49 protein-coding genes, 1 tRNA gene and 4 pseudogenes (1 of these 54 running past the window's edge) are annotated in these 57,377 nt (G+C 63.9%); 24 read left to right on the forward strand and 30 right to left on the reverse strand.

The genetic code is table 11. The annotated features are described in order from the left end of the window. Positions 1-129: 129 nt before the first annotated feature. A complete protein-coding gene (locus CVS48_RS29515) occupies positions 130-414 on the reverse strand; it encodes a LysR substrate-binding domain-containing protein (RefSeq protein ID WP_244191394.1) in 285 nt (94 codons plus the stop codon). A 170-nt stretch (positions 415-584) separates the two neighbouring features. Further along, positions 585-686 (reverse strand): annotated as a pseudogene (locus CVS48_RS29520) (helix-turn-helix domain-containing protein); the annotation flags it as partial. A 458-nt stretch (positions 687-1,144) separates the two neighbouring features. Here CVS48_RS29520 and CVS48_RS29525 point away from each other — a divergent pair. The 4 genes and pseudogenes from CVS48_RS29525 to CVS48_RS00020 all read left to right on the forward strand — a co-directional run. Continuing rightward, positions 1,145-1,495: pseudogene (locus tag CVS48_RS29525) on the forward strand (RDD family protein); the annotation flags it as partial. 103 nt (positions 1,496-1,598) lie between these two features. After that, positions 1,599-2,015, forward strand: a complete 417-nt coding sequence (locus CVS48_RS29530; protein WP_244191399.1) for a pilin — start codon at positions 1,599-1,601, stop codon at positions 2,013-2,015. A gap of 91 nt (positions 2,016-2,106) precedes the next feature. Beyond that, on the forward strand, positions 2,107-3,639 hold the full coding sequence (locus CVS48_RS00015; protein ID WP_100852790.1) for a tetratricopeptide repeat protein: 1,533 nt from the start codon (positions 2,107-2,109) through the stop codon (positions 3,637-3,639). A gap of 489 nt (positions 3,640-4,128) precedes the next feature. Beyond that, positions 4,129-4,689: pseudogene (locus CVS48_RS00020) on the forward strand (PIN domain-containing protein). An 84-nt stretch (positions 4,690-4,773) separates the two neighbouring features. Here CVS48_RS00020 and CVS48_RS00025 read toward each other — a convergent pair. The 6 genes and pseudogenes from CVS48_RS00025 to rpsO all read right to left on the reverse strand — a co-directional run bounded on the left by CVS48_RS00025 (position 4,774) and on the right by rpsO (position 11,797). Next, a pseudogene (locus CVS48_RS00025) lies at positions 4,774-6,280 on the reverse strand (tripartite tricarboxylate transporter permease). Between the two features lie 9 nt (positions 6,281-6,289). Beyond that, on the reverse strand, positions 6,290-6,712 hold the full coding sequence (locus CVS48_RS00030; protein ID WP_100852791.1) for a tripartite tricarboxylate transporter TctB family protein: 423 nt from the start codon (positions 6,710-6,712) through the stop codon (positions 6,290-6,292). Positions 6,713-7,196: 484 nt separating this feature from the next. Further along, the gene (locus CVS48_RS00035) at positions 7,197-8,414 is read right to left on the reverse strand and encodes a threonine ammonia-lyase (protein ID WP_100852792.1); all 1,218 of its coding nucleotides are present in this window, start codon (positions 8,412-8,414) and stop codon (positions 7,197-7,199) included. Positions 8,415-8,429: 15 nt separating this feature from the next. Then, entirely contained in the window at positions 8,430-9,155 is a 726-nt protein-coding gene (locus CVS48_RS00040) for a hypothetical protein (protein ID WP_100852793.1), read from the reverse strand. Positions 9,156-9,270: 115 nt separating this feature from the next. Next, positions 9,271-11,433 (reverse strand): polyribonucleotide nucleotidyltransferase, encoded by a 2,163-nt coding sequence (gene pnp / locus CVS48_RS00045; RefSeq protein ID WP_100852794.1) that lies wholly within the window; start codon positions 11,431-11,433, stop codon positions 9,271-9,273. A gap of 94 nt (positions 11,434-11,527) precedes the next feature. Continuing rightward, positions 11,528-11,797 (reverse strand): 30S ribosomal protein S15, encoded by a 270-nt coding sequence (gene rpsO, locus CVS48_RS00050; protein WP_006223612.1) that lies wholly within the window; start codon positions 11,795-11,797, stop codon positions 11,528-11,530. Positions 11,798-12,114: 317 nt separating this feature from the next. On the opposite strand from rpsO, the gene CVS48_RS00055 reads away from it, so the two are divergent. Continuing rightward, the gene (locus CVS48_RS00055; RefSeq protein ID WP_100852795.1) at positions 12,115-12,633 is read left to right on the forward strand and encodes a hypothetical protein; all 519 of its coding nucleotides are present in this window, start codon (positions 12,115-12,117) and stop codon (positions 12,631-12,633) included. Between the two features lie 86 nt (positions 12,634-12,719). Here the strand turns inward: CVS48_RS00055 and pssA are convergent, their stop codons facing one another. The 4 genes from pssA to CVS48_RS00075 form a co-directional block, all read right to left on the reverse strand. Then, positions 12,720-13,493 (reverse strand): CDP-diacylglycerol--serine O-phosphatidyltransferase, encoded by a 774-nt coding sequence (pssA, locus tag CVS48_RS00060; protein ID WP_100852796.1) that lies wholly within the window; start codon positions 13,491-13,493, stop codon positions 12,720-12,722. A 166-nt stretch (positions 13,494-13,659) separates the two neighbouring features. Continuing rightward, positions 13,660-14,676, reverse strand: a complete 1,017-nt coding sequence (ilvC, locus tag CVS48_RS00065; RefSeq protein WP_100852797.1) for a ketol-acid reductoisomerase — start codon at positions 14,674-14,676, stop codon at positions 13,660-13,662. A gap of 75 nt (positions 14,677-14,751) precedes the next feature. Beyond that, on the reverse strand, positions 14,752-15,243 hold the full coding sequence (gene ilvN / locus CVS48_RS00070) for an acetolactate synthase small subunit (protein WP_006223608.1): 492 nt from the start codon (positions 15,241-15,243) through the stop codon (positions 14,752-14,754). A 10-nt stretch (positions 15,244-15,253) separates the two neighbouring features. Then, the gene (locus CVS48_RS00075) at positions 15,254-16,969 is read right to left on the reverse strand and encodes an acetolactate synthase 3 catalytic subunit (RefSeq protein WP_006217867.1); all 1,716 of its coding nucleotides are present in this window, start codon (positions 16,967-16,969) and stop codon (positions 15,254-15,256) included. Between the two features lie 913 nt (positions 16,970-17,882). Here CVS48_RS00075 and CVS48_RS00080 point away from each other — a divergent pair. Next, entirely contained in the window at positions 17,883-20,192 is a 2,310-nt protein-coding gene (locus CVS48_RS00080; protein WP_100852798.1) for an FUSC family protein, read from the forward strand. A 653-nt stretch (positions 20,193-20,845) separates the two neighbouring features. Here the strand turns inward: CVS48_RS00080 and yaaA are convergent. From yaaA to CVS48_RS00100, 3 genes are all read right to left on the reverse strand, one after another. Continuing rightward, positions 20,846-21,619, reverse strand: a complete 774-nt coding sequence (gene yaaA / locus CVS48_RS00090) for a peroxide stress protein YaaA (protein WP_100852800.1) — start codon at positions 21,617-21,619, stop codon at positions 20,846-20,848. 15 nt (positions 21,620-21,634) lie between these two features. Then, positions 21,635-22,417, reverse strand: a complete 783-nt coding sequence (locus CVS48_RS00095) for a 3-hydroxybutyrate dehydrogenase (RefSeq protein WP_100852801.1) — start codon at positions 22,415-22,417, stop codon at positions 21,635-21,637. Between the two features lie 103 nt (positions 22,418-22,520). Continuing rightward, complete coding sequence (locus tag CVS48_RS00100) at positions 22,521-23,726, reverse strand: cation:proton antiporter domain-containing protein (RefSeq protein WP_100857453.1); 1,206 nt, start codon at positions 23,724-23,726, stop codon at positions 22,521-22,523. 287 nt (positions 23,727-24,013) lie between these two features. Between CVS48_RS00100 and CVS48_RS00105 the strand changes: the two genes are divergently transcribed. The 3 genes from CVS48_RS00105 to CVS48_RS00115 all read left to right on the forward strand — a co-directional run bounded on the left by CVS48_RS00105 (position 24,014) and on the right by CVS48_RS00115 (position 24,721). Continuing rightward, positions 24,014-24,104 (forward strand) — tRNA-Ser (locus tag CVS48_RS00105). Positions 24,105-24,227: 123 nt separating this feature from the next. Further along, on the forward strand, positions 24,228-24,422 hold the full coding sequence (locus CVS48_RS00110; RefSeq protein WP_100852802.1) for an antitoxin VbhA family protein: 195 nt from the start codon (positions 24,228-24,230) through the stop codon (positions 24,420-24,422). Next, entirely contained in the window at positions 24,419-24,721 is a 303-nt protein-coding gene (locus CVS48_RS00115; protein WP_100852803.1) for a hypothetical protein, read from the forward strand. The genes CVS48_RS00110 and CVS48_RS00115 overlap by 4 nt, the downstream gene beginning before the upstream one ends. Before the next feature lie 11 nt (positions 24,722-24,732). On the opposite strand, the gene CVS48_RS00120 is transcribed toward CVS48_RS00115, so the two are convergent. The 5 genes from CVS48_RS00120 to CVS48_RS00140 all read right to left on the reverse strand — a co-directional run bounded on the left by CVS48_RS00120 (position 24,733) and on the right by CVS48_RS00140 (position 31,256). Beyond that, entirely contained in the window at positions 24,733-26,349 is a 1,617-nt protein-coding gene (locus CVS48_RS00120; protein ID WP_242001134.1) for a methyl-accepting chemotaxis protein, read from the reverse strand. Between the two features lie 338 nt (positions 26,350-26,687). After that, positions 26,688-27,965, reverse strand: a complete 1,278-nt coding sequence (locus CVS48_RS00125; protein ID WP_100852804.1) for a DUF2254 domain-containing protein — start codon at positions 27,963-27,965, stop codon at positions 26,688-26,690. A 23-nt stretch (positions 27,966-27,988) separates the two neighbouring features. After that, entirely contained in the window at positions 27,989-28,603 is a 615-nt protein-coding gene (locus CVS48_RS00130) for a flavin reductase family protein (RefSeq protein WP_100852805.1), read from the reverse strand. Between the two features lie 3 nt (positions 28,604-28,606). Then, on the reverse strand, positions 28,607-29,584 hold the full coding sequence (locus tag CVS48_RS00135; RefSeq protein WP_100852806.1) for a carbon-nitrogen hydrolase family protein: 978 nt from the start codon (positions 29,582-29,584) through the stop codon (positions 28,607-28,609). A 16-nt stretch (positions 29,585-29,600) separates the two neighbouring features. Further along, a complete protein-coding gene (locus CVS48_RS00140) occupies positions 29,601-31,256 on the reverse strand; it encodes an MFS transporter (RefSeq protein WP_100852807.1) in 1,656 nt (551 codons plus the stop codon). A gap of 171 nt (positions 31,257-31,427) precedes the next feature. Between CVS48_RS00140 and CVS48_RS00145 the strand changes: the two genes are divergently transcribed. Next, the gene (locus CVS48_RS00145; protein WP_100852808.1) at positions 31,428-32,294 is read left to right on the forward strand and encodes an IclR family transcriptional regulator; all 867 of its coding nucleotides are present in this window, start codon (positions 31,428-31,430) and stop codon (positions 32,292-32,294) included. Between the two features lie 91 nt (positions 32,295-32,385). Here CVS48_RS00145 and CVS48_RS00150 read toward each other — a convergent pair whose 3' ends face one another. Then, complete coding sequence (locus tag CVS48_RS00150; RefSeq protein ID WP_100852809.1) at positions 32,386-33,369, reverse strand: Bug family tripartite tricarboxylate transporter substrate binding protein; 984 nt, start codon at positions 33,367-33,369, stop codon at positions 32,386-32,388. Between the two features lie 72 nt (positions 33,370-33,441). Then, positions 33,442-34,569: a mandelate racemase/muconate lactonizing enzyme family protein gene (locus tag CVS48_RS00155; protein WP_100852810.1), complete on the reverse strand. Its 1,128-nt coding sequence runs from the start codon at positions 34,567-34,569 to the stop codon at positions 33,442-33,444. A 158-nt stretch (positions 34,570-34,727) separates the two neighbouring features. Here CVS48_RS00155 and CVS48_RS00160 point away from each other — a divergent pair, with 158 nt between their 5' ends. Beyond that, a complete protein-coding gene (locus CVS48_RS00160) occupies positions 34,728-35,618 on the forward strand; it encodes a LysR family transcriptional regulator (protein WP_100852811.1) in 891 nt (296 codons plus the stop codon). On the opposite strand, the gene CVS48_RS00165 is transcribed toward CVS48_RS00160, so the two are convergent. Both CVS48_RS00165 and CVS48_RS00170 read right to left on the reverse strand, forming a co-directional pair. Continuing rightward, positions 35,615-36,814: an amidohydrolase family protein gene (locus tag CVS48_RS00165; protein ID WP_100852812.1), complete on the reverse strand. Its 1,200-nt coding sequence runs from the start codon at positions 36,812-36,814 to the stop codon at positions 35,615-35,617. The genes CVS48_RS00160 and CVS48_RS00165 overlap by 4 nt on opposite strands. A 64-nt stretch (positions 36,815-36,878) precedes the next feature. Next, positions 36,879-37,076, reverse strand: a complete 198-nt coding sequence (locus tag CVS48_RS00170; RefSeq protein WP_082134365.1) for a hypothetical protein — start codon at positions 37,074-37,076, stop codon at positions 36,879-36,881. Positions 37,077-37,276: 200 nt separating this feature from the next. Here CVS48_RS00170 and CVS48_RS00175 point away from each other — a divergent pair, with 200 nt between their 5' ends. Continuing rightward, a complete protein-coding gene (locus tag CVS48_RS00175; protein WP_100852814.1) occupies positions 37,277-37,774 on the forward strand; it encodes an ASCH domain-containing protein in 498 nt (165 codons plus the stop codon). A gap of 277 nt (positions 37,775-38,051) precedes the next feature. After that, complete coding sequence (locus tag CVS48_RS29535) at positions 38,052-38,399, forward strand: virulence factor (protein ID WP_100852815.1); 348 nt, start codon at positions 38,052-38,054, stop codon at positions 38,397-38,399. A 218-nt stretch (positions 38,400-38,617) separates the two neighbouring features. On the opposite strand, the gene CVS48_RS00185 is transcribed toward CVS48_RS29535, so the two are convergent. From CVS48_RS00185 to CVS48_RS00200, 4 genes are all read right to left on the reverse strand, one after another. Further along, positions 38,618-38,866, reverse strand: a complete 249-nt coding sequence (locus CVS48_RS00185) for a hypothetical protein (RefSeq protein ID WP_082134366.1) — start codon at positions 38,864-38,866, stop codon at positions 38,618-38,620. Positions 38,867-39,098: 232 nt separating this feature from the next. Beyond that, a complete protein-coding gene (gene serS / locus CVS48_RS00190; RefSeq protein WP_100852816.1) occupies positions 39,099-40,445 on the reverse strand; it encodes a serine--tRNA ligase in 1,347 nt (448 codons plus the stop codon). 45 nt (positions 40,446-40,490) lie between these two features. Further along, complete coding sequence (locus CVS48_RS00195; protein ID WP_100852817.1) at positions 40,491-41,831, reverse strand: replication-associated recombination protein A; 1,341 nt, start codon at positions 41,829-41,831, stop codon at positions 40,491-40,493. Between the two features lie 88 nt (positions 41,832-41,919). Further along, a complete protein-coding gene (locus tag CVS48_RS00200) occupies positions 41,920-42,711 on the reverse strand; it encodes a deaminated glutathione amidase (RefSeq protein WP_100852818.1) in 792 nt (263 codons plus the stop codon). A 167-nt stretch (positions 42,712-42,878) separates the two neighbouring features. On the opposite strand from CVS48_RS00200, the gene CVS48_RS00205 reads away from it, so the two are divergent. The 9 genes from CVS48_RS00205 (at position 42,879) to CVS48_RS00245 (ending at position 52,787) form a co-directional block, all read left to right on the forward strand. Further along, positions 42,879-44,177 (forward strand): amino acid deaminase, encoded by a 1,299-nt coding sequence (locus tag CVS48_RS00205; RefSeq protein ID WP_100852819.1) that lies wholly within the window; start codon positions 42,879-42,881, stop codon positions 44,175-44,177. A 115-nt stretch (positions 44,178-44,292) separates the two neighbouring features. Continuing rightward, entirely contained in the window at positions 44,293-45,852 is a 1,560-nt protein-coding gene (locus CVS48_RS00210; protein WP_100852820.1) for an ABC transporter substrate-binding protein, read from the forward strand. 267 nt (positions 45,853-46,119) lie between these two features. Next, positions 46,120-47,061 carry an ABC transporter permease gene (locus CVS48_RS00215; RefSeq protein ID WP_046803377.1) on the forward strand — a complete coding sequence of 314 codons (942 nt, stop codon included), beginning with the start codon at positions 46,120-46,122 and terminating at the stop codon, positions 47,059-47,061. A gap of 1 nt (position 47,062) precedes the next feature. Continuing rightward, positions 47,063-47,938, forward strand: a complete 876-nt coding sequence (locus CVS48_RS00220; RefSeq protein ID WP_100852821.1) for an ABC transporter permease — start codon at positions 47,063-47,065, stop codon at positions 47,936-47,938. Between the two features lie 2 nt (positions 47,939-47,940). Continuing rightward, positions 47,941-48,948 (forward strand): ABC transporter ATP-binding protein, encoded by a 1,008-nt coding sequence (locus CVS48_RS00225; protein ID WP_100852822.1) that lies wholly within the window; start codon positions 47,941-47,943, stop codon positions 48,946-48,948. Further along, positions 48,945-49,946, forward strand: a complete 1,002-nt coding sequence (locus CVS48_RS00230; RefSeq protein ID WP_100852823.1) for an ABC transporter ATP-binding protein — start codon at positions 48,945-48,947, stop codon at positions 49,944-49,946. Before CVS48_RS00225 ends, CVS48_RS00230 begins: the two co-directional genes overlap by 4 nt. Positions 49,947-49,984: 38 nt before the next feature. Then, on the forward strand, positions 49,985-50,857 hold the full coding sequence (locus tag CVS48_RS00235; protein WP_100852824.1) for a MurR/RpiR family transcriptional regulator: 873 nt from the start codon (positions 49,985-49,987) through the stop codon (positions 50,855-50,857). Positions 50,858-50,871: 14 nt separating this feature from the next. Beyond that, positions 50,872-52,362: an N-acyl-D-amino-acid deacylase family protein gene (locus CVS48_RS00240; RefSeq protein WP_100852825.1), complete on the forward strand. Its 1,491-nt coding sequence runs from the start codon at positions 50,872-50,874 to the stop codon at positions 52,360-52,362. A gap of 11 nt (positions 52,363-52,373) precedes the next feature. Beyond that, complete coding sequence (locus CVS48_RS00245; RefSeq protein ID WP_100852826.1) at positions 52,374-52,787, forward strand: RidA family protein; 414 nt, start codon at positions 52,374-52,376, stop codon at positions 52,785-52,787. Between the two features lie 220 nt (positions 52,788-53,007). On the opposite strand, the gene lolA is transcribed toward CVS48_RS00245, so the two are convergent. Continuing rightward, positions 53,008-53,631 carry an outer membrane lipoprotein chaperone LolA gene (gene lolA / locus CVS48_RS00250; protein ID WP_172616241.1) on the reverse strand — a complete coding sequence of 208 codons (624 nt, stop codon included), beginning with the start codon at positions 53,629-53,631 and terminating at the stop codon, positions 53,008-53,010. Beyond that, complete coding sequence (locus CVS48_RS00255; RefSeq protein WP_100857454.1) at positions 53,631-56,018, reverse strand: DNA translocase FtsK; 2,388 nt, start codon at positions 56,016-56,018, stop codon at positions 53,631-53,633. The genes lolA and CVS48_RS00255 overlap by 1 nt, the downstream gene beginning before the upstream one ends. Before the next feature lie 42 nt (positions 56,019-56,060). Here CVS48_RS00255 and trxB point away from each other — a divergent pair, with 42 nt between their 5' ends. Continuing rightward, the gene (trxB, locus tag CVS48_RS00260) at positions 56,061-57,020 is read left to right on the forward strand and encodes a thioredoxin-disulfide reductase (protein WP_100852828.1); all 960 of its coding nucleotides are present in this window, start codon (positions 56,061-56,063) and stop codon (positions 57,018-57,020) included. Further along, positions 57,007-57,377, forward strand: partial view of a Smr/MutS family protein gene (locus CVS48_RS00265; protein WP_100852829.1) — the 5' portion only. It continues 298 nt past the right edge of the window; the window shows 371 of its 669 coding nt (coding positions 1-371); its start codon is at positions 57,007-57,009; its stop codon lies off the right edge, out of view. The genes trxB and CVS48_RS00265 overlap by 14 nt, the downstream gene beginning before the upstream one ends.

Raw genomic sequence — 57,377 nt, forward strand, 5'->3', positions numbered from 1 at the left:
CCACGCCCATGCCGCGTGCGACCAAGGTGCAGATCGTCTCGTGCCCGCTGACACGGGCGCTGATGCGCCGCGCCACGCCCATCGCCTGGGCGGTTTGCTCGAACACGCTGCTGATGCCGTTGTCACGGTTCAGTTCGATCTGCTCGAAAGGCAGCAGTTGCGCATAGTCCAGCGTCTCGCGCTGGCCAGCACATGCTGGCCAGGCACCACGGCGGCCAGCTCGCAATGCCCGTACGGGAACACCTGCAAGCCGTCATGCCCGAAGTCCGACCCCGCCGCCACATCCGCCTGCCCTTCCAGCACGGCGCGAAAGGCGGCTTGCGTCGTGTCTTCCTGCAGCAGGATGTCGATCTCGGGGTGCGCCCGGCGAAACGATTGAATCCGCGCGGGCAAGTCGCCGGACAACGCCGCCACGCTGACCGCCAGGCGCACGCGCCCCGCACGCCCGTCGCAAAGCCCGCCATCTCGCGGTGCATGTGTTCCAGGTCCTGCAACAGCCGCCGCACGTGCGTGGCCAGCGCGTTGCCGGCCGGCGTGGCCTGCACGCCCTTGACGCCGCGCTCCAGCAGCGGCACGCCAAACGCTTCCTCCATTTCCGACATCCGCTTGCTGACTGCCGACGGCACGATGTTCTCGCGCGCGGCGGCCCGCGCCAGGCTGCCTTCTTCCAGGGCGGATAGGAACAACCGCAGCGATATGGGATCAATGTCGCGGACGTGGCTTGATGGGCCGGAGGCGCTTGGCGGACTGGATGCGCTTGATGGGCTTGGGCAGGCTTCATGGCCGAGAGTGTCCCGCGTTGTTCGTGGGCGCGGTGACCCGGGTTTTCCCTAGCGCAAGACTTGAGTATCATCCGCGCTCCGGTCGTGGTTGTACGGCCCCGGCATCACCAGGATTCCCGTTTCCATGCAATGCCCCGCTGCAATTGGCAAAACCCCGCCTCCAATACGCAATGCTTCAGTTGCCAGGCGCCATTGCCCGTTTCTGCCGCGCCTGCGCCCGGCAAACAAAAAAAACAAACCATCAAAAAGCCCCCGCGTCCAAGGCCCCTGCCCAGTCCGCGCATCACAATGCGCAGGTGTTTCCCAGCATCTGGGCCCGGCTGGGCGCAAGCGCCATCGACGCCATCGTCATGGCGGTGGGGATGATCGTCTTGATCATGGCCGCCCAACTGACCTACGAAGGCCTGACGGGCAACAAACCGCCCTTCTTGATCGCCTTTGCCGCCGGCTTGATCGGCTGGTTCCTGCCGGCTTTCATGGACGCTTGGGGTAACGGTTCGCCGGGCAAGCGTGTCTTGAAGCAGCGGGTGGTCAATCGCAAGGGCCAGGCCCCGGGCCTGCTTCGCTCGCTATGGCGCCATACCATGAAGTACACGGTGAACATGCTGCTGCCCGGCCTGTTCCACCATTTGCAGCAGATGATCTTCGGCGAACGCGCCATGCACAACGCCTTGGCGGGCACGCACGTGGTCACGCGCGATGCGAACCCGCGCGCCATGCAGGCCGCCGTCGCCCGGGCCCCCTCTGTCACCGGCGCGGGCAAGTTCCTGTTTACGGTGTTCGGCATCCTGGCGCTGGTCGTGGTGGGCATCGTCATTGGCATCAACGCCACCGGCGATAGCAAACAGCGACAACCCGCTGCATGCCGACATCAACCGCCTGGACCTGGTCTCCGATCCCGTGCGCCGGCTCGCGGAAAACCACTATCGGCGCACGCAGAAATTTCCGTCCACGCTGGACGAGCTGGGCATCAGCGCGCAGTCGCTGGAAAGCAGCGGCTTTTCCAAGGTGGAGATGAATCCGGTCAACGGCGTCTTGCGCTTCACGATTGCCGGCACGCCCAGCACCGACGGCAGCCCCAGCCTGGCGGGCAAGCATCTGGTCTACGTGCCGGAACTGCGCGCCGAACGCAAAGGCGGCGGCGTGCGGCGGTGGGAATGCGGCAGCGACGACATCCCCGCCAGCGACCGCACCTACTCTTGCCGCCACGACGCCAGCGCCTTCGCGCGCTAAGCCGCCCGGCCTTGGTCACAAGCTGCCCTGTAAAACGACAGAACCCCGCGGCAGAACCCCCGCGACATAACCCCACGACGGAACCCTACGCATGTCCGCCTTGATCGAAGCCATCCAACGCGCCGAAGACGGCAGCGACCTGCCAAAAATGCTGTCGCTATGCGAACAGGCCGTGCGCGAACAGCCTGGTTCAGCCACCGTCTGGGGCTTGCGCGCCCGCTGCCACGCCCAACGCAAGGCCTACGCCCAGCGTGACGCCGACGTGGCCCGCGCCCTGGCGCTGGACCCGCAATGCAGCGACGCCATTGCCGTGCAGGCCGTGGTGCGCTACGACGAAGGCGACGAACAGGAAGCCTGGCGCGCCGTGCGCGACGCCCGCCAACGCGCCCCCTCCCACTACGGCTTGCTGATGGCTGAAGCCTACCTGCTGATCAACGATCGCCGCCTGGATGACGCCATCGCCAGTTGGACGCGAGCCTCTCAGATCCGCTCGGCCGCCGCGGCGCCCCATTGCTATATCGGCTCAAACCTGCACAACGCCGGCCGCTACGCGGACGCCCTGCCCTACCACCAGCGCGCCGTCGCCCTGGCGCCCAACAATGGCGGCTTTCTGTACGACGCCGGCAACAATTACCGCCGCTTGGGCGATTTGAACAACGCCATCGCCATGTTCGACCGCGCCCGCGCCATCCTGGGCGAAGAGAACGCCATCCAGCACAACCGCGCGTCCTGCCTGCAAGCCATGGGCCGCGACGCCGACGCGGTGGAAGAATGGACCAGCCTGCTGCGACGCGAACCCGACTGGGACTGGCCGCTGGAAGGCAAGGCGCGCTCGCTACACCGGCTGGGCGCGGACGAAGCCGTGCCCCTGTGGCGCCATCTGGACGCGCTTTCCGACAACGGCTGGGAAGGCCGCAAGGAACAAGCCCGCGAATACGTGCGCGGCGGCAAACCCGAACTGGCCGAAGAGGCGCTGCTAGGCCTGGATCCGCTTGATAGCGGCGACGCCCAGTTGCTGTTCGTGGCGGGTAACGCCCAGCGCGACCAGCGCAACTGGGAAGCCGCGCTGGCGTACTACCTGAAAGGCTATGAACTTGCGCCCGGCGATGACTTCCTGCCCGGCAACGCCGCCGACATGCTGAACTACCTGGAACGCCACGACGAAGCGCTACCGCTGGCGGAAGTGGCGATTTCACTGGACCCCGACTGGCTGAAATGGCGCCGCGTGCGCATTGAAGCGCTGACGCACCTGGACCGCGCCGACGAGGCCGTGGCCTATGCCGACACCACCCTGGAACGCTGGTCAGACAGCGGCCCCCTGCATGCCGAACGCATCAACGCACTGATCGCCGCCAAGCGCCATGACGAAGGGCTGGCGGCCTGCGACCGCCTGCTTGCGCTGGACCCGGACTATCGCAGTTGGGCGCTGTTTGCGCGTGGCAGGATCTTCGGCCAGATGAAGCGCCACGCCGAATCGGCCGTGGCCTACCGCCAGGCTTCCGCGTCTTACCAGCAAAACGGCAAACCCTATTTTCAAGAGCTGTCGATGAAGAACGCGCTGGAAGCGGAAGCGGCCGCCTCCAAACCCGCCGGATTTCTTGGCCGGCTGTTCGGCCGCAAGTAGCCGGGGGGCGCGCAGCGGGATGTTATAGTCACGCCCGCTGCCGACCCTTGCAAAGGGCCGCGCATCGCCCGAGTGGTGAAATTGGTAGACACAAGGGACTTAAAAAATTTGAGCCCTTTGGGGGAAACTCCAAAGGTGTAGCCCGTCAAACTCGGCGAACGCCCTGGACCTGTTCCGAGCCAACGCCGAGCCAAGCCCCGATTGAAAAGCCGGGGAAGGTGTAGAGAGCAGACGGCGGGCACCTACGGCCGCAAGGCTATGGTGAAGGCGTGCTCCAGACCACGAACAGCGCACCCGCGCTGGCGGCGAAAGCCGAAGTGGTAAGAAAATCCCTCGGCCGCAAGGCCGTACCGGTTCGATTCCGGTCTCGGGCACCACCTGCTGCGTCCGCAGCTTGCACAGGCCAGGCGATTGCGCTTGGCCGGACGACCACACTTGAACGCTCCTTCCGCCCCTGCCCCCTTCATCGTCCTGGACGCCTGCGTCCTGATGTCCGGCATTCTGCGCCGGCTGCTGTTGCGCCTGGCCGAGGCCGATGTGTTCATACCCGTCTGGACCGAACGCATCGGCGAGGAATGGCGGCGCAACGCGGCGCGAATCTGGGATATTCCGCCCGAGGTATTGGCCGATTTCTGGCCGAGATGAACGCGAGCTTTCCCCAGGCCAACGAGGTCGACACGCAGGTGTACGAAGCGTCGTTGCGCTATAGCGACCCGAAGGACTTCCACGTGATTGCGGCCGGGTTGGCGCGGCGTGCGCGCTGTGGCTTGCAGCAGCCGCCCCGTGGTGCAGGTGCTGACCTGGAACCTGAAGGATTTCAACCGTTCGGAATTGCGCCGCCAGGGCCTGGACGTCTACAACCCGGACCGCATGCTGGTGCAATGGTGGCAGGCCGACCCGGCGCGCATGCGCGAGGCCGTGGCCCAGATTCCCGCCGACTACATCGCCTTGGACCGCGAGCCGCTGCCGCTGTCCACGATCTTGCATCGTGAGCGCCTGTATGGTTTGAAAAGCCTGGTGGCGCGCGAGATGGTTGAAAAAGCGGGCTGAACCACGGCCTGAAACGCGGGCAAAAAAAGCGGGCCTGGGCAGCTTGCGCCGCACCAGGCCCGGAGCCAATCTTGTTCCCCGAGGTCAGTCGACCTCGACGAACGTTTCCTCGCGCTTCTTGCGCAGTGCCGGCAGCATCACCAGCACCAGCAGGATGGCAGCCAGGGCAAGCAGCGTCGCCGACAGCGGGCGCGTGACGAACGTGCTGAATTCACCGCGCGACAGCAATAGCGCCCGACGGAAGTTCTCTTCCATCATCGGACCCAGCACCAGGCCCAGCAACAGCGGCGCGCCCTCGCAACCCAACTTGCTCCAGACATACCCGATGACGCCAAAGATGGCGAACATGAAGATGTCGAACACGTTGTAGTTCAGCGAATACACCCCGATCGTGCAGAACACGAGAATGGCCGGGAACAGCATGCCGGTAGGGTACGCGCAGCAATTTGACCCAGATGCCGATCAGGGGCAGGTTCAGGATCACCAGCATCAGGTTGCCGATCCACATGGAGGCGATCAGGCCCCAGAAAAGTTCGGGATGGCTGGTCATCACTTGCGGGCCGGGCTGGATGTTGTGGATGGTCATTGCCCCCACCATCAGCGCCATCACCGCGTTGCCGGGAATACCCAGCGTCAACAAGGGAATGAACGAGGTTTGTGCGCCAGCGTTGTTGGCCGACTCCGGCCCCGCCAGACCGGCGGGGTGGCCCTTGCCGAAACGTTCGGGCTCTTTCGACAGCTTTTTCTCAAGCGTGTACGAGGCAAACGCCGACAACACCGAACCGCCGCCCGGCAAGATACCCAGCGCCGAACCCAGGGCGGTGCCCCGCACGATGGCGGGCGCCGCTTCGCGGAATTCCTGGCGGCTGGGGTACAGCGAGCCCACCTTGTCGGTGATTTCGACGCGGTTCTCTTTCTGCTCCAGGTTGGCCATGATTTCCGACAGGCCGAAAACGCCCATCGCCACAATCGCGAAATCGATACCGTCCTGCAATTCCGGAATGCTGAAGTCGTAACGGGCGACGCCGGAATTGACGTCGGTGCCCACCATGCCCAGCAGCAAGCCCAGCAAGATCATGCAGATGGCCTTGGGCAGCGAGCCCGACGCGAGCACGACCGCGCCGATCAGCCCCAGCGCCATCAGAGAAAAGTACTCCGCCGGGCCGAACGCGAACGCCACTTCCGCCAGAGGCGGCGCAAACGCCGCGATCAGGACGGTGGCAACGCTACCCGCGAAGAATGATCCGATGGCGGCAAGGGACAGCGCGGCGCCCGCCCTGCCGTTACGCGCCATCTGGTGGCCGTCCAGCACCGTCACCACCGCGGACGTCTCACCCGGCAAATTCACCAGAATGGCCGTGGTCGAACCGCCGTACTGGGTGCCGTAGTAGATGCCGGCCAGCATGATCAGGCCGGCCGTGGGCGGCAACACATACGTGATGGGAAGCAGCATGGCAATGGTGGGAACAGGCCCCAAGCCCGGCAAGACGCCGACCAGCGTGCCCAGCAGGCAACCCAGGAATGCATAGCTGAGGTTTTCCGGCGTGAACGCCACGGAGAAACCCAGCATCAGGTTTTGTAGAAGTTCCATTGTTGTCTCCTAGTTGCCGAATGCGCTGGGCCACAGCGGGAAGATCAAGCCCAGGCCGCGTATGAACGCCAGGTAGGAGAACGCCACGAGGAACAGGCCGTTGGCAACGGCGACTTTCCAATTGAATTCATGACTGGCAAGGCTGCTGATGAGAACCAGCAGGAATACCGAGATGTAGAGCCCCAGGTACCGCAGCGCGAAACCGTAGAACACCACGGATCCGACCACCAGGAAGAGGATGCGGAAATCGTAGCGGCTGATCGTGGTGGTATCGGCCTTCTTGGCCAGTGCGCTGATCAGCACGACCGCGCCCATCAGCGCCAGCACGATGCCCAGCCAGAACGGGAAATATCCCGGTCCCATGCGGGCCGCGCTTCCCATGGAATATTCGGTGGCCTGTACGGAAAAGGCCCCCCCTAAAGCAATAAACATGGCTCCGGACCAAAAGTCCTGTCTGTTTCTTATCAAGCTGCAGTCTCCCTAGTCTGACGCGCCGGAACATCGCTGGAAAAAGTGGCGCGTCCTTATCTCTACGCCCCCCACCGCTGGCAAGCCGTTGGCGAAAAAGCGAAGTTGCAGATACTAAATCGCATGACGACATATCGAATATCCGTATGAACCATGACTTTTTTGGGGATATCCCTAGTCCAAATATTGGACAGATTTTTCTCAACTCGCTTCAATTACGGCTTCCGAAATGCCTTCAATTCGCTTTCAAGCCGCTTGCCGTGGGGATGTCAGCCATCTTAAAAAAGTTCAACGGGTGGCAAAAAAAATCTGAAGCCTGATCCGCGCCGAGCAACTTTTTTTTCAACCATTCCCCTCCGAACCGCGCAGACGCACGTAAAAACGCCCGCAAAGTGCGGGCGTTTGAGGTCGATGCGGTCGGGAACGATGCGGCCTTGAGCCGCCGCGGTCAGTGATCGTGGTTGCTGGCCGCGAAGCCCGCGGCGTTCAGCACATCGATCACTTCAAGAATGTGTTCCGGCCCGCGCGTTTGCAGCACGAAGTCCACTTCAACGTTGCGCACCGGCAGCGACGTGAAGGCGCGCTGGTGATGCACTTCGGTGATGTTGGCCTGGGCGTCGGCGATGAGCTTGGTGGCATGCGCCAGGGCGCCGGGCAGGTCGCGCAGGTCCACGCGGATGCGGGCCAGGCGGCCGGCGCGCACCATGCCGCGTTCGATCAGTTCGCCCAGCATCAGCGGGTCGATATTGCCGCCGGTCAGCACCAGGCCGATACGCTTGCCCTTGAAGCGGTCGCTGCCAGCTTCCTGCGCGCGCAGCAGCGCGGCCAACCCGGCGGCGCCCGCGCCTTCGACCACGGTCTTCTCAATTTCCAGCAGCACGACGATGGCGTGCTCGATGTCGCTTTCGCTGACCAGTTCAATGTGGTCGACCAGCTTGGCAACGATCGGCTGCGTCAGCGCGCCGGGCGACTTCACCGCAATGCCTTCCGCGATGGTGTATTGCCCCTGCGGCATGGCCACGCCCTTGACGGCCGCGTACATGGACGGAAAGCGTTCCGTCTGCACGCCCACGATCTCGATGCCAGGCTTCAAGGCCTTGGCCGCGGTGGCCATCCCGGAAATCAAGCCGCCCCCGCCAATCGCGATCACCAACATGTCCAACTGCGGCTGGTCTTCCAGCATTTCCAGCGCCACGGTGCCCTGCCCCGAAATGACGGCTTCGTCATCGTAGGGATGGATCATGATCAGGCCGCGTGCCTGGGCAAGTTCGTAGCCGTGCGCCTTGGCGTCGTCAAAGGTATCACCGGCCAGCACCACTTCGGCGCCGAAGCGGCGGGTGTTGGCCACCTTGACCGTGGGTGTGAAGCGCGGCATCACGATCACGGCGGGCACGCCCATGCGCTGGGCATGGTAGGCCACGCCCTGCGCGTGATTGCCGGCAGACACCGCGATCACGCCCTTGGCCCGCTCGTCGGCCGTCAGGGTCAACATGCGGTTCAGGGCGCCGCGTTCCTTGAAGGACGCCGTGAATTGCAGGTTCTCGAACTTCAGCCAGATCTCGGCGCCGAAGATGTCGGACAGCGTGCGCGACAGGGTAAAGGGGGTCTTCAGCACCTGGCCGCGCAGGTTGTCGCGGGCGGTCTGGATGGAAGCGATATCGATCACGATGGGAAGATCCTGTTAACGCACAGGCAGAAAATTGAACAGCAGGAGGCCCTGCGCATAGTTGATGCCGATGCGGCGCGAATTTTCGCCAAGCAGGTTGGCGATCAGGTCCAGCCGGCCGATGATGGCGCCGAACTCGCGCTCGAAGCTCAGGTTCGTGGCGGTGGGAGACATTTCATTGGCCAGCAAAAGCAGTTCACCCTGATTGTTGCGGCGCGACGCCAGCAGCCAGGCGGCTGCCTCGACATTCCGTGCGGCATTGTAGACCCGCTGACCATCCAGCGCGTCGGTGGCGTACAGGCGGGTCTTGCCGTTGTGCGCCGCGATGATGGTGTCGGCCATGCCATAGATAAAGGCGCCGACGCGGTCGCCGGTGTAGTTCGGGTCCAGCGACACGGCCAGGATCTGGATGTCTCGCAGGCCGGCCAGATCGCTGGGCGGCACGCGGACTTCGATGGCGTGCTTGACGCGGTTAACGGCCGCCTTGTGATCCGCCGCGCCCGTCTTGCGCCATTCACGGGGGTTGCGGCGGTAGAGCTTGTCCAGCAGCGAATACAGGCTGTCCAGGTTGTCGCGCACTTCAAGCGTGACCGTGCGGTTGAAATCGGTCTGGCCGAACTGGTCGGCGGACATGGCTTCGCCTTTGGGGCCGCGTTGGCCCGGCCCGGGGCTGCTCATGCAGCCGGTCAGCAGCGCGGCAAGCAGCGCTGCGGCGGTAGCGCCCGCCGCCCAGCCCGTCATGCTTGGATCATCCGTTTTTCCCTCCGTCTGGCGCAAGACTTTACAGGAAAGGCGGCCTGGCCCCAAAAAAAACGGCGCCTTGCGGCGCCGTTCTTCGGTCAATCAGGCAGCAAGCTTATTCAGCTTGCGGTTCCGATTGGGGGGCAGCGTCGGGAGCGGCAGCGGGTTGCTGCGCTTCGATGCCACCGATTGCCTTGATGGACAGGCGCAGGCGGCCCTTGTCGTCGGCCTCGATGACCTTGACGCGGACTTGCTGGCCGACCTTCAGCACATCGTTGATGTTCGCGATGCGGTAGTTGGCGATTTCCGAGATGTGCAGCAGGCCGTCGCGGCCCGGCAGCACTTGCACGATGGCGCCGAAGTCCAGCAGACGCAGGACCGAACCTTCGTACATCTGGCCCACTTCGACATCGGCCGTCAGTTCGACGATGCGGCGCTGGGCTTCTTTGGCCTGCGCTTCGTCGACGCTGGCGATCACGATCGTGCCGTCGTCGGAGATGTCGATCTGCGTGCCGGTTTCTTCGGTCAGCGCGCGGATGGTGGCGCCGCCCTTGCCGATCACGTCGCGGATCTTCTCGGGGTTGATCTTGATGGTCAGCATGCGCGGGGCGAAAGCCGAGAGCTCGCCACGCGAACCGTCCAGCGCTTCCTTCATCTTGGTCAGGATGTGCAGGCGACCTTCGCGGGCTTGCGCCAGCGCCACTTGCATGATTTCCTTGGTGATGCCCTGGATCTTGATGTCCATCTGCAGTGCGGTGACGCCGTTTTCGGTGCCCGCGACCTTGAAGTCCATGTCGCCCAGGTGATCTTCGTCACCCAGAATGTCGGTCAGCACGGCGAACTTGCCGCCGTCCAGGATCAGGCCCATGGCCACACCGGCCACGTGATCCTTGACCGGCACGCCGGCGTCCATCATGGCCAGCGAGCCGCCGCAGACCGAAGCCATCGACGACGAGCCGTTGGACTCGGTGATTTCCGACACGATACGGATCGTGTACTGGAAGTCTTCCGGCGCCGGCAGCAGCGGGATCAGCGAGCGCTTGGCCAGACGGCCGTGGCCGATTTCGCGGCGCTTGGGCACACCGATGCGGCCCGTTTCGCCGGTGGCGAACGGAGGCATGTTGTAGTGCATCATGAAGCGGTCGCGGTATTCACCCATGAGCGCGTCAATGATCTGCTCGTCTTGCTTGGTGCCCAGCGTGGCAACGACCAGCGCTTGCGTTTCACCACGGGTGAACAGCGCGCTGCCGTGTGCGCGGGGCAGCACGCCCAGACGCACGCTGATGGGGCGAACGGTGCGGGTGTCGCGACCGTCGATACGCGGTTCGCCGTTCAGGATCTGACCGCGAACGATGGCCGATTCCAGCGAGAACATGATGTTGTCGACGGTCACGGCATCAGGCAGCGCCTCGCCCTTTTCAGCGGCGGCGGCAGCCAGCTTGGCCGACACGTCGGCCGACACTTCGCGCAGCTTGGCGGTGCGGGCCTGCTTGTCGCGGATCTGGTAGGCGGCGTTCAGGCCTTCCTGGGCAGCCGCGGTCACGGCGGCGATCAGGGCTTCGTCCTTGGCCGGAGCTTGCCAGTCCCATTCGGGCTTGCCAGCGTCCTTGACCAATTCGTGAATGGTGTTGATGACGGCCTGCATCTGCTCGTGGCCGTAAACCACACCGCCCAGCATGATTTCTTCGGAAAGCTGTTGGGCTTCCGATTCCACCATCAGCACGGCGTTTTCCGTACCGGCAACCACCAGGTCCAGCTTGGACGACTTCAGTTGCGAGGCGGTCGGGTTCAGGACGTATTGACCGTCGATGTAGCCCACGCGCGCGGCGCCGATCGGGCCGTTGAACGGGATGCCCGAAATGGCCAGCGCGGCCGAGGCGCCGATCATGGCGGCCATGTCGGGATCAATCTCGGGATTGACCGACAGCGTGTGGATGACGACCTGGACTTCGTTGTAGAAGTCTTCCGGGAACAGCGGACGCAGCGGACGATCGATCAGGCGCGAGGTCAGCGTTTCCTTTTCGGAGGGCTTGCCTTCACGCTTGAAGAACCCACCCGGGATACGGCCGGCGGCGTAGGTCTTCTCGATGTAGTCGACGGTCAGCGGGAAAAACGTCTGACCCGGCTTGGCCTTCTTGGAAGCCACAACGGTGGCCAGGACAACGGTGTCCTCGATCGACACCACAACGGCGCCGGAGGCCTGGCGAGCGATCTCGCCAGTTTCCAGGACGACCGTGTGCTGGCCGTACTGGAACGATTTTGTCACTTTGTTGAACATGACGATTATTCCTTACAAATGAAAAACCGTGGCCGCTGCGACAATACGTCGCACCGACCACGGTTATTGCGTCATGGGGAGCCAGCCCCGTCGATCACTTGCGCAGACCGAGTTTTTCGATCAGAGCGCGGTACGAATCGGGATTGCGGCCCTTGAGATAGTCGAGCAGCTTGCGGCGACGGCTGACCATACGCAGCAGACCGCGGCGCGAGTGATGGTCCTTCATGTGTTCTTTGAAGTGACCGGTCAGTTCGTTGATACGGGCGGTGAGCAGAGCCACCTGAACTTCGGGGGAGCCGGTATCGCCTTGAGCGCGTTGGAATTGCGCAACGATATCGGATTTCTTGATGTCAGCTACAGACATTGATGACCTCTTCGGACATGCGACAGGGCCGAGGTGCCCTGACGTGGTTTGGAAAAAATTTGCGTGAATTCCGGCGATAAGCGTTTTTGCTTTCTCACTGCTGCTTCAATAGCTGCCAGAATGGCCCACCACACACGGATTGCTCTGGGTTGGGGGTCACTCTGCAGCCGGACTGCCGGCGCAAAGCATCTTGCAAAATCAATACACTTGATAAAGCTCGGCGATTATAGCTGATTCGCTAGAATTACCCCACAGGTGGTTTTGGGGGGCCGGTACCGGCCTGCAGCGCCCGAGCGGCGCCCTTGAGGAGCAAACACATGTCTAAATATTTCAGACCCGCGCGTACGGTCCTGGCTTCCCTGGCGATCGCCAGCCTGGCGGCTTGCGCCAACATGACTCAGATCCCGCCCGGCACTTCCTACGGCGACGTGCTTACCCAATTCGGCCAGCCCAACTTCGAATGCCCCCAAGCCGGCGGGGGGCGCCGCGTCATCTGGACGCAACAGCCCATGGGCCAATACGCCTGGGGCACCAACGTCGGCACCGACGGCCGCGTGGGCCAGGTGCTGCCCCTGCTGACGGACGCGCACTTCAAAGTGCTGGAAACCGGCGACTGGGGACCGGACCGCGTGCGCTGCGAATTCGGGCCGCCCGCCCAAATCGATGTCACGGGCCTGGGCGAAAAGCGCGAAGTCGTGTGGTCGTACCGGTACAAGGAAAATGGCGTGTGGAATTCACTAATGTACGTCTACATGAGCCGCGACGGCAGCAAGGTGACGCACTTCCACCCTGGCCCCGACCCCATGTACGACGACGACAGATTCATGTGGCGCTGAACCCGCCATCAACAAAAAACCCGCCAATAATCGCTTGGCGGGTTTTTTTATGGGCTGCGCTTTGAAAAAAAGCAGCGATCAGCGGATCAGGACGAGTGGCCGCGGCGCTCTTGCGTCAGGCGGCGCGCCTTGTTCCAGCGCCAGCCCCACATGACCCAACCCGACAAGCCATACAGCACGAACAGCCCGAACAGCACGACCGGGGGGTCGCTGGACACGAACACGAATACGGCCACCACCAGCAAGATGCCCCAGAACGGCACGCTACGGCCCAGCGCAAAGCTCTTGCCGCTGAAGAACGGGGCGTTGGACACCATGGTGATGCCCGCGTACATGGTCAGCGTGAACGCCACCCAAGCCATCAAGCTGTCATGGATGGGAAGCTTATTGTCCACCGCCAGCCAGACAAAACCCGCCACCAGCGCGGCGGCGGCCGGGCTGGGCAGGCCTTGGAAATAACGTTTGTCGACGACGGCGATATTGGTATTGAACCGCGCCAGCCGCAACGCGGCACCTGCCACATAGACGAAGGCGGCCAGCCAACCCCAGCGGCCCAAATCGTTCAAGATCCATTCGTACATGACCAGCGCGGGCGCCACGCCGAACGACGTCATGTCGGACAAAGAGTCATATTGCTCGCCGAATGCCGACTGCGTGTTGGTCAGGCGAGCCACCCGGCCATCCATGCCATCCAGCACCATGGCCACGAAAATGGCGATGGCGGCAACTTCGAAGCGATCATTCATTGCCTGCACCACGGCATAGAACCCCGCGAACAGCGCAGCGGTGGTGAATGCGTTGGGCAGCAAGTAAATGCTTCGGTGGCGGTTCTCGGAATCGCGCATGGAAAAATTGGGCATAGTCTCAATAACTTACAACGGACTGTGAAAGGTTAACTCATATGGCCCCGCTTGCGGGACAGAGCAAGTGCCATGCCTGAGGAAAAGGCAATAAAAAACGGCATGCCCTTTGGAGGCATGCCGTCTTGTCGGACGGGGCGCGGGGCCAGCCCGCGCCGGGCGTCGATCAGTTCTTGGACTTGTCCACCAGCTTGTTGGCGGCGATCCAGGGCATCATGGCGCGCAGCTTGCCACCCACCTGCTCGATCTGCGATTCCGCATTGATGCGGCGGCGCGAAGTCAGCGTCGGGGCGCCAGCGGTGTTTTCCAGGATGAACTTCTTGGCGTATTCGCCAGTCTGGATGTCCGTCAGGCACTGGCGCATGGCCTTGCGGGTTTCGTCGGTGACGATCTTCGGGCCCGTTTCGTACTCGCCGAATTCGGCGTTGTTCGAAATCGAGTAGTTCATGTTGGCGATGCCGCCTTCATAGATCAGGTCAACGATCAGCTTCAGTTCGTGCAGGCATTCGAAGTACGCCATTTCGGGCGCGTAGCCGGCTTCCACCAGCGTGTCGAAACCAGCCTTGATCAGTTCGACGGTACCGCCGCACAGCACGGCTTGTTCGCCAAACAGGTCGGTTTCGGTTTCTTCGCGGAAGTTGGTTTCGATGATGCCGGCACGGCCGCCGCCGTTGGCGCTGGCGTACGACAGGGCCACGTCACGCGCGGCGCCCGACTTGTCCTGGTACACGGCCACCAGGTGGGGCACGCCGCCACCTTGCTTGTACGTGTTGCGCACCGTGTGGCCGGGGGCCTTCGGGGCGATCATGATGACGTCGATGTCTTCACGCGGCACGACCTGGCCGTAGTGAACGTTGAAGCCGTGAGCGAAAGCCAGGGCGGCGCCGGCCTTGATGTTGCCGTGCACTTCCTTGTTGTAGACCGAGGCGATGTTCTCGTCGGGCAGCAACATCATGACGATGTCGGCGGACTTGACGGCATCAGCCACTTCCTTGACTTCCAGGCCGGCGTTGGCGGCCTTGTTCCACGAAGCGCCGTCCTTGCGCAGGCCGACGATGACCTTCACGCCCGATTCATGCAGGTTCTGCGCGTGCGCGTGGCCTTGCGAGCCGTAGCCGATGATGGCAACCGTCTTGCCTTTGATGAGGGACAGATCGCAGTCTTTGTCGTAGAAAACTTTCATGGTTGTGCTCCAGATTCCAGTATTTGGATATTCGATTAATTCAGATGTAGGGTGTGGCTTGGCCTGGAAGGCCGGTCAAATCTTCAAAATCCGTTCACCGCGTCCGATGCCGGACACGCCGGTGCGTACGGTTTCAAGGATGGCACTGCGGTCCAGGGCCTCCAGGAAGGCCTGTACTTTTTCCTGCACCCCGGTCAATTCGATGGTGTAGGACTTGTCGGTCACGTCGATGATGCGGCCACGGAAAATATCCGCCATGCGCTTCATCTCTTCGCGTTCCTTGCCCACGGCGCGCACCTTCACGAGCATCAGCTCGCGCTCGATGTGGGCGCCTTCGGTCAGGTCGACCACTTTAACGACATCCACCAGGCGGTTCAGGTGCTTGGTGATCTGTTCGATGACTTCATCGGAACCCGTCGTCACGATGGTCATGCGCGACAGCGTGGAATCCTCGGTGGGCGCCACGGTCAGGGTTTCAATGTTGTAGCCCCGCGCGGAAAACAGACCCACCACGCGCGACAGCGCGCCGGGTTCGTTTTCGAGGAGGACGGAAATCACGTGCTTCATGGTGGCCTCCTTACAGGTCTTCAGAGCCAAGCAGCATTTCGGTCAGCCCACGGCCAGCCTTGACCATCGGCCACACGTTTTCGGTGCGGTCGGTGATGAAGTCCAGAAAGACCAGGCGTTCCTTGTGCTTGCCGAAGGCTTCGCGCAGCGCGGGTTCGACATCCGCCGGACGCTCGATACGCAGGCCCACGTGGCCATAGGCCTCGGCCACCTTGACGAAGTCGGGCAGCGAATCCATGTAGGACTCGGAATAGCGCGAGCCGTAATCGATCTGCTGCCATTGCCGGACCATGCCCAGGAAACGGTTGTTCAGGCAGACGATCTTGGGCGTCAGGCGGTATTGATGGCAGGTCGACAGTTCCTGGATGTTCATCTGGATCGACGCTTCGCCGGTGATAACGGCGACGTCGTGCCCAGGGTTGGCCATCTGCACGCCCATCGCGTACGGCAGCCCAACACCCATGGTGCCCAGGCCGCCGGAATTGATCCAGCGGCGCGGCTTGTCGAACTTGTAGTACTGGGCCGCCCACATCTGGTGCTGGCCCACGTCGGACGTCACGAAGGCGTCGCCGCCCGTCACTTCCCAGAGCTTTTCCACCACATACTGCGGCTTGATGACTTCGTCCGAGTTGGCGAACTTCAGGCATTCCTTGCCGCGCCAGGTCTCGACCTGCTCCCACCACTTGGTGATGGACGCGGGCTTGTGCTCGGCGGCCGCCACTTCGTACTGGGCGGACAGGTCGGCCAGCACATCCTTGACGTTGCCGACGATCGGGACGTCAACGCGCACGCGCTTGGAGATCGACGACGGATCGATATCAATATGGATGATCTTGCGGGCGTTCTGCGCGAAGTGCTTGGGGTTGCCGATCACGCGGTCATCGAAACGAGCGCCGATGGCCAGCAGCACGTCACAGTGCTGCATCGCCATATTGGCTTCGTAGGTGCCGTGCATGCCGGGCATGCCCACGAACTGGCCGCTGCTGGCCGGGTAGCCGCCCAGACCCATCAGGGTGCTGGTGCACGGCGCGCCCAGTTGCGACACCAGCTTGTTGAGCTCGGGCGCGGCGTTCGACAGGATGACCCCGCCGCCGGTGTAGATCATTGGTCGCTCGGCGGCCAGCAGCATCTGCACGGCTTTCTTGATTTGCCCCTGGTGGCCCTTGTTGACGGGCGCGTAGGAACGCATCGAGATCTCGCCCTTGGGCGGCGTGTACTTGCACTGCGCGACGGTGATGTCCTTGGGGATATCGACCAGCACCGGGCCGGGGCGGCCCGTGCGCGCGATGTAGAACGCGCGGCGCATGGTTTCAGCCAGGTCCTTGACGTCACGCACCAGGAAGTTGTGCTTGACGCAGGGGCGCGTGATGCCGACGGTGTCGCATTCCTGGAACGCATCTTCGCCGATGGCCGCAGTGGGCACTTGCCCGCTGATGATGACCATGGGGATGGAATCCATATAGGCGGTGGCGATGCCGGTGACGGCATTGGTCACGCCCGGGCCACTGGTCACGAGGCAGACGCCAACCTTTTGCGACGAGCGCGAATAGGCATCGGCGGCGTGCACGGCGGCTTGCTCGTGACGAACCAGGATATGCTGAAATTTGTCTTGCTTGAAGATCGCGTCGTAGATGTAAAGCACTGCGCCGCCGGGGTAGCCGAAAACGTGTTCCACGCCCTCATCGGCCAGGCAGCGCACGACGATATCGGCGCCATTCATTTCCATGTTTATTTCCTTTCAGTACCGGCCCTGCAACCCTGACTGCTGCTCGCCCGGATACGGCGGCAACGGAACCCATACCGGCTACGACAACATGATCCGGCGCTTAGCGGCTCACGGAGCCACGCCACCCGGACACCCTGCCGACCCGGCACACGCTCGACAGAACGCAGTGCAAACGCCCCTTGGGGACGCTGGAGGTCGAAATGGAAGCTTTGGCAACACACGCTTGTGGCGCGGCCAACAGCAAGTATCACTGCGGCAGGATGGCTGGGGAGGTGACCCGTACCATCCGCCTCAACGCGCCGGTATCGGATAGGCAGACCGGCGCAAGAGGTGGAATTTACCGCGTTGCGTCAAAGGTAGCAAATCGACGTGAAACGACCGTTGCGCGCGCGATGCAGCCGGTCTGACAGGGAAAGTCCTGTAACCATCTGACCCCAGAATGTATGCCCCCACGCTTCGCGCCCTCCGGGCGCTCTCTGCCCCCGAGGGGGCGCTTTCCCCTTGGGGCGGCCCGGCGGGGAAAGGGAGCCCCCACGCTTCGCACCCTCCGGGCGCTCACTGCCCCCCGAGGGGGCGCTTTCCCCTTGGGGCGGCCCGGCGGGGAAAGGAGCCCCCACGCTTCGCACCCTCCGGGCGCTCACTGCCCCCCGAGGGGGCGCTTTCCCCTTGGGGCGGCCCGGCGGGGAAAGGGAGCCCCCACGCTTCGCGCCCTCCGGGCGCTCTCTGCCCCCCGAGGGGGCGCTTTCCCCTTGGGGCGGCCCGGCGGGGAAAGGAGCCCCCACGCTTCGCGCCCTCCGGGCGCTCTCTGCCCCCCGAGGGGGCGCTTTCCCCTTGGGGCGGCCCGGCGGGGAAAGGGCCCTAAGCCTGGAGGGCATCTATATACTTGCCGCATCGCAAGATTAGGCCTCGTCCCATGGATTTGCGCATTGCCAGCATTCGCCGTTTCCTCTACAGCCACTACTTCTTCGGAGGGGTGCGCCAGGGGGTTGGCATGCTGTTGCCCGTGCTGGTGCTGGGCGGGCTGTTCGGCAACTACACCACCGGGCTGGTCGCGACCTTCGGTGCGCAGTGCCTGGCCATCATCGACCAACCGGGCGGGCCGCAGCGCCATCGCACCAATGAAATGCTGGGCGGGGCCGCGCTGGGCACCGTGACCGTCATCATCACGGGGCTGGCGTCCACCAATCCCATCCTGATCTGGCTGGTGGTGATTGCGCAGTGCTTCGTCTATTCGATGTTCACGGTGTTCGGCAAGCGCGGCGGGCTGATCGGCTTTGCCGGCCTGCTGCTGATGACCTTGACGATGCATTCGCCGCTACAGCCGCACGAAGTATTCGCGCACGCCGTCGCCACCTTGGGCGGCGCGCTTTTCTATGTAGTGTTCAGCCTGGGATTTTCGCGCCTGTTCTGGCTGCGCGAGGAACAGCAGGCCATGTCGGTGGCGCTGTTCGCCACCGCAGACTACGTGGCCGCCCGCGCCGCCTTCTATGACGAGACGGCCGACCTGGACGAAGCCTATCGCACCCTGATCCAACGCCAGTCCGTCATGACCGAAAAGCACCAGGCGGCGCGCGACATGGTGCTGCGCGCCCTGCCGCGCGGCAAGGGCGTGGGCGACCGTCAGCGCGTGATGATCTGGAACATGTTCGTCGACATGCTGCAACTGCTGGACACGCTGGTCGCCACACACACCGACTACGCCGCGCTGCGTCGCACGCTGGCGGGTAATGACTGCCTGATGTTCATGCGCGACGCGCTGGTGAAGATGTCGCTGGAACTCAACCGCATCGCGCTGGACGTGTCGCGCGGCCGCCAGGTGCAGTACCGCAGCAGCGCCAAGGCGGAACTGCGCGCCATCGAATACGAAATCGAACAGCTCAAGCAGCAAGGCCTGGGCGAGCGCGAACCCGAGATGCTGGCGCTGATCATCCAGGTGCTGCGCCGTCTGCGCAATTCGGCCCGCATCGTCGACCGCCTGGCCGACCACACGGCGGCATCGCCGGACGCCAAGCCCACCGACGTGCTGCGCATCAACAAGTCGTTGACGCGCTTTATCTCGCGCCAGGAATTCCGCTTCGGGCTGTTGACCAGCAACCTGCGGCTGGATTCCCCGCACTTCCGTTATGCGCTGCGCGTGACGGCGGCGGCGGCCATCGCCATGACCCTGGCCAGCCGCTGGCTGTCGCCGGAATTTTCCGCGCACAACTACTGGATCATGCTGACCATCGTCATCATCATGAAGCCCGGCTTTGCGCTGACGCGGCAGCGCAATGGCTGGCGCTTGGGCGGCACCTTGATCGGCTGCATTTGCGCGCTGCTGCTGTTCAACCTGACCGACAGCCCCGAGATCCTGTTCGCCGTGCTGCTGGGCGCCTGCATCATGGGCAACAGCCTGGTGCAACTGAACTACATGGCCAGCGCCATTTTCAACACGCTCTTCGTGGTGCTGGTGTTCCACTTCGTGTCGCCGGGCACCGTGTCGATGTCCGTAATTGGCGAACGCGCCATCGACACGCTGCTGGGCTGCGCGCTGGCGCTGATCTGCAGCTACATCCTGCCGTGGTGGGAAGCACGCTATCTGAAGCCGCTGGCCGCCGCCGCCACCCGCGCCAACCGGGAATACTTGCTGGCCGGGCTGCGCTACGTTGAAGCCATGCAAACGCACGCGGGGCCAGCCACGAATGCCGGCGCAAATGCGGACACGACTGCGGGCACGAATACGGCCACGACTGCAGCCGCGACTGCAGCCCCAAGCGCCGCAACGAACGCCTCCGCCACCGACACCCCCGCCGTCATCGATGCCGACCTGGCCTGGCGCCTGGCGCGCAAGAACGTGCACATTGCATTCAGCAATTTTGCCGAAGCGTTCTACCGCATGATGAGCGAACCCAAATCGCACCAGCTCAGCGTGCCGGAATTGAACAACCTGCTGATCCAGAACCATGTGCTGGCCTCGCAGATCACGGCGGCGATACCCATTCTGGCGGCGCTACCCAAGACGCCCGAAGCAGTACAGTTGGCGCTGAACGGCATGGTCGACCTGCTGGACGAAAAGCGCCCCCAGATCGCCACGACCCTGCCCACGCAGTTCGACACGGCCGGCGAACAGGCGGCATTGGCGTATCCGTTGAAGCAGATGCTGAAGGCAGCGCACATGATTCGCCAGGAACTGCAAGCGCTGGCCGACCCCACGCATGCCCCGCCGGTAGCGGCGGCAGCGTGAATGATGCGGTTGGATAGGTAGGATGGGTGCAGCGCGGGTTGGCGCCGGCAAGAACCTACCGCCGATCGCGCGCGAGACCCATCAGACACCCGCGAGCTTGTGGCTGATCCTGTTAAGAATTCAGCGCTGCTTGATGGGTTCGCGCGTTGAGCGATTTCTTTCTTTTTTAAACGGTCTCGCGCCACACCCATCCTACGATCGTGCCGGTTTGCCCGGAACGTAGGATGGGTGCAGCGCGCGCTGGCTCCGGCAAGAACCCCGCCGCCAATCGCGCGAAACCCATCACAATCGCACCAGATCGCCGCAAAAACGTAGGATGGGTGCAGCGCGTGCTGGCCCCGGCAAGAGCCCCGCCGCCCATCGCGCGGAACCCATCACGACCACACCAGATCGCCGCGACACGTAGGATGGGTGCAGCGCGCGCTGGCCCCGGCAAGAACCCCGCCGCCCATCGCGCGAAACCCATCACAACCGCACCAGATCGCCGCAAAACGTAGGATGGGCGCAGCGCGCGTTGGCCACGGCCAAGAAACACACCGCCAATCGCGCGGAACCCATCACGATCGCACCAGATCGCCGCGACACGTAGGATGGGTGCAGCGCGCGCTGGCCCCGGCAAGAACCCACCGCCAATCGCGCGAAACCCATCACAATCACCCCACCTTGCGACGAAACACCAGTTTGTCTTCCGTTGAAACAGATGCGTCGTAGGCGTAGCCTTCCAGGTCAAAGCCGTGCAAGCCTTCCGGCTTGGCAACCTTATGCTGGATGGCATAGCGCGCCATCAGCCCGCGCGCGCGCTTGGCGTGGAAGCTGATGATTTTCCAGGCGCCGTTCTTCCAGTCCTGGAACACGCATTGCACCACTCGCGCCTTCAGCGTTTTCAAATCAACCGACTTGAAATATTCCTCGGACGCCAGGTTGACGATCACCGGCGACTTCTTGCCCTCCTGACGCTCATTCAGGTAATCGGCAATCGTCGACCCCCAATACTCATACAGGTTCTTGCCCTTGGACGTTTCCAGACGTGTGCCCATTTCCAGGCGATACGGCTGCATCAGATCCAGCGGGCGCAGCACGCCGTACAAACCACTGAGGATGGCCACGTGCTCTTGCGCCCAATCCAGTTGCTTGGCCGACAGGCTGGACGCATCCAGCCCTTCGTACACATCGCCATTGAACGCCAACACCGCCTGGCGTGAATTCGCCTGGGTGAAGCTGCGCTTCCAATGCGCGTAACGCTGCGCATTCAGCTCAGACAGCGCCGGGCTCAGGCTCATCAAGTCAGCGATGTCTTCTGCCGACTTTGTCTTCAACACCTTGATCAGGCCGGCGGCCTGATCCACGAACAGCGGCTGGGTGTGCATCTCGATATGCAGGGGCGAGTCGTAGTCCAGCTTCTTGGCGGGGGAAAGCAAAAACAACATTCCAGAGTTCCTCTATTAACGCGCCGTCCAGCCGCCATCGACCGAAACCGACGTGCCGGTAATTTGCGCCGCGGCGTCGGATGCCAGGAACACGGCGGTGCCGCCGAGTTGTTCCGGGGTGACGAATTGCAGCGACGGCTGCTTTTCGCTGAGCAGTTCGCGCGCGGCGGTTTCCTGGTCAACGCCGTTCTTCTCAGCCAGCGCGGTGATCTGTTTTTCCACCAGCGGCGTGCGGACCCAGCCCGGGCAGATGGCGTTGGCGGTGATGCCCTGCCCGGCCGTTTCCAGCGCCGTGACCTTGGTGAACCCCACCACGCCATGCTTGGCCGCCACATAGGCCGACTTGTTGGCCGAGGCCACCAGGCCATGCGCCGACGCAATGTTGATGATGCGGCCAAAGCCCTGCTTCTTCATGTGCGGCAGCGCGGCCGCCGTGCCATGGAACACGGCCGACAGGTTCAGCGCCAGAATCGCGTCCCACTTTTCAACCGGAAAGTCCTCGATCAGCGCGGTGTGCTGGATGCCGGCGTTGTTGACCAGGATGTCGATGCGGCCCAACTGGCGCACCGCGTTGTCGACCAGGCCACGCACCGCATCGCCCTTGGACAGGTCGGCGCCGTCGTAGATCACCTTCACGCCGTACTTCTCGGCCAAACCCGCACGTTCCTTTTCGATCGCGGCGGCGTCGCCAAAACCATTCAGGACGATATCAGCGCCTTGCTGGGCGAAGGCGGTGGCGATCCCCAGGCCGATACCGCTGGTGGAACCGGTGACAAGGGCAACTTTTCCTTTGAGCATGTGCATTCTCCTGTGGTCTGGCATAGGGACGAAAAGCGAAACGAGGACAAGTGTAGCCGCCCGCGCAGACGGCAATCATGCCATGACCCCACGGCTGGCGGGGTCAAGCGGATGGAGGTTTGTCGGACGAATCCGACCCTCGCCCCGCATCGGCGGCCGAAGGCAGATCCGCCATGCCGCCACGGTTTTCCGGCACGCGCTCCAGCAGCTTGATCAGCACCGGCACCACGCCCATGGATATGGCGACCACCACCGACAGCACGTCGCGCTGTTCCAGGCTGACCAAGTGGTTGTCCCAGGCTTCATTGAAAATGGCGAAGCTGAATTCCCCGCCTTGGGCCAGCACCATGGCGAACAGCAGCCGGTGGTAGCGCGGCAAGCCCATGAACCGCGCGAAGCCATAGAGGACCAGGGCTTTGATCGCCAGCAAGGCGGCAACGCAGCCGATGATGAACGTCCAGTGATCAGCCACCACCTTCAGGTTCACGGACATGCCGATCGCCAGGAAGAACAGGCCCAGCAATAAGCCCTTGAACGGGTCGATGGCCTTTTCCAGGTCGTGCCGGTAGCGGGATTCCGCCATCAACACCCCGACCAGAAAGCCGCCCAAGCCCGCAGACAAACCCGCATAGTCGAACAATTGCGCGGCGCCCACCACCATCAGCAATGCCGCCGCCGTGAACAGTTCATTCAATTGCGCCTTGGCGGCCCAGCCCAGCAGCCGCAGCCGGTAGGCCAACGCCACCACCGCCACGGCGATCAGCGCTTCCTTGAACGACGGGGCCGACGTACCGTCAGACCCCAGCAAGCCCGCCGCCACCAGCATCGGAATGGCCGCCATGTCCTGAAACAGCAACACGCCCAAGGCCGAACGGCCCAGCGGCGTGCGGGTCAAGCTGCGCTCATCCAGCAGCCGCAACGCCACCGCCGTCGACGACAAGGCAAGCGACAGCCCGCACAACACCGCCGCCTGCCACTCCATCCCGGCCAGATGCCTGAGCGCCGCGCCGAAAACCAGCCCCAGCAGCAACCCGCAGACCAGCATTTGCAAGCTTCCCAGCAGGAAGACCTCGCTGCGCATCGCCCATAGGCGCCTGGGCGACAGCTCAAGCCCGATGATGAACAGCATCATCACCACGCCCCATTGCGACACGTTGATCATGGTGTCGACATTGGTCACCAGCTTCAGGCAAGACGGCCCGATCAGCACGCCCGCAATCAGATAACCCGGAATGGCGCCCAGCCCAAGCCGTTGCGTAATGGGCACGCACAGCACAGCGGCAAGCAAGAGGATAAGAATCAGGTCCATGAAACGGGATGCCGCCTTGGGTAGGGTGTAGGCCTGGGCGCGCGATGCCCGGATGGGCGAATTCTGGACAAAGATCGGCGCCGCCGGAAGTGCGCGATGCACCCTTTCAAGGATTTTTTTCGACCCCCTTTACACACAGGAAAAAATTCCTGTAGAATTGCGGGCTTCGCTGCTCCAACAACGAAGATCCTTCCGACCAGGGATCTTGAAGTGAAAACGAAACGTGAAGGGAAATCCTCAAAAAGGAACCCTTCAAATAAGTGATCACCGTTTTGGAACCCAGCCACGGAGAGGTGGCAGAGTGGTCGAATGTACCTGACTCGAAATCAGGCGTACGGTATCCCCGTACCGTGGGTTCGAATCCCACCCTCTCCGCCAAGTATTTATTTCGGTGAATTCATCGAAATCCAAAAAAGCCCGCGCTCCCATGGAGATGCGGGCTTTTTTCCGTCCAGCGTGTCACGGCGTAAAATGGCGCATTCATTGATCACAGGACTAGCCATGATTGCAGAGCAGGAAGTCGTTGCCCGCCGCGTCATCGTGAACAGCGCACTGGCCAGCCAACGCATGGAAGGCCTGGAACCGGACGCGCAGGTTATCAAAGACGCCGAGCTGTGGGCGTCGGGCGAAAAATCCCTTGATGACGCTATTGCCGAATACAAGGCGCGGCTCGGTCTGAATCAGCCCGTAAGATGAAATACACGGGGCAGGACGGAGACCCGTACCTGGACAAAGGCACGGGCATACTCCGCAACCTTCTGGGTATCCAAGATCAGGCTGCACTCGACAAGGCCGAGTCCAGCCTGTCTTTTTTGCAGGCCGCCAAGTTGCGTGAGCAGCCCGTCGCCGGCAAGTTCGATTTGGAGCACAACGCTGGCTACGACATCGATTGGACTGGCATTAGCCAAGCTGAAATGATCCGGGCGTCAATCGACGCCTACAACGGCAATGCGGATAGCCTCGCGCGGCTCATTCGGCAAGGCATCCACTGCTGACAGGCGTCACATCAAGCCCGAAGGGCCACAGCCCCCGTCATTGCCAAGGCTCGACCACCAGCCCCCCGCTCCATCGCCACCGCCCCTCCACCCAGCAGCTTGAACGCACTGACCGCGCGCGTCAGGTCGGCGGCCTGATCCTGCATGGACCCGGCCGCGGCGGCGGCCTCTTCCACCAGCGCCGCGTTCTGCTGCGTTACCTCGTCCATTTGCGACACCGCCCGGTTGACCTGTTCAATGCCGTCGGCCTGCTCGGCGGATGCCGCCGCAATTTCGCCCATGATGTCCGTCACGCGCTGCACCGAGCTGACGATTTCCTGCATCGTCGTGCCTGCTCGCTCGGCGCTGATCGAGCCCTGGCTGATCTTTTGCACCGTGTCTTCGATCAGCGACTTGATTTCCTTGGCAGCCTGCGCGCTGCGTTGCGCCAGTGTGCGGACTTCGGCCGCTACCACCGCGAAACCCTTGCCCTGCTCGCCTGCCCGCGCGGCTTCCACCGCGGCGTTCAGCGCCAGGATGTTGGTCTGGAAGGCAATGCCATCGATCACCGACACGATGTCGGCGATCTTGACCGAGCTCGACGAAATCGCGCTCATGGTGCTGACCACCTCGGACACCGTCGCGCCGCCTCGGGATGCGGTCTCGGACGCGGTGGCCGCCAACTGGTTCGCCTGGCGCGCGCTGTCGGCATTCTGCTTCACCGTGGACGACAGTTGTTCCATCGATGCCGCGGTTTCCTCCAGGGATGCGGCCTGCTGCTCGGTGCGCGAGGACAGGTCGGTGTTGCCCGCTGCGATCTCGCCCGACGCGGACGCCATGCTGTCCACGCCGGTCCGGATGTGGGCGATGGTGCCCGCCAGGTTGGCGTTCATGGACGCCAGGGCCTGCATCAACTGGCCGATCTCGTCGCGCGATGTCACGGTAACGGTGCTGGTCAGGTCATTGGCGGCCACGGTGCGCGCCACGCGCACGGCGGCCGACAGCGGGCGGGTAATGCCGCGCGTCAGCAACACGGCCAGCAGCAAGCCGCTGATCAGCGCCACCGAGCCGATGACGATCATCCAGAAATTGGCCGTGCGATAAGCGCTTTGGATGTCGGCCGCGCGCGCATCAATCTCGGCCCGCTGCAAGGCGGACAGCTTGGTGATCTGGTCAATGAACTGGCGCGTGGCCGGCAGGAATTCCTGGGTGAAGACGCGGTTGGCCGCATCCACGTCGCCGCTCTGCTTGGCCTTGAAGATGGCGTCGCGCGTGCGCAGGTAATCGCCTCGGGACTTGCCGATGCCTTGCCACAACGTCGTTTCCTCGGGCGTCTGTATCAGTGGCTCGATCTGCTTTTGCAAGGCGGAAGAATTCCGCGTGGACGCGGCGGCCTCTTCCGTGAAGAACGCCGCCAGGCTCGCGTCGGTGCTTTTTGCAATGGCGGTGGTGCGGGTGACGCCGGCCTGGATATTGCGGGCCCAATCGCTGATCCAGCGCTCCTTGATCAGCGAACGCTGGGTCACGGTTTCAACCGATTCATTGATGTTGGCCAGGCTGACCAGCCCAACCAGGCACATGATGATGATCATGGCCAGCAAAATGCCGAATCCCCCCGCCAGGCGGGTTCCAAGTTTCAGATTATTCATGCCGCGTCCAGCCATCCAGACAGGCGCGCGAATGCGGATTCGGCAGTTGCGTGCGGCCGCGCAAACCGCCGCCCACGCAAGCCAGACGCCCGCCAGCCCCTGGATGGATCTGCCCCCAAATATGGTGTTCAAAGATGATGAAAGTGCCAGCGGAGAAGTCGTGAACCGAGGGTTCTCGCAGTGGTCGAGCAGATGCTAGCAGCGGCGATTTTCACCGCAATCAAGGAACTGAAGAACGAATTGGCACAAGCTCGTCCCTTTGCAAAATCGGGTCCGGACCGCAGGATTGTGCACGCCACATCGCCGCAAAATAGACTGCGCGCGCTGTCGCCCCTCTCTTAATGCAGCAGGGGCTGAGCCAGCTCGCGAAGCCGGCGCTTGTCTTCATCCAGGCCCAGAGCATTCTCTGCGTATCCGAGCAAGCGCGCGGCATGCCGGGAAGCGGCCGGCTTGAATAGCGTCGGGTTGATCTCCGCCAGGCTCAACAGCGCCTTGGTCATGCGCATGTCCACTTCCAGCAAGCCCGCGCCGTCTCGGGCGATAGGGCCGAAAAAGTCGTCGAACAAATCGTCCACATCCAGACCTTGCACATAGACCCGCTGGCAGTCGGGTTCGGCCTCCAATTGCGACGAAGGGGGCTGCCCCCAGCAGGTCAGGCTTCTTACGCCCCTGCCGATGACGTCAATGGCCGTTCCGGGGTCATTGACGGCAGGCGACAAGGCGCGGGACGCAATTTCGGAAAGCACCGACAAGCCAAAGCGGGGGTCGTTCTCGAACGTGCGATGCGTGCCTAGGGTGATGGCGCCAAGAATTTCCTCGTTGGGCGCGTGGAGCGTGGCGGACGCGCTGCTAGATTCGGGCACAATCCACGCCAGCACCATGCCGACATGGGCAAAGGCGCCCGGCAGAACATCCAGATAAATCAAGGCCTGATGTTCCCGCGCGACCTCGCCCAAGGCCTGCACGTCGATGTGCTGGACGTAGCCCGTCTGGTCACTTGCCACGGCCAGCGCCGACGCGGGGGGCACGCCGGATGCCGGATAAGGGGTGCCGCCCAGACAAGGCCACTGAACGCGGTGCCGGATAGCGTCGATGGTCGCGGTTTCAACGCGGTCGATGGTTTCGCCGACCCGGCCGAGCTTTGACAGGTGATCGATCCAGCGCAACAGCGTGTAGACGATCAGGATCACCACCGCGATCGTCACCGCGAACAGCAAGACCCGCCCTTGCGCGCCATAGGCGCCCGTGCTCAGCGCGATGATGCCCACCAAGCTGAACAGAAACGAGCCGATGAAGGTCGCCAAGGCGTTCTGCGTGGTGGTGTCCTGCATCACAAGGGTGGTTGCGCGCGGCGTTACCCCGCTGCTTGCCGCGCCGTAGGCCGCCACCATGGTGCTGAGCGAAAAGGTGGTCACCGCCAGCATGCTGGACGCAATGATGCCCAGGATCTTGTCCACCGCATCGGCGCCAATGCGGGCGGGCAGGGTCTCAGGAATGGCGCCCTTGAATATGACGGCAAGCAAGGCGGTCGCCACGCCCAGCAGCGAGAAAAGACTGGCCCTGAACCACAGGCGCCTGGTCAATTGCTTAAGCGCCCAGCGCCAACGAGCAACCATCTTTTCTCCTTTCTGTGATGCGGCTAGGGTCCAGTAGGCCGCGCCAACTGGAACAAATCCGTGCTGCGAGCGTACCACCCGCTGCCATGCATGCGCGCCACCAAGCCCATCTCGGCCGTGTTCACATAGCCGCGTTCCGCGTCCTGCACATAGGCATCGGCCACGTGCGCGCCGAGCACCCTGCCTATCACGACGACCTGGCGCGGGCCGGTCACGATGGTGGCCTGGCTGACGCATTCGAGCGACACGGGGCTGCCTTGGATCAAGGGCGGGCGCACATGCGCGGCGGGCAGCGCGGTCAGGCCCGCCTTGCTCAGCTCATCCACCCCTGGCGGATAGTCCGCGCAGGTTTGGTTCATTTGCTGCATCAGGGCTTCGGGCACAAGGTTCACCACGAACTCGCCGTTTTCGATGATGTTGGCGCTGGTGTCTTTCAGTTCACCGTTTGCGCGGCGCATCAGGCCGATGGCGACGGTGGGCGGCTGGTGCCCCATGACGTTGAAAAAGCTGAACGGCGCCGCGTTGACGCAGCCGTCGCCCGATATCGTGGTGACCCACGCAATCGGGCGGGGGGTGACGGTCGAGGTCAGCAGCTTGTAGACCGTCTGCGAAGGCAAGGCGCTGAAATCAAAATGCATGTTTCAAGACTCCTGCGCGCCGCCCGCGTTGGCGGTAGACACGGCGGACACTGCGGAAACGGCCCGCTTTTCGCGGGTGTCGACCTGAAGCTGGAACACGTCGGGCCGCGCATAGTGGCCGGACACGTCAAAGTCGTACTTGCCGCGCAGGATCTGGTTGGGGTTGATGTCGGCGTACAGAATGGTCTCGTCGGAAAAATCCGGGCCGGCCAGCACTTCGCCCAAGGGGTCGATGATGGCGCTGCCGCCCCGCATCAACACCGTGTCGGGTGCGTTGCCCAGCGAGCATTCGAAGTCTTCCGGATACGCATCGCGGCGCAGGTGCTGGCAGGCGGTCAGCACATAGCAGCGGCCTTCCAGCGCAATGTGGCGCATGCTGGGAATCCAGCTATCGCGGTCATCCGCCGTGGGCGCGCAATACAAGGCCACGCCCTGGCTGTACATGTACATGCGCAACATGGGCATGTAGTTTTCCCAGCAGATGACGGCGCCTATCTTGCCGTAGGGCGTATCGAAGACGGGCATGGTCGAGCCGTCGCCGAAGCCCCAGATCAGCCGTTCGCCCGCCGTCGGCATCAGCTTGCGGTGCTTGCCGACCAGGCCTTCCCGGCCATTGAAATACAGCACGGTGCAATACAGCGTGCCGCCGTCGGCTTCGATGCAGCCCATGACGACGAAGCTGTCGGTATCGGCGGCGGCCTGCGCCACGATGCCGACCTCTTCGCCATCCAGCCGCACGGCCTGCCGGTGATAGCTGGCGAAGGCGTCGCGGCCTTCGGGCTTGCGCACGCCGATGGGCGCGCCAAAGGAATTGCCCTTGGGATAGCCACCCAGGAAGGCTTCCGGAAACACCAGCACCCGGGCGCCCTGCTCGGCGGCCTGCCGGATCAGCGACGCGGCCTTGTTGGCGCAGGCGACGCTGTCGGTCGGGATGGACGCCGCCTGGATGACGGCGGCCTTGAAACTCGCTTGCACGGACATGTTTCTCCTCGCTTTTTTAGTGGATGGGGTCTTCGTCGATGGCCTTGGCGCGGGTGTTCGGCAGGAACAAGCTGCCGATGATGCCCACCACCACCATCACGACGACCGGATACATCAAACCGCCAAAGATATTGCCGCTGGCCTGCGCCAGGTAGGTGGCGGTAAAGGGCACGATGCCGCCGAAGATGCCCGCGCCGATGTGGTACGGGAAGGATAGCGCGGTGTAGCGGATGCGGGCCGGGAACAGTTCAACCAGGTAGGACGCCACTGGTCCATAGACCATCGCGACCACGGCGGTCATCAGCACCAGGATCAGGATGATGGTGGCGCGGTCGACGCGGGCCGGGTCGGCGCGGTCCGGGTAGCCGGCCGCGCTCAAGGCCTGGGCATAGCCCGCGCGATCGAAGCCGTTGACGGTGACGCCGCCCACGCTCATGGCAATGGTCTGGTCCGGCAGCGGCGCGGCGTATTCAAAGTTGATGCCCTTGCCGACCAGGAATTTCTTGGCCTGCACGCACACCTTCTTGTGGTCGGCATGGCTGCCGACCATCGCGGCCTGCAAGCCGAAGTCGCACGCGCCGCCGCTGGTGTCGGCATGCACGCGGACCGGCGTGCTCTGCATGGCTTGGGCCAGCGCCGGGTTGCCGGCTTTCAGCAGCACCTCGAACATCGAGTGGTAGCCGATGGCGGCAATGAACAGGCCTGCCATCATGATCCATTTGCGGCCGATGCGGTCGGACAGCCAGCCGAACAGCACGAACGTGGGCGCGCCGATGATGAAGCCGATCAGGATCAGCGTGTAGACGCTGGTCTGATCCAACTGCACGGCTTGCTGCAGGAAGATCATCACGTAAAACTGGCCCGTGAAGTAGGTGGCGCCCTGGCCGGCGGTGACGCCGATCAGCGCCAGCAGCACCAGGCGCAGGCTGGACCATTGGCCGAACGTTTCCTTGATGGGATTCTTCGACAGGCGGTTCTGCTGCTTCATGCGCGTGAAGACGGGCGATTCATGCAGCTTGGCGCGCACGTAGATCGAAATCGCCAGCATCACGATCGACAGGATGAACGGCAGGCGCCATCCCCATTGGCGGAAGTCCTCGGCGCTCATCGCTGCCTGGGTGCACAGGATGACAACCAGCGACAGGATCAGGCCGGCCGACGAGGTGATCTGGATCCATCCGGTCAACAAGCCACGGCGCTTGGGCTCGCAATGCTCGGCCACATAGATCACCGCGCCGCCGTACTCGCCGCCCACGGCCAGGCCCTGCACGACGCGCAGCGTCAACAGCAGGATCCACGACAAATGGCCGGCCGACTCATAGGTGGGCAGGCAGCCGATCAGCACGGTGGCCCCGCCCATCATCACGACCGTGATCAGGAAGGTGTACTTGCGGCCCCACTTGTCACCCAGGTAGCCGAACATCACGGCGCCCAAGGGGCGAATGATGAAACCCACCGCCAGTGCGCCCAAGGCGGCCAGCAATGCCACCGTGGGGTTGTCCTGCGGAAACAGCACCTGGCTCATGAACACCGCCAGGGTCCCGTAGATGAAGAAGTCGTACCACTCGAACAGGGTGCCCAAGGTGGACGCCACCACTACCTGGCGTTCCTCTTTCCTGCTTAGCGTCGGCGCGTCGCCGATCCGCCCCACTGCTGCCACGTTTGCTTCCATGCTTGCTTTCCCCTGTGTTTTTAGATTGATACTGCTGTATGCATTAACTATTATCAAACTTAAAACCGGCCCGGACAAAGCTGGGGGAAACCCGAAACCGGGTCCGGCAGGGTGCCGCAAGCGCCTGCAAGCCGCTGCTACACTGCCGCCAAACACACACTGGAGGCAGCAATGGCAAGGCCCGCCGGCAAGGTAGAAAAGAACACGGAAAAGACGCCGACCGCAGCGCGCAGGGGGATTCAGTCGATTGAAGTGGGCTTCCGAATCCTGGACCTGATCCGCAAGACGGGCCGGCCGCTACCGCTGAAGGAAATTGCCGACGCCTGTGAGCTGACCGTGCCCAACGTGCACTACTACCTGGTCAGTTTTCAGAAGGTGGGCGTGGTGCAGCAGCACGCGGACACGGGCCACTACGGCCTGGGCCCCTACGCGCTGCGGCTGGGGCTGGCGGCCTTGGAGCAGTTCGATGTGTTCACCACAGCGCGGCCCATCATGGCCGAGGTGGCGGCGGTGACCGGGCATACCGTGTTCCTGGGGGTGTGGGGCAACAAGGGGCCGACCATTGTGTATCGGGTGGAAGGCAGCCGCAGCCGGCCCTTGCTGGAATTGCGCGTGGGCACGGTGATGCCGCTGCTGTCGTCGGCGTTGGGCCGCAACTTCCTGGCGCACTTGCCGGACGCCCTGACCCGCGACCTGCTGGAGCGCGAGATGGCGTCATCCATACCCGAAAGCCAGGGCGGCGCGCCCGGCAATTCCTATACGGCGAAAGACGTGCAGGCCATCCGCGACGAGGTGCAAAAGCACCACATCAGCCGCTGCCGCCATGCGCTGCTACCGCATTTCACGTCGCTGTCCGCGCCCATCTTCGACATGCTGGGCGAGATGACGGCGGCCATCACCTTGATGGGACCGGTGGGCGCCATCGACGACGACCTGGATTCCGACACCGCGCGCCTGCTGCGTGAAAAAGCGCGGTCGATCTCGGCGATGGCGGGGTGGGAAGGGTCGGAGCCGAACACGGCCCCGGCCGCAGGCTAAAGCGCGTCGCGTCCGGCGGGCGATGGCGGTTCGGGCCGCCCGTGCTCGGCGCTGCTGGGCTGCCGGACAACGACCGCGCGCGCCGCACGCATCAGCTTTCCACGATGATCTTCGCGTCTTTGATGGTCTTGGCGTACTTGCGCTGTTCCTGGACCATGAAGTCGGCAAAGCGCTGCACGCTGCCGCCGCCATCTTCCGCGCCCACTTGCGCCAGCTTTTCCTGCACGTCCGCCATCGCCAGGACCCGATCGATATCGCGGTTCATGCGCTGGACCATGGCGTCGGGCATCTTGCCGGGGCCTACCATGCCGAACCAGATGCTGGCCTCGAAGCCCGGATAGCCTTGTTCCGCCACCGTCGGCACAGTGGGGTGGCTTATCGAGCGCTGCTGCAAGGTCTGCGCCAACGCGATCACCTTGCCGGACTGCACCAATGGCGTGGCCGTCGTCATGCCTTCAAAGCAGTACTGCACATGGCCGCCCAACAAATCGTTCATCAGCGGCGCCGACCCCTTGTACGGCACATGCAGCACGTCGATGCCGGCGCGTGCCTTGAAAATTTCCAGTGCCAGATGCTGGGCCGACCCCGCCCCCGCCGACCCGAACACGATTTTTCCGGGTTGCGCGCGGCACAGCTTGACCAAGTCAGGCAGCGTCTTGGCGGGTTGCGACGCGCCGCCGATCAGGATGGTGGGCGTCTTGCCCACCAAGGCGATGGGCGAGAAATCTCGGTCCACCGAATAGGCCAGCTTGGGCTGCAAGCCCGGCGCAATGCCGTGGCTGTTCACATGCGCCATCAGCAGCGTGTTGCCATCGTTGGGCTGGCGCGCCACCTGTTCGGCCGCGATGACGCCCGCCGCCCCGGCGCGGTTTTCCACGATGACGGGAATGTTCCACATCACGCCCAGCTTTTGCCCCAACAAGCGCGCCAGCACGTCGGTGCCGCCGCCCGCCGGAAAGCCCACCACGATCTTCACCGGACCCGACGGCATGTCCTGCTGCGCCCGCGCCGCGTTGGGCAGCACAAGCGCCGCCCCCAGCGCCGCGGCGCCGGTCATGAATTGCCTGCGTTGCATGCTTGTCTCCTCGCGCCGGCCTCGAAGGCCGGCTGCTTGTTTTGAAAAGGCGCCGCCTGGTGGCGGTGGCGTTCAACGACTGATGCGGACCCACTTGCCAAACTTTTCAACCATGCGCTCTTCGAAGCCGAAGCCCAGCCCCGGCTCTTGATGCAAGACCACGCGGCCCAGCTTGTGAGTCAGTTGCCGATCGATCAGCTTGCGGAAATTCAACACCTGGTCGTCCCAGAAGAATTCGACGTAGCGCGCGTTCGGCGTCGCCGCGACCAGCGGCGCGTGCACGTCGTGGAACCAATGCGGGCAGACCACCACGCCATAGCTGGCGGCCGTGGCCGCAATGCGCTTCCACTCGGTGATGCCGCCGCACACCGCCGCATCGGTCTGCAGGATGCCGGCCGCGCCCTTGTCGAGCAGTTCCTTGTGATACCAGCGGCCATAGCCGATTTCGGCCGTGGCGATCGGCAGATGCGTCAGCCGCGCCAGCTTGGCGTGGCTGTCGATATCGTCCGGCCCGAAGGGCTCTTCGATGAAATACGGCTCGTACTGCTCGAAGCGGCGGATGTACTGCATGGCCTGGGTCACGTCCTGCCAGGCGTTATTGCAGTCCATCATCAGCTCGACGTCGGGGCCCACGGCTTCGCGCGCCGCTTTCAAGCGCGCCTCTTCCTCGCGCGGGGACAGGCGGCCGGTCTTCATCTTGACGGCGCGAAAGCCCTTGTCCACGTAGCTGGCCATTTCCTCGCCCAGGTGCTGGGGCGTCTTGCCGTCCAGGTAGTAGCCGCCACTGGCGTAGGCAGGCACGGTTTCGAGTTCCATCGCACCCAGGAACTTGTGCAGCGGCAGGCCGGCCGTCTTGGCGTTCAGGTCCCACAGTGCGATGTCCAGCGCACTCAGCGCGCGCATCACCGTGCCCTGCCGACCTTGCAGCAGCGCCTCTTGGTACATGGCTTGCCACAAGCCTTCAACGGCGTGTGAATCGCGGCCCAGCAGCACCGGCGCCAACAGGCTTTGCACGGCTGCTTCGAAGATAGCGCCGCCGGCGCTGCCCACATAGCAAAAGCCGATGCCTTCCACGCCGTCGCTTGAACGGACCTTGACCAGGCCGTAGTGGCGAGTGGATACGCTGCGGTTCGAAAACGATGTGACTTTATCCAGGGGCACCGCGGCGGCGCAAACGTCGATGGATTCAATAATGGGCACGGCAAGCTCCTTGATGGCGGGGTTCCAACGGGCGACGCCGGCGCCTTGTGCGCGGGCGGATCGCTCTGGACGTATTCTTCCCGCCACCAAAGAAAACAACAATTATCTTCACCCATCTTTAGAATACGGAAAATCCATCTTCACGAAAGGCAAGCGCCGTGGACTCCCGCTTTCTTCAAACCTATGTGCATGTGGTGGAGCTGGGCTCCATCGCTCAGGCCGCGCGCCACCAAGGCTTGACGCCTGCCACCGTGCAGCAGCGACTGCGCGCGCTGGAGGGGGACGTAGGCAGCGCCCTGATCGCCCGGTCCGGCCGCACGGTCAAGCCCACGCCGGCCGGCATCCGCATTCTTGAGCGCGCCCGCCATATCCTGCGAGACGTGCGCGACCTGCGCTCGGCGGCCAGCGACACGGAGCTTCCGGCCGGCCCCTTGCGCCTGGGCGCCACGCCCACGGCGCTGACCGGCATCATGCCGCCGGTGCTGCGCACCTGGGTGGCCCGCCATCCCCATATCGAGATCTACATCGAGCCCGCGCCCACCACCCTGCTCTACAGCAAGGTGCTGTCGGGCGAGCTGGATGGCGCGCTGCTGGTGCACCCGCTGTTTGCATTACCCAAGACGTGCGACTGGCGCGACCTGCGCCACGAACCGCTGGTGTTGGTGACGCCGGCCGACATGAAGGTGCGCGACCCGCTGGCCGTCCTCGCGCGCGAGCCCTACATCCGCTATGACCGCAGCGTGGTGGGCGGCAAGATGGCCGACGACTACCTGCGCATGCACAACCTGCGGCCACACGTGCGCTTCGAGCTGGACGGCATCGATTCCATCGCAAAGCTGGTGGCCGAGGGGCTGGGGGTGGCGGTGCTGCCCGACTGGGCCGTCACCGGCGAACCGGCCGCGCGGGTAACGCGCTGGCCGCTGCCGGCGCCCTGCCCGGTGCGCACGGTGGGCGCGATCTGGCAGCGCGCCGGTGTGCGTTCGGAATTGATGCGCGCATTCGTCGCGTTGACGGAATCGCAGCTGGGTTTGACGGGCGGTCAGGCTTAGGCGATGGCGTCCTGGCCATTGCGGGCCACGACCACGCCATGGGTCACGACCAGGCGGCGCGGCTTGCGCGTCACCACGGCCTCGGCCACACAACTGGCGTCGACCAGCACCAGATCAGCCCGCGCACCCGGCGTCAGGCCGTAGTCCGCAAAGCCACAGGCGCGCGCGGCGGCGCTGGTGACGCAATCAAACGCCCATTCCACTTCGTCGTCGCGGCGCAGATCGTTGCGCAGGCCGATCATCATGGCGCGCGCCAGCATGTCGGGGCTGCCATACGGCGTCCAGGTGTCACGGATGCCGTCGTTGCCGCCGAAGATCGTCACGCCCGCCTCGCGGCACGCGCGCACGCCGGGCACCGGCCGCGACGGCGGCGCCGTGGTCAATACAGCCACGTCCAGCGTCGCCAGGCGTTTGAGCAGCCCGTCCAGGCGCTTGGCGTCAACGCCGCCCAGGCAGAAAGCGTGGCTGATGACCACCTTGCCTTGCATGCCCAGCGCCTGGACGCGGTCCAGGATCAGGTCCAGCGTGAACGCGCCCAGTTCGCCGGGTTCGTGGAGGTGAATGTCGACCGGCTTGCCATGCTTCTCGGCAAGACCGAACAGCACATCCAGGGATTGGGCGGGATCACGATCGATGGCGGACGGGTCCAGCCCACCCAACACATCAGCGCCTTGCGCCAGCGCCTGGTCCAACAGGTCGGCCGTGCCAGGTCGCACCAACAACCCCGACTGCGGAAAGGCCACGGTTTGAATTTCCACGCGGCCGGCCAAGGCCTCGCGCGTGGCATGCACGCCATCCAGGTGACGCAGGCCCGCGTCGGTGTCCACATCAACATGGCTGCGGATGCGAGTAGCGCCTTCACGCAGGAAGGCCAGCGCCAGCGCGCGCGCATGGCTTGCCGCATCGTGGCCCGTATTGGCGCGCCAGGTGCGTTCGTTTTCAATGCGGTCGGTCAGGGCGGGGCCAACCGCATTCACATACCAAGGTGAATCCCAGTTGGTCTTGTCCAGGTGGGTATGGCCCTCAACCAGCCCCGGCAACAACAAGGCGCCGCCGCCATCCTCAACAAGCATGTCGGCCGGCGCCGGGATGCCCGGTTGTATTTGCAGGATGCGCCCACCGCGCACCAACACGTCGGCAGCCTCGGCGGCATCGTTTGCCACCAGGCGGACGTTTTTCAACAGCAGGTCGGTCATGGATTTTTCCCGGACGAACGAAAGCGGCCGGCCCGAAAGGCCGGCCACGTATCAGCCCAAAGGTTCAGACTTGCGGCGGTTCGATCCAGAAGAAGCGTTCGCCTTGGCGGACCATGTCGGCGACGCCCTCGGCGCCGATGCGGTAGTCCGAACCCATCAGCGATGCACCGCCGTCTTCATGGATGTGGATAACGGCCAGCGGGTCATTGGCCATGGTGTACCAGTAGTACCCGGGCTTGAGATTATGCAGGTCAGTAGTCATTGCTTGAGTATACAAACAACACCGCCTGTACAAAAAGACAACACAAATACAAAGCCTGCCTGACAGCGGGAACACGACACGTCATACTGCCTGCTCCTGATCTGAATTAGCTGGTGCATTTGACACACATCGGTTTGGAAGCGAAACGCAGTACGCGGACGTAATACGCGAACTTCTGCCGAGAGGAGAACAGCGAGCGCATGAAACGGCAGTCACTTCAATTCAGCGAGCCGCTCAAGCAAGCCGTCCTGGCGGGCTTGAAAGTGCAGAGTCGCCGCATTCTGAAGCCTCAGCCCAGCAAACCCACGACGGTTTGGTATGCGGACGCCGCCGATTCCGGCCGCTGGGTGGCAATGGGTCCCGTTCGCGATAACCCTTCAGAATTGCGAAGAACATCCAGTTGGGTCAGATGCCCCTACGGCAAAACCGGCGAGAGCATCACCCTGACCGACGAAGCGGGTAACGCATTCGCGACTGCGCTTATCGTCGGTGTACGCATCCAGCGCCTGCAAAATCTGTCCGAAGCCGATGCGCGTGCCGAAGGCACGGAAGCCCTCTACCAATCCTCCGCCCTCTTGCCTGGCGTTCCACTTCAAACAGCGTTTGCATTAACGTGGTGCGAACGCTATGGCTCGCACGCCTGGGCGGCCAACCCTTGGGTTTGGGTGGTGGAATTCCGCGGCGCCCAATCGATCTGATGCGATCCGGGCCGCGCAGCCCGCGATGATGGTGACCACCTGTAACGCACCGGTCTGACTTCACCTGATTCCACTTCATTTCAATCGATTTCAGGTTTGCATTTACCAGAGCGCAAGTACTATCCCGCGCCGCAGCACGCGCGCGTTGCCCAGCCGAGGGACGGTTGCGGATTGTCGCTATTGAGGAAGTCGCGCTTACGAATCCGCGACGGAAAAGCCCGAAAATAGGGGCGTCGAATACTCAACTTTGCTGTGTCGCGCAGCAGGCAGGTGCAACATGAAAAAATGGCTAATTGCTGGTGCCGGTGCCGCGGGTCTGCTGATTTCCAGCGTAGCCCTCGCCCGGGTGGACGTGGGTATCTCAATCGGCTTGCCCGGCGTGGTTTATCCAGCCCCGGTGTACGTGGCGCCCGCCCCGGTATATGTAGCGCCGCCCCCGCCCGTGTATTACCGTCCGGCGCCCGTATATGTGGCGCCTCCGGTGGTGTACCCCGCTCCGGTCTATTACCGCGGCGGCCCTCACTGGCGCGGCGGTCCGCCCCCCCGTTATTACGGGCCGGGCCCCGGTTATTACCGAGGTCACGGCCATGGCCACGGCAAGGGCCGCGGCGACTGGCACCGTTAAAAGCAAAGGCCACTCTGACGAGTGGCCTTTTTTTTCCGTTGGGACATTGTCCGGTGCCCCATGGGAATGACGATCAGGCCGCGGGGACCCGTACCGGCTTTTCCGCCACCACGGCGGATTTTTGGGATACCTGCGCGGGTTTGCCATCAACCCAACGCGGGGATTCCTGAACAAGATCAATCCATCTGCGGGGCGCACTGGACGCCCGCCACCAACCATTATGCGGACGCATGGGCAAACTCCGGCTCACCGTTAAAACGCACACCATTGATTTCTTGGAACAATTGACGGCTTTCCTGTTCTGCTTCGTGCAAGTCTGAGAACGGTGCCTGTCCCGGCACTGTCCAGCATTTTTCCGGCGCGGTTCCGCCAACTCGGCGGGTCCATATCTGCACGCGGTAGCCCTGTTCGTCTTCACGAGCGACAGAGCATCTCACACGAAAATCTCCAATCATTCTTGAAGTCATGGACAACTCCTTGTTATATAAGTGAATGAAGCGTGTAGAACGCGGGTGTATTGTGCCGCATCTATCCGGCCCTTTTATTAAAAATACACAATTGCTCACATCAAAATCATGCACTCACCCGCGTAGGATAATGAGCAAAAACGACAGCAATATGTCGACATGATAAAAAAAAACGGAGCCCAGAGGCTCCGTTTTCTTATCAGCCATTTGGCCGATGGACGCGCACAGCGCGTCAGGGTTTCAGCACCGTCAAACCACCCATATACGGCTGCAACGCCTCGGGAATCAAAACGCTGCCATCCGGCTGCTGATGATTTTCCAGCACGGCGACCAACGCGCGGCCCACCGCCAAACCCGAACCATTCAATGTGTGCACGAATTCCGGTTTGCCCTGGGCATTGCGGAAACGCGCCTGCATGCGGCGGGCCTGGAAGGTTTCGCAATTGGACACCGACGAAATTTCGCGCCAGGTATTTTGCGCCGGCAACCACACTTCCAGGTCATAGGTCTTGGCCGAGCCAAAGCCCATGTCACCGGTGCACAGCAGCATGACGCGGTACGGCAGGCCCAGCAATTGCAGGACGCGCTCGGCGTGGCCGACCATGTCTTCAAGGGCTTCGTAAGACTGGTCCGGCTGCGTGATCTGCACCATTTCGACCTTGTCGAACTGATGCTGGCGGATCATGCCACGGGTGTCGCGGCCGCCGCTGCCGGCTTCAGAACGGAAGCACGGCGTATGCGCGGTGAGCTTGAGCGGCAGGTCGGCGGCGGCCTGGATGGTGTCGCGCGCCACGCTGGTCAGCGTGATTTCCGACGTGGAGATCAGGTATTGGTCTTCACGCACGTAAGGGTTGCCCGCGGCATCAACCTTGGGATCGTCATCGCCACCGCCCTTGGACACGGCGAACATGTCGTCCTTGAACTTGGGCAACTGGCCCGTGCCGTACAAGGTGGATGCGTTGACGATGTAAGGCGTATAGCACTCGGTATAACCGTGCGTGCCCGTTTGCAGGTCCAGCATGAATTGCGACAGCGCGCGGTGCAGGCGGGCGATGGGGCCGCGCATGAACGAGAAGCGCGCGCCCGACAGCTTGGCGGCCATGTCGAAATCCAGGCCCAGCGGTTCGCCGATGGCGACGTGGTCGCGCGCCTCGAACGCAAGCGCCGGCGGGTTGCCGTCAGCACCCGCTTCACCCGGCAACCAGCGACGGACTTCGACGTTGTCGTCAGCGGATTCACCCAAGGGCACGCTGGCGTGCGGCAAGTTGGGCACCGACATCAGCAGGTCGTTAAGCGGCGCCTGCAAGGCGGCCAGCTCTTCTTCCAGCTGCTTCAGGCGAACAGGCACCGCCTGCGATTCCGCCATGACGGCGCTGGCGTCTTCGCCCTTGGCCTTCAACTGACCGATCTGCTTGGCCAGTGCGTTGCGGCGGGCTTGCAGGGACTCGGTTTCGGTCTGGACGGCCTTGCGGCGAGACTCCAGGTCGTTGAACCGTTCCGTGTCGAAGGACACGCCACGGCTCTTGAGGCGGTCGACGACGGTTTGCAGGTCTTTGCGCAGCAGTATCGGGTCTAGCATGTTGATGTCGGTTGAGGTTCTAGTGAAAGCAACGGGCAAGGCCCGTTACCGGTTCTTGGCGCGTTCCTGTGCGTCCAGCTCGCGCAGGAATGCCAGCTTTTGCTGGATTTTAGCCTCCAGGCCGCGATCGGTCGGCCGATAGAAGGAAGGCTTGAGTCCATCAGGGAAATATTGTTCGCCGGCGGCGTAGCCATGCGGCTCGTCGTGAGCATAGCGATAGGCCTTGCCGTGGCCCAGTTGCTTCATCAGCTTGGTGGGCGCGTTGCGCAGGTGGATGGGCACCGGCGCGCTGCCGTGTTCGGCCGCGAACTGGCGCGCCTGGTTGTAGGCGTTGTAGACGGCGTTGGACTTGGCGGCACACGCCATGTAGACCACCGCTTGCGCCAGCGCGAGCTCACCTTCGGGCGAACCCAGGCGCTCGTAGATGTCGGCGCCGGTCACGGCCAGGTCGGTGGCGCGCGGGTCGGCCAGGCCGATGTCTTCCACCGCCATGCGCACCAGGCGACGCGACAGGTATTTGGGATCGGCTCCGCCGTCGATCATGCGGCAGAACCAATACAGTGCGGCGTCGGGATTGGAGCCGCGCACCGATTTATGCAGCGCGCTGATCTGGTCGTAGAACGCGTCGCCGCCCTTGTCGAAACGGCGCAGGTTCTGCGACAGCGATATTTCCAGCCACGCCGCATCCACGGTATCGCGGCCCGCCGACTGCGCGGATTCCGCCACGACTTCCACCGCGCTGATCAAGCGCCGCGCATCGCCATCGGCCCAGGCGGCCAACTGTTCGCGCGCGTCGGATTCGACGCGGATGGACTCGCCGTCGTCCAGCCCTTCGTTCAGCGCGTGTACCGCGCGGTCGACCAGTTGCTGCAATTCTTCAGGCGATAGCGACTGCAGCACATATACCCGGGCCCGCGACAACAGCGCCGAATTGACTTCGAAAGACGGGTTTTCCGTGGTGGCGCCGATGAAGGTGAACAGCCCGCTTTCCACATAAGGCAGAAAAGCATCCTGCTGCGCCTTGTTGAAGCGGTGCACCTCGTCCACGAAAAGAATGGTGCGGCGGCCCTGGCCTTGCGCCACCTGCGCCACCGTGACGGCTTCGCGAATGTCCTTGACGCCGCCCAGCACCGCCGAAATGGCAATGAATTGCGCATCAAAGCCATCAGCCATCAGGCGCGCCAACGTGGTCTTGCCCACGCCGGGCGGCCCCCAGAAGATCATGGAATGCGGACGGCCGGACTCAAACGCCACGCGCAGCGGCTTGTCAGGGCCCAGCAGGTGCGACTGCCCGACCACGTCGGACAAGGAACGCGGGCGCAGGCGCTCGGCCAGGGGCACATAGGGCCGATGCGCAGGATCGGCCGCGAAGAGATCGTTGCTCATTGGCAGCAGATGGGGGAAGACGGCAAGAAATACAAGTCAGCATTACACCATGACCGCCGCCTCCGCCCCGTGGAATGGGCGGCGGCGACTAGGCCAGTTCGGGCGGCGCGAAGCGGCGGTTGGCCAGCACCGGCAGCACCTTGCGCGCATGCGCCAGGCGTTCCGGGTCGATATCGGCAAACACCAGCGCCGGCCCCTCGCCCGCACGCGCCGTCACCACGCCCAGTGGGTCCACGACCATGCTGCAACCGATATTGCGTTCGCCGCATTCCCCGGTGGCCGCCACGTAGCAGGTGTTTTCCAGCGCGCGTGCCGTAACCAGCACTTCCCAGTGCATTTCCTTCAGCGGGCCGCGCACCCAGGCCGCAGGCAGCACCAGCAGGTCGGCGCCGTCCAGCGCCAGGCGGCGCGCCAGTTCAGGAAAACGCACGTCATAGCAGGTCATGAGCCCCACGCGCAGGCCGCCAATGTCCAGCAGCGGGGGCAGCTCGGTGCCGGCCGTGACGTTGGTGGATTCCTTCATCGTGAAGGCGTCATACAGGTGCAACTTGCGGTATTGCGACACGATCCGCCCATCCTGGACGGTAACCAAAGTATTCCAGACCCGCCCTTCGCCCGTCGGAACGTGCACGCACATCATGGTGGCAAGGGACGAACCACGGCTGGCTTCAAGCAGCCGGGTCATGAAAGGGCCGTCCAGCGACTGGGCCGCTTTCAGCACGATTTGCGGGTCGGTAATGTCGCGGGCCAGGATGCCCTCGGGCAAGACCAAAAGCCCCGCGCCGCCTGCGCTGGCGCGCTCCATCAGGTCAATGCAGACCTGCGCGTTTTCTTCCCAGACTCGGCTGACGGCGAACTGGCCCAAAGCGACTTTCAACATGGCTTTTCCTTCATGGCGCGCGGTGGTTTCGCGGATTCCTTATTGTCGCGCCAACCTGCCCCTGACACAGCCTACGGGTAAGCCCTAGCTGCCGCTTGTAAATTTCTTTCACGATAATGAAAAAAACAAACTTTCACGTAAATATTTTCCAGATCCGAGCGCCCGCCATGACCAATTCCTCTTCCCCCGCCGCCTTGTTGGATGTGAACGGCAAAGGCCTGGGCGCGTTTCCTGAGTCCTGTACGACGGCCGGTGTGGCCGCGCTGAACTGGAACCTGTTGAACGAAGACGTCAGCCTGCCCGTGGCGGTGTTGTATGAGGCGCGCGTGCGCCACAACCTGCAATGGATGCAGCAGTTCATGGAGGCGTACCACGTCAAGCTGGCGCCTCACGGCAAGACCACGATGAGCCCCGCCCTGTTCAAGCGCCAGATCGACAATGGCGCGTGGGGCATCACGCTGGCAACCGCGCCGCAAGTGCTCGCGGCGTACCAACACGGCATACGCCGCGTGCTGATGGCCAACCAATTGGTGGGCCGCGCCAACATGGCCATCATTGCGCGCCTGCTGCAAGACCCCGCATTCACGTTCTTCTGCATTGTTGATTCGCCAGCCAACGCCGCCCAGTTGGGCGAGTTCTTCGGCGAGCAAGGCCTGACCCTGCCCGTGCTGATCGAGCTGGGTCCCACGGGCGGACGCACGGGCGTACGCGATGATGCGCAGTTGCAGGCCGTGGTCGACGAGATTGGCCGCTGGCCCAGCCTGACGCTGGCCGGCATTGAAGTGTATGAAGGCGTGTTGCAGGAAGAAAGCGCCATCCGCGCCTTCCTGCGCCGCGCCACCGACGCTTTGCGCGGGCTGGCCACCTCGGGCCGCCTGCGCAAGAACGGCCCCGCCGTCATCTCTGGCGCGGGATCGGCCTGGTTCGACGTGGTGGCCGAGGAATTCTCGCAACTGGATATCGGTGCGCCGCTGGAAGTGGTGCTGCGTCCCGGCTGCTACCTGTCGCACGACGTGGGCGTCTACCGATCGGCCGCGGAACGCATCAACGCCCACAATCCCGTGGCGCAAAAGATGGAACCGGGCCTCTTGCCCGCCTTGCAGGTCTGGGCCTATGTGCAATCGTTGCCCGAACCCGGCCGCGCCATCATCGCCCTGGGCAAGCGCGACGCCGCGTTCGACGCCGGCCTGCCCACGCCCGCCCTGCACTTCCGTCCGGGCCTGACGCGGCCCGACCTGACGCGGCCCGACCAAAACACGCCGGACGCCGCGCCGCAGGCGTGGAAGCTGACCGCCATGATGGACCAGCATGCCTTCATGCAGATCGCCGACGGCGACGACATCCAGGTCGGCGACATGATCGCCTTCGACATTTCCCACCCCTGCCTGACGTTCGACAAGTGGCGCCAGGTGCTGCTGGTGGACGAGCAGTACCGCGTCACCGACGTGGCCGAAACCTTTTTCTGACCGCCCCCCGCCCGCCGCATCGCGCCTGGCCCGAGGGGGCTGCTGAAAAAATCCGGGATCCCGGCGCACACCCAATCACGCGACAACCTGTTTTTGACCCTCTGGAGAGAGAATCATGAACTTCCGACCCTCCCGGCGAGGCAGTGGGCTGACCAGCCTGCTCGCGGCCGGCGCTATTGGCTTGACCGCATTGACGTCCCCCGCCCTGAGTGCCACGCCGGTCAAGGGGGGCACGATATCCGTCGCCACCATCGGTGAACCCCCGACGCTGGACCCGATGAGCAGCACCGCCGACCTGGTGGGCATTCTGACGCAGCATTTCTTTGAAACGCTCTACACGTTCGACGCCAAGTGGAACCTGACGCCGCTGCTGGCCGAGAAGATGCCGGAAGTCACGCCCGACGGCTTGATCTATACGATCCCGCTGCGCCAGGGCATCACCTTCCATGATGGGTCGAAGATGGATTCGTCGGACGTGCTGGCGTCCTTGAAGCGCTGGACCGAAACCGCCACGCGCGGCAAGGGCGCGGCCAAAGTCATCAGCAGCATCGAAGCGCCTGACGCCAACACCATCCGCATCACGCTGAAACAACCCTATGCGCCGCTGACCGCGCTGCTGGCCATGAACAACGCCGCGGCCGTCATCATGCCCAAGAGCAAGATCGCGCCGGTGCTGAGCGAATTCGTCGGCACGGGCCCGTACCAGTTGAAGGCCCGCATGCCGGACCAGTACATCCAATTGGTGCGCTTCGAAGGCTACAAACAGCGCGAAGGCGAGCCCGACGGTTATGGCGGCGCGCGCAAGCAATACCTGGACGAAATCCGCTTCGTGCCGGTCAGCAACGCCAACACCCGTTCCGAAGCCGCCGCCGCCGGCCAGTTCGACTACGTCGACTCGCTGCCCGTGGAAGCGCTGGACAAGCTCAAGGGTGGCCGTTCCGACCCAGTGATGTTGAAGCCCTTCGGCTGGCCGCGTCTGGTGCTCAACACCAAGCAAGGCATCATGTCCAACCTGGCCGTGCGCCAGGCCGTGCAGCTGGCGCTGAACGAAGAAGACATGCTGTTCGCCGCCTTCGGCAACAAGGACTTCTACAAGCTGAACGGCGACCTGTATCCGGAAGGCTACCCCTGGGCTACGTCGCTGGGCGGCAAGGTCTACAACAAGGCCGACTCCGCCGCCGCCAAGAAGCTGCTGGACGGTGCCAACGTGGCCGACAAGAAGATCCGCATCCTGACCAGCCAGCAGTACGAGTTCCATTACAAGATGGCGCTGGTGGCCGCGGAATACCTGAAGGCCGCCGGCTTCACGGTGGACATGCAGGTGGTGGACTGGGCCACGCTGACGCAACGCCGCCAGGACCCCGCCGTGTGGGACATCTTCATCACCCACAGCGTGTTCCTGCCGGAACCCGCGCTGATCGACTTCCCGTCGAAAGACGCACCGGGCTGGTGGGACACCCCGCGCCGCGCCCAGGTCATGGACGCTTTCAACCAGGCGCGCACGCAGGAAGAACGGATCAAGCGCTGGGCCGACGTGCAGCAAGCCGTGTATGACGAGGTGCCGTTCGTGAAGGTCGGTGACTTCAACTCCCAATCCGCGCGCTCGCCGTCGCTGCAAGGCACCAAGCCCGCCCCCTGGCCGTTCTTCTGGAACGCCTGGAAAAGCCCCAAGTAGGATGGGTGAAGCGCGGCATGCCTTGGGCAAGAACCCGATTGCCTGCCGCGCGCAACCCATCATTGGAACGTGATGCTGTACCGGACCGGTTCGAAAGGGCCGATTCGTTGACCGTGTGGCCGAACCGTTTGGCGTTGACGACCGCTTGATGGGTTACGCGCGGCAGGCGATGGAGTTCTTGCCCTTGGCCTGCCGCGCTCCACCCATCCTACGAGCCGCCGTGCCGAACGAATCGACGTGCCGAACGACGCTTTTTAGGACTTTATCGTGTTGCGTTATCTTTTAAACCGCTTGGTCGGGCTGGTGGCTGTGATGTTTATCGTCGCGACCATTGTGTTCGTCATTATTCGCGTCACGCCCGGTGACCCGGCCGCGGTGATGCTGGGGCCGCAGGCCAGCCAGCAGGACATCGCGGCGCTGCGCGCGCAGTTGGGGCTGGACCAGCCCATGGCGCTGCAATATGTGTCGTGGCTGGGCAAGCTGGTGCAGGGCGATCTGGGCCAGTCCATCTTCATGAACAAGCCCGTGCTGTCGGCGCTGGCCGACCGCGCCGAACCCACGATACTCCTGACCTTGATGTCGCTGCTGATCGCCAGCGCCATCGCGCTGCCCGTGGGCATTCTGTCCGCGGTCAAGCGCGGCACCACGCTGGATCAGTCGGTGCTGTCGTTTTCAATGTTTACCTCCAGCGTGCCGAGCTTCTGGCTCGGCTTGCTGCTGATGCAAATTTTCTCGGTGAAGCTGGGCTGGCTGCCGGTGTCGGGCTATGGCGGCCCGGACGCATCGCTGGCCACGCGCCTGTCGCATTTGATCCTGCCCGCCGTGGTGCTGGGGCTGGTGAATTCCGCGCTGATCACCCGTTTCATCCGCGCCAGCATGCTGGACGTGCTGCGCGACGACTACGTGCGTACCGCGCGGGCCAAGGGCCTGCCGGAAAGCAAGGTCATCTTGAAGCACGCCGTGCGCAACGCGCTGATTCCCATCCTGACCGTGCTGGGCCTGACCACCGCGCTCTTGATCAGCGGCGCCGTCGTGACCGAAACCGTGTTCGGCCTGCCCGGCGTGGGCAGCCTGGTGGTGTCGGCCGTGCTGCGCCGCGACTATCCCGTCATCCAGGGCGCGCTGCTGATCATCGCGGCCATCTACGTCCTGATCAATCTGATCATCGACCTGCTCTACCTGCTGGTCGACCCCCGGGTGCGCTACTGATATGGCTATTGCAACTTCCCCCCAATCCACCGGCAGCGGTGACCGCTGGCAGGTGCTGCGCCTGTTGGTGTCGCGCAAGACCGTGCTGTTGAGCCTGATCGTGATCATCGTGCTGGTGGCCGCCGCGCTGCTGGCGCCGTGGGTCAGCCCGTACGACCCGTTCAAGCTGTCCATCATGAACCGGCTCAAGGCCCCGGGCGCCGCCCACTGGTTCGGCACCGACGACTTCGGCCGCGACGTGTTCAGCCGCGTCATCTACGGCGGCCGCCTGTCGCTGATGGTGGGCTTTTCGGTCGTGATCGTGTCCAGCGTGCTGGGCATTGCGCTGGGGCTCATCGCGGGCTTCTTCCGCTCGGCCGACAAGTTCGTGTCGCGCCTGATCGACGCCATGATGGCCTTTCCCGACATCCTGCTGGCCATTTCGCTGGTGGCCGCGCTGGGGCCGTCGCTGATCAACGTGGTGATTGCCCTGGGCATCGTCTACACGCCGCGCCTGGCCCGCATCGTGCGCGCCTCGACGCTGGTGATCCGCGAACTGCCCTTCGTGGAAGCCGCCCGCGCACTGGGTGTGCCCACCTGGCGCATCGTCACCGTGCACGTGTTGCGCAACCTGGTGTCGCCCATTCTGGTGCAAGGCACGTTCATCTTCGCCTACGCGATCCTGGCCGAAGCCGGCCTGTCGTTCCTGGGCGTGGGCGTTTCGCCCGACATTCCCACCTGGGGCACCATGATTAACGCCGGCCAGCAGTACATGGGCTCGGCCGACTGGATCATGGTTTTTCCCGGCATTGCCATTGTGCTGTCCGTGCTGTCGCTGCAATTGGTGGGCGACGGACTACGCGACGTACTCGACCCGCGCCTGCGCAAGGAGCTGTAATCATGACGGCAAGCACCCGAGACGTCGTGCTGTCCGTGGAAGGGCTCAAGACCTGGTTCCACAGCCGCGACGGCATCGCCAAGTCCGTGGACGGCGTCACCTTCGATCTGGCCCGCGGTGAAACGCTGGCCATCGTGGGCGAATCCGGTTCCGGTAAATCCGTGACCAGCCTGTCCATCATGGGCCTGTTGCCCAAGCCGGCGGGCCGCATCGAAGCGGGCAAGATCCTGTTCCGCGACCGCCAGGGCGTGCAGCACGACCTGGCCCATGCGTCGTCCGCCACCCTGCAGAAGATACGCGGCGCCGAAATCGCCATGATCTTCCAGGAGCCCATGACCAGCCTGAACCCGCTGTACACCGTGGGCGACCAGATAGCCGAAGCCGTGTTGCAGCACGAAGGCGGCTCCTATGCGGCGGCCATCAAGCGCGCCCGCGAAATGCTGGAACGCGTGGAGATTCCCGCCGCCGACCGGCGTGTCAACGAATACCCGCACCAGATGTCGGGCGGCATGCGCCAGCGCGTGATGATTGCGCTGGCGCTGGCCTGCAACCCGGCGGTGCTGATCGCCGATGAACCCACCACCGCGCTGGACGTCACCGTGCAGGCGCAAATCCTGGACCTGCTGCGCCGGCTGCAAAAAGAGATGAACATGAGCATTCTGTTCATCACGCACAACCTGGGCGTGGTGGCCGAGATTGCGCACCGCGTGGCGGTCATGTACGCCGGGCGCGTGGTGGAAGACGCGGGCGTGTACGACCTGTTCGAGAAACCCACGCATCCGTATACCCGCGGCCTGTTGTCCTGTCTGCCCACGGCGGCGCTGCTGGCTTCCGGTGAGCGCCTGCGTGCCATTCCGGGCAACGTGCCCAGCGTGCTGTCGCTACCGGCCGGCTGCACGTTCGCGCCGCGCTGCGACATGGCGGCCGACGATTGCCGCGCCGCCGTGCCCGAATTGGTGGCCGTGCAGGCCGAACACCGCGCGCGCTGCATCAAGGTGAACCCGATATGACTAGCCCCCAAGCCACCGTGCGGGCCGAAGACCCGCTGGTCCGCATTGAAGACCTGAAAGTCCACTTTCCCACGTCGCAAGCGCGGAATGCGCCTGTCGTGCGCGCGGTGGACGGCGTCAGCTTTGACGTGCCCCGCAATACCATCGTCGGCCTGGTCGGCGAATCCGGCTCGGGCAAGACCACGACGGGCCGTGCCTTGCTGCGCCTGTTCAAGCCCACGGCTGGGCGCTTGCTGTTTGACGGCCAGGACATCACGCATCTGAACGAAAAGCAGATGCTGCCGTGGCGCCGCCGCATGCAGATTGTGTTCCAGGACCCCTACGCCAGCCTCAACCCCCGCATGACGGTGGCCGAGATCCTGGGCGAGGCGCTGGACACGCACAAGCTGGCGCAGCACCGCCGCTCGGCCCGCATCGGCGAACTGCTTGAACGCGTGGGCCTGAACGCGGACCACAGCCGGCGCTATCCGCATGAATTCTCGGGCGGGCAGCGCCAGCGCATCGGCATTGCGCGCGCCCTGGCGGTGGAGCCCGATTTCATCGTGGCGGACGAACCCGTGTCGGCGCTGGATGTGTCGGTGCAGGCGCAGGTGCTGAACCTGCTGCAGGACCTGCAACGCGACCTGGGCCTGACGATGCTGTTCGTGGCCCATGACCTGGCCGTGGTGGACTACCTGTGCGACGAAGTGGTCGTGATGTACCTGGGCCGCGTCATGGAGCGCGGCCCCACCAGCGAAGTCTACGCACGCCCGCGTCACCCCTATACTCGCGCACTGCTGTCGGCCGCGCCCGTGCCGGATCCGCGTGCGCCTCGTTCGCGTATTCTGCTCAAGGGCGACATCCCCAGCCCGATCAATCCGCCGTCCGGCTGCGTGTTCCGCACACGCTGCCCCCACGCCACCGACGCCTGCGCCACCATCGAGGCGCAAGCGGTGGAAGTGGGTCCGGGCCACTTTGTGGCCTGTACGCGCCTTGACGCCCCCGAGCTGGCGGCCTAGCGCCATTGCCCTGACCCGATCCGACCCAGGAATCCCACATGAACATCATCCGCGACATCGTCTTCCAGATACGCAGTCGGCGGGACGCATTGAGCGTGACCGAGCGCAAGGTGGCCGACGCCATCCTGGACGACATCATCTGGGGCGCCAGCGCCACCGTGGACCAACTGGCCACGAAGGCCGGCGTCAGCATCGCCACGATTTCCCGCTTTGCGCGCACGGTGGGCTGCGATGACACCCGCGACCTGAAAATGAAGCTGGCGCAGGCCAGCACGGTGGGCAGCCGCTTTCTGGACCCCAGCGCGCCGGCCGAGGAAAGCACCTTCTACGCGCGCATCTACGCCGACATCGAAAGCACGCTGCGCGCGCACCTGCCCACGTTTACCGAACAGCTTTTCGAACAGGCGGCCTCCATCGTGGATGGCGCGCGGATGATCTACGTGTTCGGCATGGGCGGCGCGTCCGCCGTGCTGGCGCAGGAAGTGCAATCGCGGCTGGTGCGGCTGGGCTACCCCATCGCCGTATACAGCGATGCCGTGCTGCTGCGCATGGTGGCCGCCACGCTGGACGAGCGCGACGTCGTGCTGGTGCTGTCGGCGTCGGGCCTGACGCCCGAGATCATCGGGGCGGCGCGCATTGTGAAGCAATATCGCGCCCGCATCGTCGCCATCACCGACGCCACGTCCGAGCTGGCCAAGCTGGCCGACGTGGTGCTGCCCATCCGCACGGACGAAACCGACTTCATCTACAAACCCTCGGCATCGCGCTACGCGATGATGCTGGCCATTGATTTGCTATCAACCGAACTGGCCATGCTGAACCAAGAGGAAAACCGCGAACGGCTGCGCCGCATCAAGCTGGCGCTGGACGAGCATCGCGGCGGCCCCAACCGTTTACCGCTGGGCGACTGAACCTGGAACCCAAGATGTACGACACCCTTATCGGCAACGTCCGTGTCCTGGACGGCACGGGCGGCCCCGAATATCGCGCCAGCGTTGCGCTGGCCGATGGCCGCATCGCCGCCATCGGCGCCCTGCCCGGCGCGCAAGCCCGCCAGATCATCGACGGCACGGACCTGGCCCTGGCCCCCGGCTTTATCGACGTGCATACGCACGACGACACCAACGTCATCCGCACGCCGGGCATGCTGCCCAAGCTGTCGCAGGGCGTGACCACCGTGGTGGTGGGCAACTGCGGCATCAGCGCATCGCCCGTGTCGCTGCGCGCCGACCCGCCAGACCCGATGAACCTGCTGGGTAGCCGGGACGACTTCGCCTACCCCAGCTTTAGCGACTACACGCGCGCGATCGAAGCGGCCCAGCCCGCGGTCAACGTGGCCGCGCTGGTGGGCCATACCGCGCTGCGCAGCAACCACATGGACCGCCTGGACCGCGTCGCCACCCGCGACGAAGTCCTGGCCATGCGCGAGCAACTGCGCGAGGCGCTGGCGCATGGCGCCATCGGCCTGAGCACGGGCTTGGCCTACGCCTCCGCCATCGAGGCGGACACGGACGAGGTCAAGCTGCTGGCCGAGGCGCTGGACGAATTCGGCGCGCTGTACACGACGCATCTGCGCTCGGAATTCGCGGCCATTCTTGACGCCATGCAGGAAGCCTTCGACATCGCCCGGCACGCCCGCGTGCCGGTGGTGGTGTCGCACCTGAAATGCGCGGGCGCGGGCAACTGGGGCCGCACGAAGGAAGTGCTGTTCACGCTGGAAAACGCCGGCCGCATGCAGCACGTGGGCTGCGACTGCTATCCCTATTCCGCCAGCTCGTCCACGCTGGACCTGAAGCAGGTCACCGACGAATTCGATATCGACATCACGTGGTCGGTGCCGCATCCCGAGCAGGCCCGCCGCAAGCTGGCCGACATTGCGACCGACTGGGGCGTGTCCTTGATGGACGCCGCGCGCCGGCTGCAACCAGCCGGCGCCGTCTATCACAACATGCACGAGGACGACGTGCGCCGCGTGCTGTCGCATCCGCTGACGATGGTGGGGTCCGACGGCCTGCCCAACGACCCGATGCCGCATCCGCGCTTGTGGGGCGCCTTCCCGCGCGTGCTGGGCCACTACAGCCGCGACGTGGGCTTATTGCCGCTGATCCAGGCCGTGCACAAGATGACGGGCCTGTCCGCCGCCCGCTTCGGCCTGACCGAGCGCGGGCTGGTGCGCGAGGGCTATCACGCCGATCTGGTGCTGTTCAACCCGGACACCGTCATCGACCGCGCCACCTTCGCCGCCCCCGTGCAAACCGCCGCGGGCATCGAGGCCGTGTGGGTCAACGGCGCGCTGTCCTATCGGCACGGGCAATCCACCGGCGAGCGCGCCGGCCGCTGGCTGCCACGCAACGGCGACCTGCGCGCCAGTTTCGCCGCCGCATCGCCCTATTCTTCCGCATCCACCCAAATTTAAGGAGTGCACTCATGAGCAAAGCCCCCACCCCCGACAGCAACGGCATCACCCGCTACGGCGTCGCCGGCGGCACCGGCCAAGGCGGTTCACACATGCCGTTCGCGCGCGCGGTCGCCGCCGACGGCTGGCTGCACGTGTCCGGCCAGGTGCCGATGGAAAACGGGGAAGTGATTGAAGGCGGCACCGTCGCGCAGTGCCACAAGGCGATCCAGCAACTGCTGGCCATTCTGAAGGAAGCCGGCTACGGCCCGGAACACGTCGTGCGTTGCGGCGTATGGCTGGACGACGCGCGCGATTTCCCGTCGTTCAACAAGGTCTTCAAGGAATACTTCGGCGAAAACCCACCCGCCCGCGCCTGCGTGCAATCCAGCCTGATGGTGGACGCCAAGGTGGAAATTGACTGCGTGGCGTATAAGCGGCCGTAAGCGGCTAACGCCGGTGTGTCGAAACTGGGCAACGCCGGCTCGTCGTAGGATGGGTGAAGCGCGGAAGGCAAGGGGCAAGAACCCCGACTTTGAACGCGCGTAACCCATCAAACACCGGCCCAATTCTTCTGGGGGCCGGCCATACCTCCACCTTCGCCTGATGGGTTACGCGCGTTCGACGCCCGGGTTCTTGCGTCCAATCTCCCGCGCTTCACCCATCCTACATTTTCACGATATCCACGCCTTGTGGCGCCGTGAATTGGAATTCCTTGGCGGGTAGCGTGGGGTTGGCGTTGATGGCCGATAGGTCCACGCGCGTGGTCTGGCCGAACGAATCCAACAATTCCACACGCACCGGCAAGTTGTCCTTCATGCCGATATCCACGCGCGAAAAGCCGGCGTCCGCCGTGCGCGGCTTGGCGCGCAGCCAGTCTACGCCGTCCTTGGACGGCAAGGCCGACACATCGAACGACTGCTCAAGCGAGCCCGAACCGAACAGGATCGCGGCGGGCGACGTGCCGATGGCGGCGTCGACCCTGCGTTCAGTAACTTGCGCCAGGTCCGGGTCGAACTGGAACAACACGCGACCGTCGGACACCACCAGTTGCTCATAGGGCTTCTGCACCGCCCACTTGAATTTTCCCGGACGTTGGAACGAGAACACGCCGGTTTGCGCGGGCTGCGTGCGGCCCTGGTTGTTCACCGTGTACTGCGAGAACGAACCCGTGGCCGACGTGACCGTGGCCACAAACGACTTCAACTGCTCTTGCGCGCTGGCGGCAAACGACAGCGCGGGCGCCAGGCTCAGGGCGGCGACAACGGCCAGGCGGCGAAACGTCTTCATCATGCTTCCTCTCGGGCAGCGGCAGCGGCAGCGGGGACCAGGATCTCGCGGTTGCCATTGGACTGCATCGCCGACACCATACCCGATTGCTCCATCTGCTCGAGTAACCGGGCGGCGCGGTTGTAACCAATGCGCAGGTGGCGCTGCACCAGCGAAATCGACGCGCGGCGGTGCTTGAGCACCACTTCGCAGGCTTGGTCGTACATCGGGTCGGACTCCGCGTCGCCGCCGATGCCCGTGACGCTGCTGGCGCCTTCGCCGTTGTCGCCTTCGACGCCGCCTTCCAGCAGCCCTTCGATATAGTTCGGTTCGCCCTGCGCCTTCAGGTTTTCCACCACGCGGTGCACTTCGTCGTCGCTGCAGAACGCACCGTGCACCCGCACCGGCAGGCCGGTGCCCGGCGGCATGTAGAGCATGTCGCCCTGGCCCAGCAGGGTTTCGGCGCCCATCTGGTCAAGAATGGTGCGGGAATCAATCTTGGACGACACCTGGAACGCGATGCGCGTCGGGATGTTGGCCTTGATCAGGCCCGTAATGACGTCCACGCTGGGACGTTGCGTGGCCAGAATCAAGTGAATGCCGGCCGCGCGCGCCTTCTGTGCCAGGCGGGCGATCAGTTCTTCGATCTTCTTGCCCACCACCATCATCAGGTCAGCCAACTCGTCGATCACCACCACGATGGTGGGCAACGGCGCCAGCGGCTCGGGCTGGTCGGGCGTCAGCGAGAACGGATTGGGGATGGGTTCCTCACGCTTGATGGCGTCGCGGATCTTGGTGTTGTAGCCCGCCAGGTTGCGCACGCCCATCTTGCTCATCAGGCGATAGCGCTTTTCCATTTCACCCACGCACCAGTTCAGGGCGTTGGAGGCTTGGCGCATGTCGGTGACAACCGGCGCCAGCAGGTGCGGAATCCCTTCGTAGACGCTCATTTCAAGCATCTTCGGGTCAATCAGGATCAGGCGGGTATGCGACGCATCGGCCTTGTAGAGCAGCGACAGGATCATGGCGTTGATCCCCACCGACTTGCCCGAGCCGGTCGTACCGGCCACCAGCAGGTGGGGCATCTTGGCCAGGTCAGCCACCACGGGGTTGCCCGCGATGTCCTTGCCCAGCGCCATCGTCACCACCGAATGGCTGGCGTGATAGGTCTGCGAACCCAGAATTTCGGACAAACGCACCATCTGGCGGCGCGGGTTCGGCAGTTCCAGGCCCATCAGATTCTTGCCCGGAATGGTTTCCACCACCCGGATGCTGACCAGGCTGAGCGCGCGGGCCAGGTCCTTGGCCAGGTTCACGATCTGGCTGCCCTTGACCCCGGTAGCCGGTTCGATTTCATAGCGCGTGATGACCGGGCCCGCCTGGGCCGCCACCACGGTGACGGACACGCCAAAGTCGGCCAGCTTCTTTTCAATCAGGCGCGACGTGAATTCGATGGTCTCGGCGGAGACGGTTTCCTGGTTGGTAAGCGGCGGATCCAGCAGACTGATGGCGGGAAGGTCGCCCTCGGCACCGCCCGACGGGGCAAAAAACAGCGACTGCTGCTTTTCCTTTTCTACCCGTTCGGACTTCGGCACGACGGTAATGGCGGGTTCGATCCGCACCGGCTGCTCGTGCACCAGCTTTTCCTGCTTGGCCACGACCTGTTCCGTGCGCACGGCCTTGGCCACCTGGCCCACCTTGCGGTCTTCGCGCGCGGCGTAGGAATCGCGAACGCGGCGCACCAGGCCTTCCAGCCATGCGCCCACGCGCTCGGCCACGGCCAGCCACGAAAACGAGAAGAACAGGCTCAGGCCGATCGCCAACATGACCAGGAAGGCCAGCGTGCTGCCGGTAAAGCCGATGCTGCGGCTGATCAGATCGGCCAACATGTGGCCGATGACGCCGCCCGCGCCGCTGGCGGTCTCGGACGCGCCGGGCAGATGCGTGCCGTGGCTGGCCAGGCGCAGGGCTTCCATGCCCAGCGACCCTATCAGCAGCAGGAAAAAGCCGATGCCCTCTTCCCAATGGACACGCGGCAGCACTTCCGGCTGTTTACCATTAGTTACTTTAAGCTGGCTGGCCAAGCGCCGGTAGCCTGCCCGAACCCGGTGCAGCAGCAGGATGACCCACCACCAGGCGGAAAAACCGAACAGATAAAGCAGGATGTCTGCTAAGTAGGCGCCCAGCCGGCCGCCGTGGTTGCGCACGACGTCACCGGGGACAGAGTGCGACCAGCCAGGGTCGGACGCGCTCCAGGTGGCCAGCACCAGGGTGAGCCAGGCCGCCAGGGCGGCAAATAGGATCCAGCGGGCTTCGCGCAGCAACGCGGAGATACGCGTTTGTAGCGGCGAAGGACCGTTGCGGGTGTTGCGCGAGGCGCGCGGGGAAGCAGTCGAGATACGCGGCATGCGGCTCATTATAATTGGGCGTTAACCTAAAGATACCCGCCCATGTCCACGCCCACCCACGCTAAAGTTTTGATACTCGGTTCCGGCCCCGCCGGTTACACGGCGGCCGTCTATGCGGCACGCGCCAACCTCAGCCCCGTCCTGGTGACCGGCCTGGCCCAAGGCGGCCAGTTGATGACCACCACGGACGTCGATAACTGGCCCGCCGACGCGGATGGCGTCCAGGGCCCCGACCTGATGCAGCGTTTCCAGAAGCACGCCGAACGCTTCAACACCGAAATGCTGTTCGACCACATCGCCAAGGTTGATCTGTCCAAGCGCCCCTTCACGCTGACGGGCGACACGGGCAAGATCTACACCTGCGACGCCCTCATCATCGCCACCGGCGCATCGGCCAAATACCTGGGCCTGCCCTCCGAAGAGGCCTTCATGGGCCGCGGCGTGTCCGGCTGCGCCACCTGCGACGGTTTCTTCTACCGCAACCAGGACGTGGTCGTGGTGGGCGGCGGCAACACCGCTGTCGAAGAAGCCCTGTACCTGTCGAACATCTGCCGCAAGGTCACCCTGATCCATCGCCGCGACAAGTTCCGAGCCGAACCCATCCTGGTCGACAAGCTGATGTCCAAGGTCGAGAACGGCAACATGGAACTCAAGCTCTTCCACACCCTGGAAGAAGTGCTGGGCGACAACAGCGGTGTAACCGGCGTGCGCGTACGCCACGTGGACACTGGCGCTACCGAAGACATGCCCGTCACGGGCGCCTTCATCGCCATCGGCCATCAGCCGAATACCGAAATCTTCCAGGGCCAACTGGAAATGAAAGACGGCTACATCGTCACCAAGAGCGGCTTGTCCGGCATGGCCACGATGACGTCCGTTCCGGGCGTGTTCGCCGCCGGCGACGTGCAAGACCATGTCTACCGCCAAGCCATCACCAGCGCCGGCACGGGCTGCATGGCCGCCCTGGACGCGCAACGGTGGTTGGAGAATGCGGGGCAGTAAGGTCGGCCTGGCCGACCTGAAACGCCTGAAGAAAGACCTGCAAGCCGAGCGCGAACGCGAAGCGCTCGCCAAGCGGGTTGCCGTACTGAAGAAGCCTGAAACCGCCCCCATGGACGACATGGCGGCGTTTCAGCGCACCATGAAGTCCGTCACGCCGATCAAGCAGGCCGCCCGGGTGGAACACAAGCCCGTGGCGGAACCCGCGCCCGCGCTGCGCCGGGCCAACGCGCTGGGCGAAACGCCGTCACGCGCCGATATCGGTGTGTCCGACGGTGGCGAAATTACCCATCTGCTTTCCGAAGGCGGCACCGCTTTCGTGCGCAGCGACGCCGCGCCCGACACTGCGCGCAACCTGCG

The organism is Achromobacter spanius (genome assembly GCF_002812705.1).
Taxonomy (GTDB): Bacteria; Pseudomonadota; Gammaproteobacteria; order Burkholderiales; family Burkholderiaceae_B; genus Achromobacter; species Achromobacter spanius.

What these genes read in the sequence shown, in the direction of transcription:
- CVS48_RS00165 (WP_100852812.1), bottom strand. Translation starts at nt 36,814, where the DNA reads ATGACCGACCTGCTGTTGAAAAACGTCCGCCTGGTGGCAAACGATGCC.
- CVS48_RS00095 (WP_100852801.1), bottom strand. Translation starts at nt 22,417, where the DNA reads ATGCTCAAAGGAAAAGTTGCCCTTGTCACCGGTTCCACCAGCGGTATC.
- CVS48_RS00175 (WP_100852814.1), top strand. Translation starts at nt 37,277, where the DNA reads ATGAAACGGCAGTCACTTCAATTCAGCGAGCCGCTCAAGCAAGCCGTC.
- CVS48_RS00225 (WP_100852822.1), top strand. Translation starts at nt 47,941, where the DNA reads ATGACGGCAAGCACCCGAGACGTCGTGCTGTCCGTGGAAGGGCTCAAG.
- CVS48_RS00100 (WP_100857453.1), bottom strand. Translation starts at nt 23,726, where the DNA reads ATGGACCTGATTCTTATCCTCTTGCTTGCCGCTGTGCTGTGCGTGCCC.
- CVS48_RS00140 (WP_100852807.1), bottom strand. Translation starts at nt 31,256, where the DNA reads ATGGAAGCAAACGTGGCAGCAGTGGGGCGGATCGGCGACGCGCCGACG.
- CVS48_RS00145 (WP_100852808.1), top strand. Translation starts at nt 31,428, where the DNA reads ATGGCAAGGCCCGCCGGCAAGGTAGAAAAGAACACGGAAAAGACGCCG.
- CVS48_RS00200 (WP_100852818.1), bottom strand. Translation starts at nt 42,711, where the DNA reads ATGTTGAAAGTCGCTTTGGGCCAGTTCGCCGTCAGCCGAGTCTGGGAA.
- CVS48_RS00055 (WP_100852795.1), top strand. Translation starts at nt 12,115, where the DNA reads ATGTCTAAATATTTCAGACCCGCGCGTACGGTCCTGGCTTCCCTGGCG.
- CVS48_RS00185 (WP_082134366.1), bottom strand. Translation starts at nt 38,866, where the DNA reads ATGACTTCAAGAATGATTGGAGATTTTCGTGTGAGATGCTCTGTCGCT.
- CVS48_RS00245 (WP_100852826.1), top strand. Translation starts at nt 52,374, where the DNA reads ATGAGCAAAGCCCCCACCCCCGACAGCAACGGCATCACCCGCTACGGC.
- CVS48_RS00030 (WP_100852791.1), bottom strand. Translation starts at nt 6,712, where the DNA reads ATGTTTATTGCTTTAGGGGGGGCCTTTTCCGTACAGGCCACCGAATAT.
- CVS48_RS00255 (WP_100857454.1), bottom strand. Translation starts at nt 56,018, where the DNA reads ATGCCGCGTATCTCGACTGCTTCCCCGCGCGCCTCGCGCAACACCCGC.
- CVS48_RS00135 (WP_100852806.1), bottom strand. Translation starts at nt 29,584, where the DNA reads ATGTCCGTGCAAGCGAGTTTCAAGGCCGCCGTCATCCAGGCGGCGTCC.
- CVS48_RS29535 (WP_100852815.1), top strand. Translation starts at nt 38,052, where the DNA reads ATGAAAAAATGGCTAATTGCTGGTGCCGGTGCCGCGGGTCTGCTGATT.
- CVS48_RS00075 (WP_006217867.1), bottom strand. Translation starts at nt 16,969, where the DNA reads ATGGAAATGAATGGCGCCGATATCGTCGTGCGCTGCCTGGCCGATGAG.
- CVS48_RS00220 (WP_100852821.1), top strand. Translation starts at nt 47,063, where the DNA reads ATGGCTATTGCAACTTCCCCCCAATCCACCGGCAGCGGTGACCGCTGG.
- CVS48_RS00150 (WP_100852809.1), bottom strand. Translation starts at nt 33,369, where the DNA reads ATGCAACGCAGGCAATTCATGACCGGCGCCGCGGCGCTGGGGGCGGCG.
- CVS48_RS00210 (WP_100852820.1), top strand. Translation starts at nt 44,293, where the DNA reads ATGAACTTCCGACCCTCCCGGCGAGGCAGTGGGCTGACCAGCCTGCTC.
- ilvC (WP_100852797.1), bottom strand. Translation starts at nt 14,676, where the DNA reads ATGAAAGTTTTCTACGACAAAGACTGCGATCTGTCCCTCATCAAAGGC.
- CVS48_RS00205 (WP_100852819.1), top strand. Translation starts at nt 42,879, where the DNA reads ATGACCAATTCCTCTTCCCCCGCCGCCTTGTTGGATGTGAACGGCAAA.
- CVS48_RS00125 (WP_100852804.1), bottom strand. Translation starts at nt 27,965, where the DNA reads ATGGTTGCTCGTTGGCGCTGGGCGCTTAAGCAATTGACCAGGCGCCTG.
- CVS48_RS00040 (WP_100852793.1), bottom strand. Translation starts at nt 9,155, where the DNA reads ATGACGGGCTGGGCGGCGGGCGCTACCGCCGCAGCGCTGCTTGCCGCG.
- CVS48_RS00170 (WP_082134365.1), bottom strand. Translation starts at nt 37,076, where the DNA reads ATGACTACTGACCTGCATAATCTCAAGCCCGGGTACTACTGGTACACC.
- CVS48_RS00110 (WP_100852802.1), top strand. Translation starts at nt 24,228, where the DNA reads ATGATTGCAGAGCAGGAAGTCGTTGCCCGCCGCGTCATCGTGAACAGC.
- CVS48_RS00130 (WP_100852805.1), bottom strand. Translation starts at nt 28,603, where the DNA reads ATGCATTTTGATTTCAGCGCCTTGCCTTCGCAGACGGTCTACAAGCTG.
- serS (WP_100852816.1), bottom strand. Translation starts at nt 40,445, where the DNA reads ATGCTAGACCCGATACTGCTGCGCAAAGACCTGCAAACCGTCGTCGAC.
- CVS48_RS00195 (WP_100852817.1), bottom strand. Translation starts at nt 41,831, where the DNA reads ATGAGCAACGATCTCTTCGCGGCCGATCCTGCGCATCGGCCCTATGTG.
- CVS48_RS00235 (WP_100852824.1), top strand. Translation starts at nt 49,985, where the DNA reads ATGAACATCATCCGCGACATCGTCTTCCAGATACGCAGTCGGCGGGAC.
- ilvN (WP_006223608.1), bottom strand. Translation starts at nt 15,243, where the DNA reads ATGAAGCACGTGATTTCCGTCCTCCTCGAAAACGAACCCGGCGCGCTG.
- CVS48_RS00240 (WP_100852825.1), top strand. Translation starts at nt 50,872, where the DNA reads ATGTACGACACCCTTATCGGCAACGTCCGTGTCCTGGACGGCACGGGC.
- lolA (WP_172616241.1), bottom strand. Translation starts at nt 53,631, where the DNA reads ATGAAGACGTTTCGCCGCCTGGCCGTTGTCGCCGCCCTGAGCCTGGCG.
- CVS48_RS00015 (WP_100852790.1), top strand. Translation starts at nt 2,107, where the DNA reads ATGTCCGCCTTGATCGAAGCCATCCAACGCGCCGAAGACGGCAGCGAC.
- rpsO (WP_006223612.1), bottom strand. Translation starts at nt 11,797, where the DNA reads ATGTCTGTAGCTGACATCAAGAAATCCGATATCGTTGCGCAATTCCAA.
- trxB (WP_100852828.1), top strand. Translation starts at nt 56,061, where the DNA reads ATGTCCACGCCCACCCACGCTAAAGTTTTGATACTCGGTTCCGGCCCC.
- CVS48_RS00080 (WP_100852798.1), top strand. Translation starts at nt 17,883, where the DNA reads ATGGATTTGCGCATTGCCAGCATTCGCCGTTTCCTCTACAGCCACTAC.
- pnp (WP_100852794.1), bottom strand. Translation starts at nt 11,433, where the DNA reads ATGTTCAACAAAGTGACAAAATCGTTCCAGTACGGCCAGCACACGGTC.
- CVS48_RS00115 (WP_100852803.1), top strand. Translation starts at nt 24,419, where the DNA reads ATGAAATACACGGGGCAGGACGGAGACCCGTACCTGGACAAAGGCACG.
- yaaA (WP_100852800.1), bottom strand. Translation starts at nt 21,619, where the DNA reads ATGTTGTTTTTGCTTTCCCCCGCCAAGAAGCTGGACTACGACTCGCCC.
- CVS48_RS00120 (WP_242001134.1), bottom strand. Translation starts at nt 26,349, where the DNA reads ATGAATAATCTGAAACTTGGAACCCGCCTGGCGGGGGGATTCGGCATT.
- pssA (WP_100852796.1), bottom strand. Translation starts at nt 13,493, where the DNA reads ATGCCCAATTTTTCCATGCGCGATTCCGAGAACCGCCACCGAAGCATT.
- CVS48_RS00230 (WP_100852823.1), top strand. Translation starts at nt 48,945, where the DNA reads ATGACTAGCCCCCAAGCCACCGTGCGGGCCGAAGACCCGCTGGTCCGC.